Consider the following 55,289-nt stretch of genomic DNA (forward strand, 5'->3'; position numbering starts at 1 on the left):
CTCGGCCCTGGTCCCGGCCGGCCTTGGCCCTGGCCCTGGCTACTGCTACGGCCCCGGCTACGGTCCCGGCGTCGGCTCCAGGCCCGGCTCTGTTCTGCTCTTGTCTCCTGGCCAGGCCTCCGCCGCAGGCCCCTCCGTCCCGGGCGAGCCCGCCAGCCGCCACACCTCCCCCGCCTGCAGCGCCGCGTGCTCGGCGGGCGGGTACTCGCCGGTCAGCCCCGCGACCCGGGCCGGCTTGCCCCCGCGCTCGGCGAACAGGGCGACGGTGAGGGCGAGCCGCGGCGAGTACACGCTCTGCCACACCGTCCGCGCCCCCGGCCCGCTGCCCGCGCCCGCCGCATGGCTGGTCACCGGCAGGAACGCGGCCCCGACCCCCGTCGCGACGGGCTTGACCGCGGTGCCCGGAACGCCCCGACCGAGCGAACCGTGCATCAGCTCGGTGACCACCGCGGTCTCCTTCTCCCCCATCGCGGTACGCGTCTCCGGGCGCGCGGTGTGCACCGTACGGCCCCCGCGGCTGATCTTCGTGACCGTGTACGGCTTCGCGTACGTGCCCCCGGCGGCCACGGTCGCGTACGCGGAGTTCAGGCGCATCGGCGTCGGGGCGGCCTCCTTCGGCAGCCCGGTCAGCGGCTCGCCCAGCCGGATGCCCGCGTACGTGAACGGTTCGGTGGCCGTGCCCGCCTCGACCGCCCCGTCGACGGCGTCGTTGAACGGCTGGTGTGCGTAGTCCGCGCCGCCGTACAGCACACGGACCGCCCCGTCGCCGGGCACGGTCGCGACGACCGCGGTGTGCAGCCGCGCCCCCTTCGCGTCCGCGGGCGTACGGTCGCGGACCAGCTCCGCCGTCTCGTCCTGCAGACCGAGGTCGAAGGTGGTGTGCACCTTGTAGCCGCCGCGCGCCAGCTGGTCCTCGGTGATGCCGAGCCGGTCGGCGGCCTCGGCGGACGCCGCGTCGATCAGGTACTGACGCCCGCCGTCCGTGTCGCCCGGCGGATAGAAGCGGAACGCCGGGAAGCGGGCGGCCGTCCGCTCGCGGTCGCTGATCGCGCCCGAGTCCGCCATGGCGTCGAGCACCCATACCCAGCGGCGCTCCAGTGTCCCGGTCACCTTCGCGTCGGCGCCGGCCCGCTCGTAGTACGAGGGGAGGTTGACGATCGCCGCCAGCGCGGCGCCCTGGGAGACCGTCAAGTCCTTGGCGCCGACGCCGAAGTAGTTCCGGGCCGCCGATTCGACACCGGCCGCGCCGCGGCCGAAGTACACCGTGTTGAGGTAGCCCTCCAGGATGTCGTCCTTGGACCGCGTGCGGTCGAGCTTCACGGCGATCAGCGCCTCGCGCGCCTTGCGGCTCAGTGACTGCTCCGGGGTCAGCAGGGCGTTCTTCACGTACTGCTGCGTGATCGTGGAGCCGCCCTGCCGCTCGCCGCCGGTCACGGTCGCGATCGCCGCCCGCAGGATCGCGGTCGGGGCGACCCCCGAGTCCGTACGGAAGGAGCGGTTCTCCGCGGCGATCACGGCGTCCTGGACGTGCCGGGGCACCTGCTTGAGGGGGATGTCCTGGCGGTCGACAGGGCCGCGTCGGCCCAGGTACTCGCCCTCGGCGTCCACGAAGACCGTGCTCTGGCTGACCGTCTCCGGGTGCGGGTCGGGAATCCCGGTCATGCGGTACGCGACCACGAGCGCCGCGCAGGCCGTGAGGAACAGGACGAGGAGGGCCGCCAGGACACGCCGCAGACGGCGGGTGCGGGTGCGCCGGAGATAGGTCCGCAGGGTGTGGAGACGGGTGCGCAGGGTGTGCAGGGTCCGCGGGCGGGTGGTCATGTGGAGGTGCCCGTCTGTGCGAGGAGCTTGCCGGCGGAGTCGTAGGCCTTCACGGTGATCTCGCTCAACCGGCCCTTGGTGTCCGTGAGTTGGGTGTCGGCGTACCAGACGGACCAGCCGGGGCTGCCCGCCAGGGTGAGGATCCGGGCCGTGAACTTGCCCTCTGGAGTGGTGAGTTCGATGCGGGACGGTTCGCGGGAGACCTGGAGGACGCCGGAGTGGAAGGCGCGGGTCCCCGAGCCGGGTTCCGACTCCAGGGTGATGCCGGAGCCCGATCCCTTGCCGGCCGGCCGGAACTGGTTCGGCCCCTTCGGCGTCGACCAGTGCTTGCCGTCCTTGGTGAGCCAGACCTCGACACCGGGCGCGGCGGAGACCCGCTCGCCGGCGGTCACGACCCGAACCGCCGTCCTGGATACGGGAGTTGTGTCCCCGCCGCCGCCGGAGCCCGTGCCGCGCACGGCACCCAGGGCCAGCGGCACGAGCAGCAGGGCGCAGACGGTGGTCAGCGCGGCCGTCGTACGGCGGCGGCTCCGCCGACGGGTGCGGCCCGCCTCCTCGACGGCCGGGAGGACCGTGGGCGGGATGCCGGGGACCGGGACGGGACCGGGCACGGACCGGCCCCCGGGGCGCGGCGCCTCGCCGTACGCCGGGTGGGCGCGAAGAGCCTTCAGCGCCCGGCGGCCGTGCGACTTGACCGCACCCGGCGAGGAGTTGAGCAGCGCGGCGATCTCGCGATGGCCCAGACCGTCCCAGTGGTGCAGGACGGCGACGGCCCGGCGGCGGGGCGGGAGAGCAGCCAACACCTCGGTGAGCGGGTCGAGTTGATCGGCCGTGTACGACTCCGGGGCGCGCCGGGAGCCGATGAACGGCCGGGTCCGGCTCCGCAGAAAGCCCCGCACCAGAGCCCGCCGGACGTAGAACTCCGCGTCGTCGCGGGGAGTTCTCCGCCGCGCGTACACCTCCGCGAGCGCCGCTCTCGCGAGTCTCTCCGCGCGGGCGGAGTTCCCCGTGAGCAGACGGGCCGTACGCGTCAGCCGGGGCCAGTACTCCCCGGCGCGGGCGGTGAATTCGTCGTCCATGGTCAGTCGAGCGCGCTGTCCGCGCGCCACTCCCTCCGGCTCAGCCCTGCGTGGTGCTTGTGCTTCGATGTACGCGGCGTCCGTAACCTCCGTGCCCTCTGAGACGTCTGTGACGTACGGGACCTGTACGCACGGAGGAGGCAGCCGGGTTGCACGGGCATCCGAAGTCAGCGGCGAGGACGACTGCGACGAAAGCGGCAGGGGGTGGGGCGGGGGGTATGACCGAGGAGGAGTTCGACGGGTTCTACGCCGCGGCGTTCCCCCGGCTGACCGGGCAGCTCTACGCCTTCACCGGGGACCACGGCGAGGCGCAGGACGTCGTCCAGGAGGCGTTCGTCCGCGCCTGGGACCGGCGGCGGGAGTTCCTCGCCGACGGGGCGCCCGAGGCATGGGTCCGTACGGTCGCGATGCGGCTCGCGGTGAGCCGGTGGCGGCGGGCGCGGCGCTGGCTGGAACTGGTGCGCCGCAATCCGCCGCCCGAGCACACACCCGGTCCCGGGCCGGAACGGACCGCGCTCGTGGGGGCGTTGAAGGAACTGCCGGAAGCGCAGCGCATGGCTGTCGTTCTGCACCATCTGTGCGACTTGAGTGTCGAGCAGGTAGCCTCCGAGACCGGTGCGCCCGTGGGGACGGTCAAGGCCCGGCTGTCCCGTGGCCGGGCGGCGCTGGCGCGGCGGCTCGGCGAGGCCGACGAACTGGGTGAGAGGGAGGACGACCGTGTCCGATGAGCTCACGCCCGGCGCCACGCACGGGTTCGACAGCCCCGATACCCGCCCCGATACCGGCCCGGACACCGGTCCCGACGCCGGTTCCGGTGGTACCGAACTGGCCACCGCGCTGCGCGAGTTGGCCCATGACCACGAGACGCCCGTAGCGGTTCCCGGCACGGAGATCCGGCGTCGTGCGGGGCGTCGCCGGCGTCGGCGGCAGGTCTCGTTCGCCGCGGCCGGCGCCACGGCCGCCGGGGCCCTCGCCCTGGTCCTGACCGTGGCCCTCACGGGTGGGCGGGACGCCGGAACGACACCGCCCGCCGCGAGCTACACCGCGCGCACACCGCCGGCCACCGCCGAGGGCGAGGCCAGTCCGGTGGCCGTCGCCGCCAAGGTCGATCTCGGCCGGCGTGAGATGTCCGTCGAGGGGCGGACCCTGCCCATCTCCTCCGGGTCGCTCAAGACACCGACGCCGACCGGCATGATGACCGTCACCGCCAAGTACAGGGCGGCGACGGTGCCGGGGAACTCGGCGGGCTGGAACGGGTACGACGTCAAGGCGACCTGGGTGATGAGGCTGCGCGCCCCCGACGACCGTACGAACTACCTCCTCGCCCTCACCTGGGACGAGAATGCGCCCGGCAACTACGACCGCACCGGCGGTGTGATCGGCCTGCGGCGCGACGACGCGATGTGGCTGTACGAGGCGCTGAAGCCGGGATCGGTGGTGGAGGTGGTGGGGGCGGCCCCGGAGGAGACGACCGCAGGGACGGGTACGGGGGCCGTGGAGCCGACACCGACAGGGGTGGGCGCCTTGGAGGCGACCCCGACCGCGCGCGTCGGCACGCCCTGAGGCCAGCGGGCTTTTCCTGTTGCCGGTCGTATGCGGGGCAAGAACTGGCCCGCCCTTTACTGCGCATTAGTTGCAGGTGCGGTCGTCACGCGGTGAGGGTGGGGAGGCAGTTCCACCGGACGTAAGGCAAGGCGAACCCATGACCACCCTCTCCTCCTGGCGCGCCTCCCTGAACCGGGAGGAGTGGGTCCGGGTCGGCGGGATGGCCGCCTTCATCGTGGCGCTGCACGTCATCGGCTGGTTCACGCTCGTCGCGATCGTGGCGCCCGAGCACTACAGCATCGGCACGAAGTCCTTCGGGATCGGCATCGGCGTCACCGCGTACACGCTCGGCATGCGGCACGCCTTCGACGCGGACCACATCGCCGCGATCGACAACACCACCCGCAAGCTGATGGCCGAGGGGCAGCGGCCGCTGTCGGTCGGGTTCTGGTTCTCGCTCGGGCACTCCAGCGTCGTGTTCGCGCTCGCGTTCCTGCTGTCGCTGGGCGTGAAGGCGGTCGCCGGGCCGGTACGGGACGACGGCTCCGCCCTGCACAGTGTCACGGGGCTCATCGGCACGACGGTCTCCGGGGTCTTCCTGTACGTCATCGCCGCCGTCAACCTCGTCGTCCTCGCCGGGATCTGGAAGGTCTTCCGGCGGATGCGGCACGGGCACTTCGACGAGGCGGCGCTGGAGGACCAGCTGAACAACCGCGGGTTCATGAACAGGTTGCTGGGCCGCGTCATGAAGTCGATCACCAGGCCGTGGCAGATGTACCCGCTGGGACTGCTGTTCGGGCTCGGCTTCGACACCGCCACGGAGGTCGCACTGCTGGTGCTCGCCGGATCCGGGGCGGCCTCCGGACTGCCCTGGTACGCGATCCTGTGCCTGCCCGTGCTGTTCGCGGCGGGCATGTCACTGCTCGACACGATCGACGGGTCGTTCATGAACTTCGCGTACGGCTGGGCGTTCTCCAAGCCCGTACGGAAGGTCTACTACAACCTCACCGTCACGGGCCTGTCGGTCGCGGTCGCGCTCCTCATCGGGACCGTGGAACTCCTCGGGCTGCTCGCCGAACGGTTCTCCCTGCACGGCGTGTTCTGGGACAGGGTGGTCGGCATCGACCTGAACGTCGTCGGGTTCGCGATCGTGGGACTCTTCGTCGCCGTCTGGGCACTCGCGCTGGTGGTGTGGCGGGTCGGCCGCATCGAGGAGAAGTGGACGGCGGGGCTGCGCACGCCGAAGGAGCAGCCGGCCGAGTGAGGGGCCGGTCAGTGGGCGTGCGGCATGAGGCGGTCCACCATGCGACGGGCCGCTCCCGGGCGTGGTCCGGGGACCACCGGTGGCCGCTCCCAGTCGCACGGTGGTGAGGGACGGCGGGGCGGGACCGCGCCGTGCTCCTTCAGTGCGACGCTCACGAGGCCCAGCAGGAGCTGGACGTCGGCGTCGCAGTCGAGGAGCACGGTGATCCAGGAGGCGCCGGGGCGGACCCTGATCGCGCTGGCGTGCACGAGCTGGGGGAGCAGGCGCTCGACAGCCGTGCGGGTGAGGTAGAGGTCGGCGGAGTCGTCGGAGTGGAAGTGGACGATCTCGTGTCCCGCCGAAGCGAAGGCATGCCCAACGGTGCACCGGGGCGGGCCACTTACCAGGTTCGGCCAGGTCTCCAGGAGAGCCATGGCGCGATGGGCCGCGGTCATAACCCCATCCTCGCGCACGCTTCACCTGAAGGACCACCCCCAGCCACTTGCGACTACTCCCCCCGCACGGCCGGTCACCCGATGATCTGGGCCCGTGGCCGATTGAGCCAGGTCCGATGAGTTTCCGGACACGGGGCGGTCCTCACCGGAGAAGGTCCTGCGGACTGGACGTCACCGCGGGTGCGGACGTCGCCTTCGCCCGCGCCCTGCTGCGCTGCGGCACCCCGGAGGAACTGGCCGCCGCGCCCGGCACCCCCCTCCGCCTCACTCTCGGCCCGCGCGAGGAGAACGGCCGCTGGACCGTGGCGCACGAGCACCACTCGTTCCCGCTCGGGGACGAGCTGTCGCGCCGGGCGAGGACGGGCGGCACACCGTCCCGGTGCGCCCCGCCGCCGCGCGTCAGCGGCCGACTCGTCCAGAAAGCTGGTGGTATGGCTGCCTGGGTGCGTCGACGGGCGTACCGGCGTACGGGCACAGCGCGGCGGAGGTGGGTTGGTGGAGCGGCCTGGTGAGGAGGTGCCGGCACCGGTCGGGATGGTCGAGGAGGCCGTCGAGTCGATCGGGACCACCCTCGACGAGCGGACCACCTGCGCCGAACTGGTCGGTTTCCTGGGGCGGCACGGCTGCGAGGCCGTCGCCGTGGACCTGCTGGGCGAGGACGTGCCGGCGACGCGCCCCGCGAGCGATCCGGCGCTGACCCGGGTCGCGGCGGCGGGTCCGCGGGAGCTGCTGGCGGCCCACGACGGGGAGCCGTCCCTGACCGTGCGGGCCCTGGACGAGGGGCACCCGATCACCACGACGGACGACGTGTCGGGCGGAGTGTCCCGCCGCTCGATCTCGGTGCCGATGCTCGCGCACGGCCGCCTGTACGGGGTGCTCCTCGCGGTCCGCACCGGCCGCCCCTTCGCCGACCACGAGACCGCCGCGATGCACTACGCGGCCCGCCTCGCCGCCGTCCACATCGGACACGCCCGCCGCCACACCGCCGTCCACAGCACCGCGATGAAGCTCCAGCGCGCCCTCCTCGCCGAGCCCGGCCGCCCGCATCCGAACCTCGACCTCGCCACCCGCTATCTGCCCGTCGGCGGCGGCACCCTCGTCGGCGGCGACTGGTTCGAGACCGTACGGCTGCACTACGGCCGCACCCTGCTGGTCATGGGCGACGTCATGGGGCACGGCCTGGACGCCGCGGTCGACATGAACGCGTACCGCTCGATGCTCCGGTACGTCGCCTCCGCCGATCTGCCCCCGCACCGCGTGCTGCGGCAACTCGACGCCGCCGTCTCCGAGGACGGCACGCGCCGGCCGGCCACCTGTCTGCTCGCCCGTATCGACCCGGCCCGCGGGACGGCCGCGCTCGCCAGCGCGGGCCATCTGCCTCCGGCCGTGTTCGCGGGCGACGGCACCGGAACCCTGATCGACGTGCCCGTGGGACCCCCGCTCGGCACCGGCGTCGGCGGCTACGAGCTCGGCACCCACGAACTCGCCCCGGACGAGACCCTGTTGATGTTCACGGACGGCCTGGTCGAGCGGCGCGAGGAGGACATCGACGCCTCCCTGGCCCGGCTGGCCGCCCTGCGGCTGCGCCCGGAGGCCGACATTCAATCCTTCCTGGAACAGGTCCTCGACCGCCTCGACGCCCACCGTGCCCAGGACGACGTCGCGATCCTGGCCGCGCGGATCCGCCCCGGGCGAGCACGACAGCGCCCCGAGCCGGACCACTGAGAAAAGATTCGTCCGACCTGCAACCTCGGTGCCGTCGGAACGTCTGTCCGGGTGGAGGCGCCTCCGAGCCAAGGCCTTCGCCACGGGAAACCATCCGTGGCGCTCGCCGCGACAGACCAGTCACCATCGACGATTCGAGGAATCACATGTCCGCAGGTCAGACTGCCCGACGCAGCCTCCGTCCGGCCCGGGTGCGGCTCGTCCTGGGAGCCACCGCCGCCGCCGTGGTGCTCGCCCTCGGTGGCACCTTCACCGCCCACGCCGACAACAACTCCGCGCCCGCCCCCGAGGTGTCGGTCGAAAAGGTGCGTACCACCGACGTGTGCGCGGAGCCGGACCCGGTCGACGCGGTGCCGGGCGGCAGCGACGCCACCCCCGACCGCGGTGCCAAGGACGCCCAGGTCGACTACGAGTTCGTCGACGGGGGTCCCATCGACGCGCTGCCCGGCGACGGTGACGTGTGCACCGAGCCGGACCCGGGCGACGACCCGGTCGAGGCGGTGCCCGGCGGGAACGACAGCACCCCGGCCCGCGGCGCCAAGGACGTCCGGGTCGACCTCGAAGTCGCTCCCGCCAAGCGGTGACGGACGAGAAACGGGCGGCCCAGCGCCGCTGACCGGTTCCTGGCCGCCTCGGCCCGGGCCGAGGCGGAGCTGCCGGGTCCCTGCCCGGCGGCTCCGCCGTCCCTCCGGCGCTTCGGAGCGGAGGGAGTGAGAAGAACCATCATTTCCGGGAGATCCATGAAGGCAGCGACGATCCTGGCCGCCCCGGCCCAGACCGACGGTGTGCCGGCAGGCGGGTACAGACCCGTGCGTTTCCCGGCCCGTGCCTGGGCGGACGCGCTGCACCGGGCATGGCGCCTGGTGCGCGGAGGTCGTGGAGTGTCGCAACGGCGCGAGGAGTTCCCGGCGGGCCGGCCGCCGTCGGCCCCGGGCTCACCCGCCGTCCGCGCGGACCTCGACGGGCCCGACCTCGACATGCCGGGCACTGATCGGCCCGGCATCGACGAGCTGTACTCCCACCGCCGCCTGGACCTGGTCCGGCTGGCCCTGCTCCTGGTGGACGACCTGCCCACGGCGGAGGACGTCGTGCAGGACGTCTTCGCGGCGCTCTGCCGCCGCCACGGCGAGCGGCCGGCCGGCCTGGACAACCCCGACGCCTATCTGCGTACGAGCGTGGTCAACACCTCGCGCTCGGTCCTGCGCCGCCGCCGCACGGTACGGGCCCACGTCCCCGAACGACAGGGACACGCCCCGTCGGCCGAGGAACCCGTGCTGCTGCGCGAGGAGCACGGAGAAGTGATCGCCGCCCTTCACCGGCTGACCCGGCGGCAGCGTGAGGTGCTGGTCCTGCGTTACTGGTCCCACCTCAGCGAGGCCCAGATCGCCGATACCCTCGGCCTGTCCCGCGGGGCGGTCAAGTCCACCGCCAGCCGCGCGCTGGCTGCCCTGCGCCGACAGCTGGAGGACCCCCGATGAAGCCCGGCGTGATCCCGGAGGCGTTCCGATGATCGAAGAGGACCCCGGTCCCGGCCTCCACCCGGATCCCCTCGAACAGCGGCTGCAGGACGCCCTGCGGGCCCAGGCCGACTCCGTCGACCGGTCCGTTCTGCGGCCCGCCGAACCGCCGTCCCGGCACGTCCGGTTCCGGCTGCCCGCCGTACGCCCCGTCCACCGCTCCGTCCTGGCGCTGTTCGTGCTGGCCGCCGTGGTGGCCGGCCTCCTGTTCGTGGCGGCGCGCTGGGAACGGGAGACACCGGTCAGGCCCGCGAACGTCCCGTCGGTGTCGCCCACCCCCGACCCCACTGACGCGGTGCCCTATTTTCCCGAGGACGACGGGGTCGACGCGGTGCCCAATCCCTGACCGCCACCGAGGCCGGGGAGGGCGGCGGTCGCGGCCCTCCCCGCGCCGCCGCGGTGTCACTCCGCCGCGAACCGGAACAGGTTGAAGCGGTACGCCTCGATGTCCCGGCGGCGGATCGTGGCCATGACCCGGAGCAGGACGCGGTAGGGGAAGGAGAGCCGGTGCGCGACCGGGGCCGGCAGTCGGGCCAGCGTGCAGGAGTCCGTCAGGCTGAGACCGGGCTGCCAGTGTTCGAGGACGCCGGGGTCGTCGCAGCTCCAGCGCATCGGAGTTCTGCGGTCGTACGGAGTCCTGCGGGGTACTGCGAAGTACTGCGGGGTGTTGCGCGTACTTACGTGTCCAGCCGCTTCGACTTCTTCACCGCCGCCGCGAGCTGTTCGATCACCGGGGCGAAGCCGGCGTAGCTGAACCGCTCCTCCATCGACCACGGCGTGGTCTGCCCGGCCTTCACTGCGGGCAGTTGCCGCCAGGTGGGCTTCTTGGCCAGGTCCTTGGGCGGGAGGGCGGTGGAGCGGTTGTCGACCATGATGAGGTCGGCGTGGTGCCTGTCGGCGTTCTCCCAGCTGAGGAACTCCCAGAAGCCCCACTCGTCGGACTTCTTCCCCTCGACGAACTCCACCCCCAGGTCCTTGAAGTAGTTGAGATCGCTGTACGAGTCGGGGACGGCCACGTACATCTGGTCGGCGTCCCCTGTCATCGCCATGACCTTCAGCCCGCCGCTGGCCCCGGCGGCCCTGCGGAGGGTCTCGGACGCCTGGTCGAAACGGGCCTTCGCGGCGGTGACCTTCTCGGCGCCCAGGTCCGCACCGAGGGACTCGGCGAGTTCGGCGGTCCGGCGCAGGGGGTTGAGGAGCGAGGTCCGGGCGATGCTGATGCCGACGGAGGGCGCGAGGGCCTCGATCTTCTTGCGGCTCTCCTCGGGGACGTACCAGAGGTCGGGCGCCGGGAACATGTTGCTGATCAGCAGGTCGGGTTCGAGGGCCGCGTACTTCTCGACGTTGAACTGGCCCCATGCCGTGCCGAGGCTGGTCAGTTTCGACACGTCCAGGTCGCCGGCCTGGGGATTGGGCTTTCCGTCGATCGGTTCGGTGGGGCCGAAGACGCCCTTGCACTCGATGCCGTAGTCGTGGAGCGCCGCGGCCGTGCTCACGAAGGCGACGAGCGTCTTCGGCTCGCTGTCCGTCCTGACCGTCCGCCCGCGGTCGTCCCTGAAGGACCAGGGGCCGCCGCCGGCCGAGCCGTCCGCGCCGTTCCCGGCCGACCGTGCGGACTCGTCGCCGTCGTCGGAGCCGTCACCGCAGGCGGCGAGCAGGGGGCCGAGGGCGAGGGCGCCGCCGGCCGCGAGCAGGCGCCGACGGGAGACACGGTTCGGGACGGAGGCCGACTTCATTAGGGAAGGCTAACCTAACTCTCACGCGCTCGACAGCCCCTGTGTCCACCACGGCGGCGACCTTCGCGGGGCGCCCCGGTCTCACCGCGTCAGCAGGTCCCGTACGGCCTTGACCACCTCGTCGGGAGCCTCCTCCGCCATGAAGTGGCCGCAGGAGACGGTCGTATGACGCAGGTCGGGTGCCCACGCGGACCACAGCCCGGCGGCGTCGAAGCCGAGGGCGGTGCCCCAGTCCTGCTGGAGGACGGTCACCGGCATCCGCAGCCGGCGGTCGGCCTCGCGGTCGGCCCGGTCGTGCGTGACGTCGATGCCGGCGGAGGCGCGGTAGTCGGCGACGATGGAGGGGACGGCCGCGCGGGACGCCGCCAGGTAGGCGGCGCGGATCTCGGGCGGCACGGCCGCCGGGTCGCGCGTCCAGACGTCGAGGAAGTGGCCGAAGAAGGCGTCGGCGCTCGCCTCGATCAACTGCTCGGGCAGGCCGGGCGGTTGGGCCATGAGATAGAGGTGGAAGCCGACCGCGGCCGACGTTCCGCGCATCACCTCCCACATGTCCAGCGTCGGCAGGACGTCCAGCGAGGCGAGGTGGGTGACCTTGTCCGGGTGGTCGAGACCGGCCCGGATCGCCACGAGAGCGCCACGGTCGTGGCCGACCAGCGCGAACCGTTCGTGCCCCAGCGCCTTGGCCAGCGCGATCACGTCGGCGGCCATCGTGCGCTTCGAGTACGCCGTTCCGTCGGCGTCGGCGGGCTTGTCGCTGGCTCCGTAGCCGCGCAGGTCCGGGCAGATGACGGTGTGCTCGGCCGCGAGTTCGGGCGCCACGTGGCGCCACATCAGATGGGTTTGTGGGAAGCCGTGCAGGAGGACTACGGGGGTGCCGGTACCGCCGACGGCGGTGTTGAGGGTGACGTCGTCGGTGACGGGGATGCGGTGTTCGGCGAAGCCGGGGATTGCCGGGGGCGTGGAGGACATGGGGGCCTTTCGGGGGGTGTGTGTTGCCTGCGGGTGGGTCGGGGTTGGTCGCGCAGTTCCCCGCGCCCCTGGGTGGGTGGGGGTCGGCGTGGTGTGTTGGGTGCGGGTTGGTTCGGGCTGAGCGCGCAGTTCCCCGCGCCCCTGAAGGGCGCGGCGGAGCCGCGTGGCTCACCGGCCCTCCGCGTGCCTGAAGGGCGTGGCCGCGCGTTCCTAAAGGGCGCGGCGGAGTTGCGTGTTTCGCAGTCCCGCGTGCCTGGAGGTTGCGGCCGAGTCGCGTGTTTCGCAGTCCCGCGCCCCTGGGTGGTGGGCGTCGGACTCTTTGAGCCTGGGGGGTGTGAATCAGCGGGCGGTCAGCGGGCGGGTGGTGTGGGTGGGGCGGCGTACCGTGGCCTGGGGATTGCTGGAGAGGAGAGGTCGGCGTTCGGGATGGTGCGGGTTGTGTTCGGGGTGCTCGGGCCGACGGTCGCCGCCGTCGACACCGCGGACGGGGACGCGCTCGCGTTGAAGGGGCCGCGGCACCGGGCCGTGCTGGCCCGGCTGATCGTGGCCCGCCGCCGGGTCGTACCCGTCGCCCGGCTGGTCGAGGACCTGTGGGCCGATCCGCCGCCCGGCGCCGTGGGAGCCGTCCAGACGTTCGTGGCCGCGCTGCGCCGCGTACTGGAGCCGGAGCGTCCGCCGCGGGCCCCGGCCCGGCTGCTGGTCACCGACGGGCCCGGATACGCGCTGCGGACCGAGCCGGACACGGTGGACGCGTGGCGCTTCGAGACGGCCCTCGCCACCGCGGCCGGCCTGCCCGCCCCGCAGGCCCTCTCCACCCTGGAGGAGGCCCTCGGACGGTGGCGGGGCCCCGCCTACGCCGAGTTCGCCGACGAGGACTGGTCCCGCGGCGAACGCGCCCGCCTCGCCGAACTCCGCCTCCAGGCCGTGGAACGGCGCGCCGAGGTCCAACTCGCCCTCGGCCGCCCCGCCGACGCGGTCCCCGACCTCGACGCCCACCTCACCGACCACCCCTGGCGCGAGGACGCCTGGCGCCTGCTGGCCCTGGCCCTCTACCGCCAACACCGCCAGGGCGACGCCCTCGCCGTACTCCGCCGAGCCCGAGAAGTCCTGGTCGGCCAACTGGGAGTGGATCCGGGCCAAGGCCTCCGCCACCTGGAATCGGACATCCTCACCCAGGATCCGGCGCTGGACCTACGACCCGGCGCGGCCGTGACCGGCGCGGCTCCACCGCCTGACTCCGCCCGGCTCCTCCCACCCGGGGCCGCGGGGAACGTCGCACTCAGCCCTGACACACCCGCACCCGACACCCCACGCCCACCCCTCCCACCCAGGGGCGCGAGGAACCGCGCACTCAGCCCCGACACACCCGCACCCGACACCCCACCCACAACAACAGCCGACCTATGGACAAGAGCCGCCAAGGCCTACGACCGCACAGTCGCCGGAGGCGCCCGCGCCCGCCTCGAATCCACCGTCGGCCTCATCCGGAACCTCGCGGTCACAGGCGGCGACGGCCTGGCGGAAGCCCGTCGGCACCGCACGGCCGCGGTCACCGCGGCCGAGGAGTTCGCGGACCCCGAACTGACGGCCCGCGTCATCGGCGCGTACGACGTCCCGGCGATCTGGACCCGCGCCGACGACCCGGCGGCGGCCGAGCACATCGTGGCCGTGGCGGAACGCACGCTCACCGCGCTGCCGGCCGGCCCGCACGACACGGCCCGCTGCCGCCTGCTCGCCACCGTCGCACTGGAGACCCGCGGAGCGGCCGGTCCGCGCGGCCCCGAGGCCGCCCGCGAGGCCGAGGCGCTCGCCCGCCGCCTCGACGACCCCGCGCTGCTGGCCTTCGCCCTCAACGGCACGTTCATGCAGTCCTTCACCCGGGCGGGCCTCGCCCCACGACGGGACGCGATCGGCGCGGAACTCGTCGAACTGGCCGCGCGCCACGGCCTGGTGACCTACGAGGTCCTCGGCCACCTCGTCCGCCTCCAGGCCCGCGCAGCCCTCGCCGACCTCGCCGCCGCGGACACCCACGCGGCCGCCGCGGACCGCCTCGCCGAACGCCACGAACTGCCGCTGGTGGGGGTCTTCACCGAGTGGTACGGAGCTCTGCGGCTCAGCGCGACCGGACAGCCGGCCCGGGCCGAGACCGCCTACCGGACCGCCGCCGCCCGCCTCGACGGCGCCGGCATGCCCGGCCTGGAACGCGGCCTCCTCCCGCTCGCGCTCCTCTGCCTGCGCCTGGCCCACGGGCTCCCACCGGACCCCGACCCGCGGGCGGACTGGGGCCCGCACCGCCCCTGGGCCGAGCCGTTCATCCTGATCGCCGAGGGCCGTCACACCGAGGCCCGTACCGCCCTGCGCGCCCTCCCGGAGCCTCCGCACGACCTCCTGTACGAGGCCTACTGCGCCCTGGAGGCCGAAGCCGCACTCCGCCTCGACGACCGGACCGTACGGGAACGCGCCCGCACCCGCCTGCGCCCGGCCGCCGCCGAACTGGCGGGCGCGGGCAGCGGACTGCTCACCCTGGGGCCGGTCGAGCGATACCTCGCCGACTGACCGGGCCGACCGGCATCGACGGGCCCTGAGCACGCGAGCATGCCCGAAGGCTCAGCCCTCCTCGTTCGCCGGCCACGCCGCCTCCTCGTTCGCAGGCCGGGCCGCCGGCTTCTTCCCGGCGAGTACGTCCTGGAGGCGCTGCGTGCCGAGCTGGGCGGCCTGCCGGGTGGAGTTGGCGTCGACGCCGTCGAGGCCGCCGTTGGTGAGGGAGAGGGCACTGTCGCCGACCCGTACGGCGGCGAAGTCCAGGGTGAGCACGGCGGGCGAGCCGCCCGACTCGCCGTACACCCTCACGCGCAGGTTCTCGCGGGCCTCGCCCACACCGGGCAGGGGCGTGGCGGTGACCTGGACCGTCAGCTCCCCGCCCCTGACGTCCGCGGCCGTGAACTGGCCGCACTTGCCCGGCACGGCCTTCAGCCAGGCCAGCGACGCGTCCAGCGCCGCCCGGTCGTACGCCCCGACCTGGTAGCGCACCTGCGCCCCGTCGTCGGTGTCGTCCAGGCCCCTGACCGCGCGGGCCCCGGCCGGTTCGCCCAGCAGGACCTCCGCGTACAGGCCGTCGAGCAGCCGCTGGCAGTCGGGGATGTCCGTCTTGCCCTTGAGCAGCGCGTCCCGCCAGGTCGCCCCGCCCTGGGTCGGCTTCCAGTCCTCGCCCAGGTCCTTGCCAGTGATCAGCGCCGACTTCACCTGCGCCTCGGTCAGCGTGGGGGCGACCGTGACCGACGGGGACGGCGACGGGGCCTGCCCGGCCACGGGCGACGCGGAGACCGCCGCGTCGCCCTTCGGCGCCGCCCCGGAACCGGCGCCGTCACCGGCCGAGCACCCGGCCGTCGTCAGCAGCGCGGCCGCCGCCATGGCCGGGACTAGAGCGAGGACCGTACGACGACGGGAGAGGCGGAGCGGGCGCGGTGGGGCGGGCGGGCCGGGCGGACGGGTCATCGCGGAATGCCTCCTACGGCTCCTGCGGGCGGGGGATCTCCACCTCACCGCACCACCCGCCGGCAGGGCCCACCAGCGCACCGGTCCGACCGGGTGAGGCGGTCCGCCCGTTCGAGATGCCTCCGTCCCCCGCCGCGCGGACACTTGCACCATGCCGGGAAGGATCGAGGACTACGCCCTCGTCGGAGACCTGCTCACCGCCGCCCTCGTGGGGCGTGACGGCAGCCTCGACTGGCTGTGCCTGCCGCGCTTCGACTCGCCCGCCTGTTTCGCGGCGCTGCTGGGCGACGAGAACAACGGCCGCTGGCTGATCGCCCCGGCGGACACGGACACCGACGAGGGGGTGACGGTCCGCCGCCGCTACCGCGGGGACTCCCTCGTCCTGGAGACCGAGTGGGAGACCGCCACCGGCCGGGCCACCGTCGTCGACTTCATGCCGCGCCGCGACGGCGCCCCCAGCGTCGTACGCATCGTCGAGGGCCACTCCGGCACGGTCGACCTGCACATGGACCTGCGGCTGCGCTTCGAGTACGGCAGCGTCGTGCCGTGGATGCACCGCGTGGACGGGCAGCTGACGGGCATCGCGGGCCCGGAGTCGGTCTGGCTGACCACGCCCGTCGCGCTGACCGGACAGGGCGAGGCCCACATCGCCGACTTCACGGTCACCGCGGGCGAACGGATCCCCTCCGTCCTGACCTGGCAGCCCTCCCACCTGCCCGCCCCCGACCCGGTGGACCCCTTCGACGCGCTGCGCCGCACCGAGGAGTACTGGAGCCAGTGGCTGCGCCCCTTCTCGTACGACGGCACCTACCGTGACGCGGTCGTCCGTTCCCTCATCACCCTCAAGGCCCTCACCTATGAGCCGACCGGCGGCATCGTCGCCGCCCCCACCACCTCCCTCCCCGAACTGCCCGGCGGCGTCCGCAACTGGGACTACCGCTACTGCTGGCTGCGCGACGCCGGAATGACCCTGGAGGCCCTGCTGCGCAGCGGCTTCACCGCCGAGGCACAGGCCTGGCGCGGCTGGCTGGAACGGGCGGTGGCGGGCCGGCCCAAGGACATCCAGATCATGTACGGCATCGGCGGCGAACGCCAGCTGACCGAGTGGACGGCCGACTGGCTCGCCGGGTACGAGAACTCCCGCCCGGTACGGATCGGCAACGGCGCCGCCGCCCAGCAACAGCTCGACGTGCCGGGCGAGTTGATGGAGACCCTCGCCCTCACCCTGCGCTGCGGACTGCGTCCCGAACGGCATCTCCTCTCGCTCCAGCAGAACCTGCTCGACCATCTGGAGGAGGTGTGGTCCCGCCCCGACCAGGGCCTGTGGGAGACACGCGGCGAACCCCGCCACCACGTCCACTCCAAGATCATGTGCTGGGTGGCCTTCGACCGGGCGGTCCGCCTGGCCGAGGAGCACGGGCGCCCGGGGCCCGTCGCGCACTGGCGCGAGGTCCGGGACCGTATCCACCGCGAGGTCTGCGAGCGGGGCTTCGACCCGACCCGCGCCACCTTCACCCAGTCCTACGGCTCCCGCGCGCTCGACGCCGCGCTACTGCTCATCCCGGGGACCGGGTTCCTGCCGCCGGACGACCCGCGCGTGATCGGCACGGTCGCCGCCGTGGAACGGGAACTCGCGACCGAGGACGGCCTGGTCAGGCGCTACTCGACGGGTTCCGGAGGAGCTACGAGCACCGGTGGGGCCGAGGCCCCCGACGGCCTCACCGGCGGCGAGGGAGCCTTCCTCGCCTGTTCCTTCTGGCTCGCGGACGCCCTGCTCCTGACCGGCCGCGAGGACGACGCCCGCCGGCTCTTCGAACGCCTTCTGCTCCTGCGCAACGACGTCGGTCTCCTGGCCGAGGAGTACGACCCCCACGCCCGCCGCCAGCTGGGCAACTTCCCCCAGGCGTTCACGCACGTTCCGCTGATCCGCGTGGCGTACGAACTGGACGGGCACGCGACCCAGCACGCACGAAAACTTGTTCCGTAAAGTGCCGGTGAATCCAAGGCGTCTTCTGCGAGGCTGGCGGGATGCAGACCCTTTACAGAAGACTGCTCACGTTCCTTCCCCGTATAGGTGTGAAGGTCCTCGATCTCGGCCCTGGCGCCGCCGTCGTGTTCCGGCGGGGTGATCGGACCGGCGTCCCTGTGGGACAGGGCGCCCATCTGGTTGCCGAGGGGAAGGGGCGCTACGCCGTCACCTCGGTGGGTTCCGATACGTGGCTGGTGGCGCGCGGGGCCAAGGGGCGGAAGGCGACGAGCGTGCCCTTCGGAGCCACCGGGGCGCGGCTCCTCCTCGACGAGGCCGTGTCGGCCGAAGCGGAGCGGGAGTTCCAGCTCGGGGCCGCCCACTATCTCGGTGCCCAGCATGTGGCCGCGCTGCTGGAGCTGAACCGCGTGAACTGCGTGTTCGACGTGGGGGCCAATATCGGGCAGTACGGGAAGGGGCTCAGGCGGTTCGGCTACAAGGGGCGCATCGTCTCCTTCGAGCCGGTCTCCGTCACCTTCGAGAAGCTGCGGCAGGCCGCCGAGAACGATCCCGACTGGCAGGTCTACAACTTCGCGCTCGGACGTGAGGAGGCCGTGCAGTCCATCCACATCGACTGGAAGTCCATGAACTCCCTGCTGCCGCCGAGCGAGTACGGCAAGGAGCGGTACAAGCGGTTCGCCAAGGGGCGTACCGAGGAGATCGAGATCCGGCGGCTCGACGACGTGATGCAGAAGGCGTTGGAGGGGATCGAGGACCCCCGGCCGTATCTGAAGATGGACACGCAGGGCTTCGACATGGAGGTGTTCGCCGGGGCGGGTGAGCGGATCTCCGAGTTCGTGGGGATGCAGTCCGAGGTCGCCGCGCTGCGGCTGTACGAGGGGAGTCCTCTGATGGGGGAGGCCATCGCCGCGTACGAGGCCGCGGGGTTCGGTGTCACCGGGATGTACCCCGTCACCCGGGAGCCTGCCACGGGGCGGGTCGTGGAGTTCGACTGCGTGATGGTGCGGCCCGGGGCAAGTGGGGTCGCTGCGGGTTGAGTTGGGCTGAGCGCGCCCATGCGGTGGAGCCGGCCGATGTCGCAGCCCCGCGCCCCTGACGGGGCGTTGGGGGTGGTCGCGAGTCGGTAGGCTGGCCCCTGCTGCGAAATCCCCCCACCTGCGCGCTTCTGCATCGCATGAAGTGCCGTTCGCGGTCGTCGTGTTGGCCTTCTGCTGTGTTGAGGATGATTCGCTGGTGCTCGTCGCGGAGCGGTATCGGTTGCACGGATCCATTGGCCGCGGCGGTATGGGGGAGGTGTGGCAGGCCACCGACGAGGTGCTCGGGCGGGAGGTGGCGGTCAAGCTGCTGCTCGGGGACGAGGCCGACAGCGCGGCGGCCGCGCGGTTCCGGCTGGAGGCGCAGACCGCGGCCCGGCTGAGCCACCCCTACGTCGTCGCCGTGTTCGACTTCGGCGCCTGGGACGACCGCTTCTACCTGGTCATGGAACTCGTCGAGGGCCAGAGCCTCGCGCAGGAGCTGACCGCGGCGGGCAGCCTGGGGACCGAGCGGGTCGCCACGGTCGCCGCGCAGGCCGCGGCCGGGCTCGCCGCCGCGCACCGGGAGGGGATCGTGCACCGGGACATCAAGCCCGGCAACCTCCTCTCGGACGCCCAGGGCACCGTGAAGATCGGTGACTTCGGCATCGCCCGCTTCGTCGACGACCCGGCCTCCGCGCTCACCACGGCCGGGCAGATCGTCGGCACCAGTCTCTACCTCGCCCCCGAACGTGCCCTCGGGAGACCGGCGTCGGCCGCTTCCGACGTCTACTCCCTGGGCTGCGTGCTGTACCAACTCCTCACCGGGCGCCCGCCGTTCCACGCCGAGAGTGCCACGGTCACCCTGCACCAGCACATCGACATGGCCCCGGTGCCGCCCCGCGAGCGCGGTGTCCAACTGCCGCCCGCCTTCGAGAACTACCTCCTCGGCCTCCTCGCCAAGCAGCCCGAGGACCGGCCCACGGCCCAGGAGGTCGCGGACTGGTTCGGCACCGGGGCGTGGCGAGGGCTCGCCGAGCCGCTGCCCGTGGCGTCGGACACGAGGCCCACATCGCGCTCCGGCTCGCCGTCGTACGCCTCCCGGCCGCCGCAGTCGGGTTCCGCCGAGACCGGGCCTCCGACGATGTACCGGCTGCCGCCGACCGCCGCCCAGCCGGCGCAGCCCGCCCGCTCCGCTCACCAGGCCCGCGCCACTCATGCGGGTCACGCCGGTCACGCCACTCACGCCGGTCGTGCGGCCAACTCCGTGCCCTCCGCGCACTCCGCGCCCTCATCGACCTCCTCGCCCTCCGCGCCGTCGCGCCGCGCGCGGTCGGGCGGGGCGAGGGCGGGTGCGGCGGCGAGGCCGGGCGGCGGGGTCGGTGCGATGGCCCGTCGTCGGCCCCGGGTGTTCGGCATCCTCGCCGGCACCGTGCTGTTCGTGCTGGCCGTGCTCGCCGGCATGAAGATGTTCTCGCCGGACACCACCTCGACGGAGACCGGGAACGGGCTGAAGGACGGTTCGTCGTCCACCGGACCCGAGAGCACCGGGGTGCCGGCCGCCGGGACGGTGGCCCGGACGGGGACGCCCGGCTCCACGCCCGCACCCGGTGTCAACGCGGAGCCTCCCGCGTCCCCCTCCTTCACGGAAACCTCGGCCGGCACACCCAGCCCGGCCGAGACCGAGGAGGAGAAGGCGAAGGAGAAGGACAAGGAGCAGGAACCACCGAAGCAGGAGGAGCAGCCGCAGCCGCCGCAGTACGGCGACGACGGGGACGACGATGACGACGACGGGTACGGCGACGACTAGAAGTCCGTCGGGATCGGTCGGGATCGGTCGGGACCGGGAGCCCGTCAGGAGTGCTTCAGAAGTCCTTCTCCGGCCAGTCGAGCAGCCGCGCCCCGATGACCGCCGTCTGCAGCGTGTACCGGTGCACGGGATCGGCCGGATTCGCCCCGGTGAGCGTGTGGATGCGGTCCAGCCGGTAGGTGAGCGCGCGGACGCTGAGCGACAGCCGCCGGGCCGCCTCCGCGGCGACGCAGCCGGAGTCGAAGTACGCGGTGAGGGTGTCGAGAAGCGGCTCCGCCCCGCCGCGGGCCTGCCGCAGCGGCCCGAGCGCACTGAGGACCAGGTCGGCCATGGCCTGCCGGTCCCGGGTGAGCACGGGGTAGACGAGAAGGTCGGCGGCGCGCAGCACGGGTGTGTCGAACCCCAGGCGGTCGGCCAGGTCGAGGGCGTTCAGCGCCTCCTCGTACGACTGGACGACCCCGCCGGGCCCCGGCTGGGACCGGCCGATGGCGACGCGCCCGCCGTCGGTGGCCGCGTACGCCTGCTTGGCGAAGAAGTCGAGCACGTCGTCCTGGTCGCCGGGCGCGATGCACACCAGACGCCCGTCCTTGGTGGTCACGAGGATGCTGCGGTCGCCGAACCGGCTGATCAGGGAGCGCTCCACATCGCGGGGCACGGCGTCCCCCTCGTCGTACGCGGCCCGGCCCTGGGCCACGGCGACGGCGTGCGCGTGCGAGAGGCGCAGCCCGAAGCGTTCGGCGCGTTCGGCCAGCAGACCGAGGTCGCTGCGGCCGTGCAGGAGGTCGTCGATGAACTCCCGGCGTGCCGCCTCCTCCTGGCGTACGGCGAGGAGCTGGGCCCGCTCGTAGCCCTCGGCGAAGGCGTCGACGGCCTGCTCGACGGCGGCGAGTGTGCTCTCGCCCGCCGTGGCGGGCCAGTGGACGCGGGCGGCGGCCAGGTGGGCGCCGACGAGGGCGCGCAGCCCGTACCCCGCCTCGGCGGCCCGCTCGCCCAGGGCCCGGCGGGAGTCGAGTTCGTCGCGGGTCAGCCGGCGGCCGGTCGCGGAGGCCTCCGCGAGGATGCGCGCATACCCCTCCAGATACTCCTCGGGTATGTCCCGCCCCGTCGCCATCCGCACCCCCGTTTTCCTGATGAGCCGTTGTCGCCTTTCTAGCGCATACGGGCGGAGCACGGTCCCGTCGGGGAGGGGCTCACTGCCGGAACACGGCAGGTCCATGCGTGATCTTGGCTCCCCTCACCACGGAGGCGTTCGGAGGACGTTTCGCAGCAAGCCGGGAGGCAGTCCGGAGGAGCTTCGGAGGAAGTCCGGAGGAAGTTCGGCGACAGGCAAGAGATGGGGCCCCGGTGCCGGTCGTCTCACGACGATGTGTCCGGCACCGGGGCCCTTATCCGTCCCCCGTGCTCCCCGTTTCTGCCGGACCATCGTGACCCGGGACGGGAGTCCGGCGCATTGCCGGTTTCCGGCAGTCTTTACGCGTTCTTGATGCCGGAGGGCGGCGAAGCGCTCGGACACGAGTGCCGCGTACGGTGTCGGCACGGCGTCAAGAACGCATAAAGACTGCCAGGTCACGGCAATGTGCACACGTGTACGAAGCTGGCACAATGTCCGTTGATCGAGGTGACCGGCGCAGGTGGGGGAGGTGGACCGGTGACTCTGTTTCTCGGTCTCGGCATCGCGGGGATCGTCCTGCTGGTCCTGACGCTGGTCTTCGACGGCGTACTCGAAGGGCTTTTCGGCGGGACCAGTTTTCTGGACGGGCTCTTCGACGGCCTGCTCTCGCTGCCGGTCATTGCCGGGTTCGTCTCCATGCTCGGCTTCGGCGGGGCGCTGGTCCTCGGCACGACCGGGCTCGGCGCCGGACCCGCCACCGCGGTGGGCATCGGCGCGGGCGCGGGGGCGGGCTGGCTGGCCTTGCGGTTCAGCCGGGCCCTGATGCGGGACGAGCCGTCCGCCACTCCGCGCGGCACCGACCTCGTGGGCAGTTCGGGCTCGGTCGTCACACCGATCCCGGCCGGGGGCTACGGCGAGGTGCTCGTGTATCTCGCGGGCCAGCCGGTGAAGCTGGCGGCGAAGAGCCCCGAGCCGGTGGCCCGGGGCGCCGAGATCTGGGTCGAGGAGTCGCTGTCACCGACATCGGTGGCGGTCAGGCCGGTCCAGCGCTGAATCCCTGTCGCTGAACCCCTGTCTGTTCCGTAGTCCGTACCGCTCGTGTCACCCATAAAGCTCGTACAACCCATACCGCTTGTAACTACCCGTACCACTCGTACCGATCTGCCGCCTGGGGGGTGGCAGGGGGGAATCCATCATGAGTCCAGTTCTCGTCGCGGTCGTGGGAGTCGTCGTACTCCTCGTGCTGCTCGCGCTCGTCGTCGTCACCCGTTACAAGGTGGCCGGGCCCAGCCAGGCGTTCATCGTCACCGGCCGGCGCGGCAAGAAGTCCACCGACCCGGACACCGGCCGGGTGTTCACCGACAACAGCGGCCAGAAGGTCGTGGTCGGCGGCGGTGTCTTCGTCGTGCCGTTCGTCCAGCAGAAGTTCACCCTGGACCTGTCCTCGCGGCACATCCCGATCTCGGTGCGCGGCGCGGTCACGCTGCGCGGCGTCAAGGCGAACCTCGAAGGCGTCGCCATCGTCAAGGTCGGCGGCACCGAGGACTCCATCCGCGCCGCGGCACAGCGGTTCCTGATGCAGCAGGACGGCATCGTCGGCTTCACCCAGGAGGTGCTCTCCGGCGCGCTGCGTTCCATCGTTGGCCGGATGTCGGTCGAGGACATCATCCGGGACCGCGCCGCGTTCGCCGGGCAGGTCGCGGAGGAGGCCGAGGCGAGCCTCTCCGGGCAGGGCCTGGTGCTCGACGCCTTCCAGATCCAGGACATCACCACCGAGGGCTCCTACCTTGAGGACCTCGGCCGGCCCGAGGCCGCCCGCGCCAAGCAGGAGGCCGACATCGCCGAGGCGGTGGCCCGGCGTGCCGCCGAGCAGGCCCGGCTGAAGGCCGAGGAGGAGATCGCGATCGCCCAGCGGACGTTCGCCCTCAAGACGGCGGAGATCAAGGCCGAGACGGACGAGGCGGCGGCCCGTGCCGCGGCGGCCGGCCCGCTGGCCGAGGCCGCCCGCTCGCAGGAGGTCCTCGCCGAGCAGGAGAAGGTCGCCCAGCGGCAGGCCGCGCTGACCGACCGCGAGCTGGACACCAAGGTCCGCAAGCCCGCCGACGCCGCCCGCTACCAGGCCGAGCAGGAGGCCGAGGCCCGGCGTATCGCCCAGGTCAAGGAGGCCGAGGCGGACGCCCAGCGCTCCAGGCTGACCGGTGAGGGCGAGAAGGCACACCGCGCGGCACTCGCCGACGCCGTACGCATCGAGGGTGAGGCGGAGGCCGCCGCCATCGGGGCGAAGGGGGCGGCCGAGGCCGAGGCCATGCGCAAGAAGGCCGACGCGTTCGCCCAGTACGGCGACGCTGCCGTGCTGCAGATGCTCGTCGAGGTGCTGCCGCAGGTCGTCGCCAAGGCGTCCGAGCCGCTGAGCGCCATCGACAAGATGACGGTGATCTCGACGGACGGGGCGAGTCAGTTGTCGCGCACTGTCGCGGACAACGTCGCCCAGGGCGTCGAACTCCTCAGCTCCACGACGGGGGTTGACCTCGCGGAGCTCCTCAAGAGCATCACCGCGCCGAAGCCGGCCGCCGTCGCGGTGGAGGCCAACGGGAAGATCGAAGTGAGTGAGTGAGTGAGTGAGTGAGTGAAGTGAGTGACTGAGTGACTGACTGACGGTACGGGTCGAGTTCGGCTGCGGGTGAGTGGGAAATGCGCGATCAACCCCCCACCGGGCCGCAGCCGAAACCATTCCGCAGGTCGCCGTAGGGTGAACGCACAGCGAGATCGACGCCGGACACCGGACAGGGACCAGCCATGGGAACTCCACGCCTGAGCAGTACGCCGTTGCCGGGAATCGGTGTGCGGTACGACCTGACGACGCGAGAACAGCGCCGCCTGTCGGTGGTCGCGCACCGGGACGGCGGCCGGACACTGAGCGCGTACCGGACGGACGACCCGGACGCCTGCGCCCTCTCCGTGCGGCTCTCCGCAGGAGAATCGGCGGCGCTCATCGACGCGTTGATGCCCGCGCACCACAGCCCGAACCTGCTCTCCACCACCGAACTCGGCCTGGTGGCCGAGCGGATCGAGCTGTCGTCGGTCTCGCACTGGAACGGGCGCGTCCTCGGTGACACCCGGATGCGCACCGAGACCGGTGCCTCGATCGTGGCCGTGCTGCGGCGCGCTGAGGCCATCCCGTCCCCCACGCCGGACTTCCGCCTGGCGGGCGGCGACACCCTCATCGTGATCGGCACCCGTGAGGGCGTCGAGACGGCCGCCGCGATACTCGGAAGGGAGTGAGCGCAGTGCACTCGTCCGCGACGTTCCTGATCGAGTTCGGTGCGATCATCCTGGGCCTCGGGCTGCTCGGCCGGTTCGCCGGACGGTTCCAGTTCTCGCCCATACCCCTCTATCTGCTGGCCGGGCTCGCGTTCGGCGAGGGCGGGCTGCTGCCGCTGGGCACCAGTGAGGAGTTCGTCGCGATCGGCGCCGAGATCGGCGTCATCCTGCTGCTGCTCATGCTCGGCCTGGAGTACACGGCCACCGACCTGGTCTCCAACCTCAAGACCCAGTACCCCGCGGGCCTGGTCGACGCCGCCCTCAACGCCCTGCCCGGCGCCGCGATGGCCCTCCTCCTGGGCTGGGGCCCGGTCGCCGCCGTCGTGCTGGCCGGGGTCACCTGGATCTCCTCCTCCGGCGTCATCGCCAAGGTCCTGGGCGACCTGGGCCGCCTCGGCAACCGCGAGACCCCGGTCATCCTGAGCATCCTGGTCCTCGAAGACCTCTCCATGGCCGTCTACCTGCCCATCATCACCGCCCTGCTGGCCGGCGCCGGCCTCGCCGCGGGCAGCGCCACCCTCGCCATCGCGCTCGGCGTCGCCGGCCTCGTCCTGGTGGTCGCGGTCCGCTACGGACGCCACATCTCCCGCTTCGTCTCCAGCGACGACCCCGAGAAGCTGCTGCTGGTCGTGCTCGGCCTGACCCTGCTGGTCGCGGGCGTCGCGCAGCAGCTGCAGGTCTCCGCGGCCGTCGGCGCGTTCCTGGTGGGCATCGCGCTCTCCGGCGAGGTCGCCGAGGGCGCGCACGGGCTGCTGTCCCCGCTGCGGGACCTGTTCGCCGCGGTGTTCTTCGTCTTCTTCGGCCTGCACACCGACCCCGCGAGCATCCCGCCGGTCCTGCTGCCCGCCCTCGCGCTGGCCGTCGTCACCGCGGGCACGAAGATCGCCACCGGGTACTGGGCCGCCAAGCGGGCCGGGATCTCCGCGAAGGGCCGCTGGCGGGCGGGCGGCACGCTGGTCGCGCGCGGCGAGTTCTCCATCGTCATCGCCGGACTCGCCGTCACCTCCGGCATCGAGCCCAGGCTCGGCCCGCTGGCCACCGCCTACGTCCTCATCCTGGTCGTCATCGGCCCCCTCACCGCCCGCTTCACCGAACCGGTCGCCACCCGCCTGACCGGCCGGTCACGCCGGTCCGCCCCCACTGTCGCCGAGCCGCCCCAGGACCGGGACCTCGTCCCCAGCCCGGACGCGCCTGTCGAGCAGTAACCACCGGGGGTTCGCGGACACCTGCGGGCCCGCACCCGACAACGCACCCTCCTCACCGCACCCGCAGCCGTCCCGCCCAACCGTTCCAGGCGGTTGGTGTTTCCGCAGGTCGGAGGCGGTGAAACCATTCCCGCGTCCCGCGCTGCCCGAGCGCCCTTGCCCGCTCCCCAACCGCACCCGTTTCCTGGAGGCAGTTCGGAAACGATCACGCCTCACGGCCTCCACGCAAGGACACCCGATGCGCCTCAAGAACGCCCGCCGCACGACCCTGTTCGCCACGCTCGGCCTCGCCGCCGCGCTCACGCTCACCGCGTGCGGCGGTGGCGACGACGACACGTCCGGCGACACACCGTCGGGCGCCTCGTCCTCCTCGGCCTCGTCCACCGCCAAGGAGACGGACGGCTCGGACAGCGGCACCACCGGCTCGGGCAGCGGCTCCTCCGGCGGCTCTTCCAGCGGCTCCTCCGGCGGATCGGACGACGGCGGCACCGCCACGGGCGGCACCGGTGGAGGTACGGGATCAGGCGGCAAGGCATCGATCTGCCGCACCGACGAGCTGGAGGTCAACGCCGCCGACAACACCACCGACAAGAAGGAGGGAGTCGTCACCGTCCAGCTCAAGAACGCCGGCGGCCGCGACTGCTCCATCAACGGATACGCGGGCGTCGACCTGAAGGCCGCCGACGGCTCCACCCTCTCCGTCGAGCGCAACGGCGAGCCCGTCTACCCGGCGGTCCTCAAGAACGGCGACTCCGCCGCCTTCAACATCACGTTCCCCTACAACAACTCCGGCGGCTCCGGTGTCCGGCTGACCGACATCCTCGTCACGCCCCCGAACGAGACGAAGTACGTCCGCGTCGCCTGGCCCGCGGGCACCCTCCCGGTCACGGACGGCAGCTCGTCCGGCAAGCTCCAGATCGGCCCCGCGACCAGGGTCGGCTGAGGCCGCGTACCCCCTCGTACGTACGAGACCGGCTCGGCCCGCGGCCCGCACGGCAGCGACCGGGCCGACCGCCGGGCCCTACGACAGGCTCACCGCCGGGCACCCGAACATCTCCGTCAGTACCCGGCGCTGGTGTTCCGTGAGGGCGTTGAGGAAGACCACCGCGTCCGCTCCCGACTCCTCGCGGAGTGCGGCCACTTCGCGGGTCTTTCCGGAGCTGAGCAGGGTGCGGGAGGAGTACGGGAGGGCCATTCTCCTCACTCCGCCGTCCGAGACGCCGCGGCGCTGAACGGCGCGGCCCACGACACGGGCGCCGCGTGCCGTCAGGTCGGCGGCCGCCGCGTCCATGCGTAGGGCGAAGTCCTTCTGCTTGGCGGAGAAGTAGCCGACGATCACGACATCGGCTCCCGTGAGATCCAGGCCGGGAAGGCTCGTCGGCGGGTCAGCCGGCCGGGGGTCCCGGCGGGCGGACGGTCTGCGGTCGCGCCTTCGGTGCTGGTGCACGGCTCACCGTAGGCATCCGCGCCCCTGTGGCGACAGGCGTTTTCCGGGAGCGGGACCGATCCTCGGCGGCTCCCCGGCCACCCGCCTGCGCCGCTCCTCGCCGCTCCCGACGCGCTACTTTGCGATTCCTTTACACTGGGTGGGACGTGCCCGGTCAGGGCGCGTCATATGACCTTTAGTGCGAGAAGGAGCGAAGGTTCCGCGATGGGTGAACCTCCCAGTACCAGCCGTGCCATTCCCGGCCCGAGACATGTGCGTGACGGGGCGGGGGTGGCGCGGTGACCGAGATCCTGCTGCTCCTGCTCGCCCTGCTGCTCACGCTCGCCTGTGCCGTGTTCGTGGCGGCCGAGTTCTCGCTGACCACCGTCGAGCGCGGTGACCTGGAGCGGGCCGCCGACGCGGGCGAGCGGGGCGCCGAAGGCGCGCTGAAGGCCGTGCGGCGGCTGACGCTCCAGCTGTCCGGGGCCCAGCTGGGCATCACCGTCACCTCGCTGGTGATCGGCATGCTCGCCGAGCCGTCGCTCGCCGCGCTGCTGAAGGGACCCCTGGAATCGGCGGGCCTGGGCGGCGCCGCCTCGACCGTGGCGACCGTGCTCGGTGTGGTCGTCTCCACCGTCGTCCTGATGGTGGTCGGCGAGCTGGTGCCGAAGAACTGGGCGATCTCCCGCCCGCTGGCCGTCGCCAAGGTGGTCGCGGGCCCGCAGCGCGGGTTCACGGCCGCGTTCGGCCCGTTCATCCATCACCTCAACAACACCGCGAACCGTTTCGTGCGCCGCATGGGCCTGGAGCCCGCCGAGGAGCTGGCCTCCGCCCGCAGCCCCGAGGAACTCGTCGCGCTGGCCCAGCACTCGGCCGCCCAGGGCGCCCTTGAGCCGGACTCGGCGGAGCTCTTCGTCCGCACGCTGCACCTGAGCGAGCTGACCGCGGAGAACGTGATGACCCCGCGCGTCGACGTACGGGCGCTGGAGTCCCGCGCCACGGCCGCCGACGCCGCCAACCTCACCCACGCGACCGGGCTGTCCCGCTTCCCGGTCTACCGCGACAGCCTCGACGAGGTCGTCGGCTCGGTCCACATCCGTGACGTACTCGCCCTGGAGCCCGACAAGCGGGCCGTCACGCCCGTCACCGAGCTGGCCACGGCCCCGCTCCTTGTGCCCGACAGCCTGCCCGCCGACCGCCTCCTGGAGCGGATGCGGGCGAGCCGCACGATGGCCGTCGTCATCGACGAGTACGGCGGCACGGCGGGTGTGGCGACGGTCGAGGACATCGTCGAGGAGGTCGTCGGCGAGGTGCGCGACGAGCACGACCCCGTCGAAGTGCCCGACCTGCTGCCCGCCCCCGCGTCGGCCGACGGCCGCGCGGTCTGGGAGGCGGACGGGGGTGTACGGATCGACGAGCTCGCCGGGATAGGCCTGCGAGCGCCGGAGGGTCCGTACGAGACCGTCGCCGGACTGGTCGCCACGCGGCTCGCCCGGATCCCGGCCGAGGGCGACGCGCTGGACCTCGACGGCTGGCGCCTCGACGTCCTGGACGTGGAGCACCACCGCGCCGACCGCGTCCGCATCACCGAACCGGCCCGCCACTCGGCTCGCGACTCGGCCCACGGATCCGTTCCCGACTCGGCCCACGACTCGGCCCGTAAGACCGTGGAGGAGTCCCGATGAGCACGATGACCACCCTCCAACTGGCCATCGGAGCCCTCACGTTGGTGACCAACGCGTTCTTCGTCGGCGCCGAGTTCGCCCTGATCTCCGTACGCCGGAGCCAGATCGAACCGCGCGCCCAGGAGGGCAACAAGCGGGCCCGGATGACCCTGTGGGGCCTCAGGCACATCTCCGCGATGATGGCGACGGCCCAACTCGGCATCACCGTCTCGTCGTTGGTGCTGGGCGCGGTCGCCGAACCGGCCATCGCGCATCTGCTGGAGCCGGCCTTCGACGCGGCCGGCGTCCCGGACGCCTTCGTCCACCCGATCGCCTTCGTGATCGCGCTCACCGTGGCGACGTATCTGCACATGCTGATCGGCGAGATGATCCCGAAGAACCTCGCGCTCGCCGCGCCCGTTCCCACCGCGCTGCTGCTCGGACCGCCCCTGGTGGCCCTCACCCGGGCGCTGAAGCCGGTCGTCTTCGGCATCAACGCCTTCGCCAACGCCCTGCTGAGGCTGCTGCGGGTCGAGGCCAGGGACGAGGTGGAGTCGGCCTTCACCGACGACCAGCTCGCCCGCATGGTCGTCGACTCCAGCCAGGCCGGGCTGCTGTCGTCCGCGGACGGCGAACGGCTGCGGGACGCCCTGGAGCTGGGCACCCGCCCGGTCGGCGAGATCCTCGTGCCGGCGCAGCGGATGCGTACGGTCGAACACACCGTCACCCCGGCACGGCTGGAGCGCGCCGCCGCCGAGGCCGGCTTCTCCCGGTTCCCGGTGACCGGCGAGGACGGCACGGTGCTCGGGTACCTCCACATCAAGGACACCCTCGGCGTCGCCGACCGGGACCGGCCGTTCCCGCGTACCGCGCTGCACGCGGTCACGCGCGTCCGTATCGACACCCCGCTCGACGACACCCTCACCGCCCTGCGCGCCAACGACAGCCACCTGGCCGCGGTCACCGGAGAGTCGGGCAAGGTCCTCGGCTTCGTCACGATGGAGGACGTGCTGTCGGAACTGGTGGGGCCGGCCCCGGCGGGGGTCTGACCGCTCACGGCGGTGCTTCGACCGGGCGCGGGGCACGGTGGCATGGCCTCCGCCACAGTGCTCCGCGACCGCGGCGACTATCGTGGCGATCCGAATCGAACGCGGAGTGGTTCACAGGGATCGGTTCACAGGTACTGGGTCGGGTCGTGTCGGCGAAAGGCGCGCTGTGTCGGACGAGGGGCGGTTGATCGCCGGGCGGTACCGGCTGATCGAGCGGATCGGCCGCGGTGGCATGGGCACCGTGTGGCGTGCCGAGGACGAGGTCCTCGGCCGCGAGATCGCGCTCAAGCGGCTCCACGTCCAGCAGCACCTCTCCGAGGACGAACTCGCCACCGTCTACGAACGCACCCGCAGGGAGGCCCGCAGCGCCGCCCGGATCGCCCACCCGAACGTGGTCGTCGTCCATGACGTCCTGGACGACGAGGGGTTGCCGTGCATCGTCATGGAGTACGTGCACGGCACCACCCTCGGCGCGCTGCTCAAGGGCGGCGGTGCCCTGCCGCCCGCCGAGGCCGCCCGGGTGGGCCTCGGCATGACCGCCGCGCTCCGGGCCGCCCACGCCGCCGGAGTGCTGCACCGCGACGTGAAGCCCGGCAACGTGCTGCTGGGCGGGAACGGCCGTGTCGTCCTCACCGACTTCGGCATCGCCATGGCGACCGGCACCTCGACGCTGACCAAGACCGGCGAGATCATCGGGTCGATCGACTACATCGCGCCCGAGCGCATGAGGGGCCACAAGCCCGGCCCCACCGCCGACCTCTGGGCACTCGGCGCCACCCTCTTCCAGTCCGTCGAGGGCCGGCCCCCGTTCCGCAGGGCCACGGCGATGGAGACCGCGTACGCCATCGCCGTCGACCCGCTCGCCCCCATGAAGCAGGCCGGTCCGCTCGAACCCCTCATCGAGATGCTGCTCGCCAAGGACCCGGACGAGCGTCCGTCGGCGGAGGAGACGGAACGGGCGCTGCGGGTCGTGGCGTCGGAGGCACCGGGCGCGACCACGGGCGCCACGACGGATGCGGCGTGGGCGGCGGCCGTGCCGGGCAGGGCGACGGCGACCATGGCGGCGACAGGCCCGACGGCTTCGGCCGGGGCCACGCTCACCGACTCGGGATCCGGATCGGGACCGGCGTGGGGATCGGGACCGGCGCCCGCTCCCATCGGCGGCAGCGGCAGGGGCAGTGGCAGCAGCGACGGGGCCGGTCGCCGGGGCCGTAAGCGGCGCCCCCTCCTCTGGAGTGCGGTGGCCGTGACGCTTGCCGCCGCGGTCGTGGCGGGCGGGCTCTACGCGATGACGGCCGAGGACGGCGGCGGCAGGAAGGGCTCGGCGACGGCGACCTCACCCAGCGCGTCCGAGCCGCCCCCCGTACCCGCGGGGTTCCGCCTGGTCAGGGAGAAGGCGCTGGGAGCCACCTTCCCCGTGCCGGACGGCTGGAAGCGCGGCGGCAAGGCGAGCGCCGAACAGGTCACCTACACCGACCCGTCGGGCCTGGTCGGGCTCACCATCGGCACCGTGAACCCCGCGGGCGCCAACCCCGAGTCGCACTTCCAGAACATCGAGGTCAACACCAAGCTCAACTACTCGACGTACCGGAAGCTGCGCATGCAGCGCACCACGTTCCAGGGAAAACCCGCGGCGGTGTGGGAGTTCACCTTCCAGGGCCAGGTCCGCGGCTTCCGCGCCATCGACTTCGGCTTCGGCGAGGAGGGCGGCACGGAGTACGACATCTACCTCTCGGCGCCCGAGGCCCAATGGGACACGCACCGCCCGGTGTTCGACACGGTCAAGGCGGGCTTCCGCGTCGACTGACGACTCGTCGTGCCGTCATCCGATGCCGTCATCCGGTGCCGTCATCCAGTGCGGTCCTCCGGCGCGGCCGGTGCCGGTGCCGTTGCGGGGGCCGGTTCCGAGGCCGGGGCGGGAATGGACGCGGTGTCGAAGTCCCCCGCGATGATCTGCGAGGCGAGGTCCGCGAGGCGCAGCTGACGGGATCGCGCGTACGAGCGGAACACGGCGAAGGCTTCGTCCACCGAGGTGTTCCAGCGCTCCGCCAGCACCCCCTTGACCTGTTCGACCAGGATGCGGCTGGTGAGCGCGGTCGCCAGCTGGCTGTTCTCGATGTGCGACTGCTCCAGCGTGCGCTGCTGGAGGATCGCGATCGTGGCCACGTCGGCGAGCGCCTGGGCGAGCGCGATGTCGGCGTCACCGAGGCGGTGCGGTGCGCTCTGGAAGAGGTTGAGCGCGCCGACGACCCGGTTGCGCAGGCGCAGCGGGAGCGCGTGCGTGGTCACGTAACCCGTCTCGCGGGCCTGGCCGGCGAAGTGCGGCCAGGCCGCAGTCGTCTCCGGCCGCGTCAGGTCGATGTTCGTACGGGCCGTGCCGGTGCGGTAGCACTCCACGCACGGGCCCTGGTCGTGCTGGAGCGCGAACAGCTCCAGCAGGCGGGCGTGCTCGTCCGACGCGGCGATGATCTGCAGCTCGCCGTGGGCGTCCACGAGCAGGATGCCCGCAGCCGAGACGTCCAGCAGCTCGACGCAGCGCGTGGACAGCCGTTGCAGCAGGTCGATGACGTCGAAATCCTCGACGAGAGAGTCCGCCACCTCCACGAAGATCTCGGCCAGACGTTGTTCGCGGGCCATGCCGATCATCCCTTTCCGTCGCCGGGCGAGTAGGGCCCGTTCGTGTCGTCGTTGAAGCGGAGTCTGCGGGCGACCACGTCGTCCGCGACCTCCCCGAGGGGGCGCTCGCTGCTGTAGGCGTGGGCCCGCAGGCGCAGGAGGGCCTCCTCCATCGTCACACCGAGCTGGACGCTGATCATTCCCGTGGCCTGGTGCACCGCCGCGCGATGCAGTCCCGTCGGCCGGTCCAGGAACATGCCGAGCACCGGGCCGCTGTTCCCGTTCCCGCCCCCGTTCCCGTTCAGGAGCGCGCCGGTCAGCGCGGCGGCCAGGGCCGTCGCGTCCGTACACTGCTGAACGGTCATCGTCCGGTCGCCGTCGCAGAGCACGGTCAGTACGCCGACCCGGATGGCCCCGATGCCCAGCGGGAAGCAGCACACTCCGTGGACGCCCATGTCCCGCGCGGGCGGCAGCAGCGCGGGCCACCGATCCGGGCGTACGCGGTCCAGGTCCGGCTCCATGACGGGGGATCCGGTGCGCACCGCGTCCGGGCCCGGGCCCTCGCCCAGCGTGAACTGGAGTTCCTCGAAACGCGCGCTCACCTCGGGATGGCACCAGACCGGCTCGGCCATGCGGCCGTTGCCCACGAGCAGCGACAGCGCGACGCCCTCGGCGCCCAGCGCCAGCGCGCACGCCCGGGCCGGATCACCGCGCCCGCCGAGGCGCAGCGACCGGAGAACGTCGGCCATGCCGTCGCTGATCACCGGTTTCCGTTCAGCCGCGGCCGGGAGCCTCGGAGTGAGGCACCGACCGGCTTGCGTCGCAACCCTACGCGGATCGGTTCGCCGTCACGCTCCACTGTTCCGGGTCGTCGGCGGGCATGCCGCGCCAGGCGTCCCGGGCACTCGCGTACCGGGGGAAGCGCTGGACGACCGCGCCGGCCCGGAACACCAGACCTATGCACGGGCGGGTGTAGACGACCCGGGTCCAGCCGCGCCGCGACCGGCAGTCGTCCCATGCCGCGCACAGCGGGTCCAGGGCGCTGCCGTCCATGAACGTCAGGCCGCTCAGGTCGACGATGAGGAAGAGACGCCCGGTGCCGCGGCGCACGTCCTCCAGGTCACGGGTGAAGCCCGGTGCGGTCGTCAGGTCCAGCTCGCCGCTCGCCCCGACCACACGGCACTCGTCGAACAGGCTGGGATGTGGGCCCATGTGCCCCATCTCCTCTGGCTGTGGAGCGGCCCGGTGGAGTCGCTCCGTGGAGGGGCCGCGGTGGAACGGCGCTCTCCAGGGTGGCTTTCGCCTTGCGCAGAGCCTCGGTTGCGCGGAACGGGACTTCACGGTGAGGGCCGGGGGCACGGGCTGCCGTACGGCGAGCGTACTGCCGGGGCGGAGGCGCCCGTCGCGCCGTTTCCGGTATCCGTCGGGTAGGCGCTCGAAGAGGCCGTACTTGGCCGGTACCCGACCGGTTACTGACGGCTCGGTGCCGAAGCGGCGAGGCCCGCGCGGAAGTTGACGCGGGCCGAGACCTCGCAAACCGTACGGTCTCGGCAGCCTCGTTTGCCTGGGGTCAAGGTACGGTGGAGGAACCGAGGGCATGTCGTACACCGGTGATCGAGTCGGTCTCGTCCTCGGCGCACGACTACGCCGGGCCGATCAGTGCCCGGGGCAGGGTCCGCCCCATGGCCGGTTGAAGTCGTTCACGTCCGCCGGTCGAGCCCCAGCGCCGGGGTGGCACACGACCTTGACCGCACGCTCCGCGTCGGCGAGTCACCGAACCACTGAGCCGCCGAACGGCTGAGCCACCGAACCACTGAGTCAGTGAGCCACCGGGTCACCGACTCGTCGGCTCAGGGAAGCACGAAGGCACCGGGGCATCGAGGCCAAGGAGCCACCTGTCACCCGGCTCGACCGAGCTGCGGGAGAGGCTCGACCGAGTCGCAGGAGAAGAGAGCCCGTTCCGTCGCGCGGTCCGTCGTGTCCGCCGCGAACGAACCACCGGTACGCCGCAGTCGTGCCCCAGACAGGAGCGCTCCATGATCACCGTCCCCGTCCTCGAACCCCTGCCCTCCCAGCCCCTCGCCCGCCTGCGACTGGCCCCGCACAGCACCCTGCCGCGCCGTATCGACGGGGCGTGGTGGCCCCACTCGCGCGATCTGCTGGCCGAACTTCCGCTGCTGATCGGCGCCTTGCCCCGTACGTGGGGACAGATCACCGGCGTCACCGTGAACACGGCGATGTGGGCGGCGTCGCCCGGCCGGATGCTCGTCGCCAACCATGTCGTACGGCTGAGCCGGTCCTCCGGGGCGCACGGCCGGCACACCGTCTGCCTGGTCAGTCCGGGCCGGGGCCGCTGGGACCTGCTGGTCGTGCCCCCGGAGGTCGACGCGGCGGACGCGGAGCCGCTGATGGCGGCCGCGGCGGCGGGCGTGCGCCCGTCTCGCTGACGGGGTCACCGCGGACCACCGCGGACCACCGCGGACCACTGTGAACCACCGCGGACCACTGTGAACCAGCGTGGATCACCGTGAACCAGCGCGGATCAGCGCAGTGGCCTGCGGATCCATACCTCGCGGACGGCCGACGGGGAGTGGGGAGCGAGGAGACCCAGCCTTGACCAACCCCAGGCGCGCACGGTCTCCTGGGCCGCGTTCGCCGGACGGCTGCCGCCGTCACCGCGTCCGCCGTCACCGCCCTCTCCGCCGTCGCTTCCTTCGTCGTCGGGTCGCTCCAGGTCCACTGCCGCGACGACCAGATCGGCGTCGAGCCGGGCCAGCAGCCGTTCGCCCAGGAGGGTCGCGACGCCGAGCCGGCGGTGGGCCGGCAGCACCATCAGTTCGGCGAGCAGGAAGGCACGGCCAGAGGCGGTGAGTTCCTCGATGTCCGTGGGCAGTTCCCCACGGAAGTCGGACCACCACTCGCCGGTCCGCTCCACCCGGAACCCGTACGCGCAGCCGACCAGTCCGCCCGCGTCGGCGACCATCATGTCGAAGCCGGTGCGCTGCACATGCTGCTCGAACCGGTCCAGGAAGCCCTGGCGGTCGCGGTATTCGGCCCCCGCGGCACCCCGGTACGCCGTGACGTGCACGTCCGCGACGGCTGCCCGCTGCTGCTCGGCCTGCCACCGGGACAGTCTGCGCAAGTACACCTCGGTCATACGGGTCCTCCCCCGGCCGCGCGGGATGGTCATCCCCCGACTCGGCATCATCACAGCAGGAGCCGCCGGGGTAAACGGGGCGTCGGGATCAGCCGGGTGCCGCCCGGCCCGCAGGTGGCGGCGCCCGTACGGGCATACGGGACGTACGGACGCGGGGCTATCCAGAACGGGCGGCCGGGCCTAGGCTCGGAGCCGAGTGAGGAGTGCGGCTCTTCGTGAGCCGGGTCACAGCGTTGAAGCCGCGTTCTCCCGCTTCTCGCGCGCCCCCTGTCCCCGGGCGCATCCGCCCCCGGTCCCCGGGCGTCAGGACGAGGCGGCCTCCACCGCCCGGACAACTTCGGTATCCCCACCGCCCCTTCGCGGCCGGGCCCTCGACCACGTGTCCCTCGCGGACTTCGCCACGGCGCACTCCCGCGTGCCGCGGCGACCCATGAGGGATCCCATGCCCTGCAACCCGCCGACCGGGGGGTGGCGCGCCAGGGCGGTGTGGTCGCCGCCGGTACACCACCGGCGGCGACCACCACACCACGGATCCATCGGCGAAGATGGTGGTGGATGGACTCACCGAGGGCAGGACCGCGTGGCTTAGGTGCCGAAGGGTGGCTCGGTCGACGGGTGCAGTTGGGTGAACTCGTCGGCGAGTATGCCCAGGAGGACGAGATCGTGGTGCCGGCCAGCGAGGAACACGTGATCGCGGAGGCGCCCCTCCTCGACGAAACCGAGCCGACGATGGAGCGCCAACGACCCCTGGTTGTGGGCGAAGACCCGCGCTTCACACTTGTGGTAGCGCCGCTCGGCGAACATGAACCGCAGCAGCAGCACCACGGCTTCCGCCGCGTACCCCTTGCGCCGATGATCCGCACCGACCGTCACGCCGTACTCGAAACGTCCGGCCTGCGGATCGGCGTGGTTGGAGGAGACGGCGCCGACCATCTCCCCGGTGTCGAGCGCCTCGATCGCCAGCCGGAAACTGTCACCGTCGGGCCCGCCCGCGGCCTGCTCCTTCGCCCAGGCCCGATGGCCCTCGGCGGAACGAGGCGGACGCACCGCGTCCCCCAACCGCTCCTCGTCCACGGCGAACCGCATGAACGCGGTCCAGTCGTCGGGCTCGATTCCGCGCAGACGTATCCGCGTGCCTGTCCAGAACGATGTCATCCACCATTGGATCAAGCGAGGGCACCGGCAGTCCAGACCGAACCCGTCGCGATACCGCGGCGTGGGCCCGAGTTCGGTGGTCTGCGGGTGTCGAGAATGTGCCATCGGCTTCGTCCCAGGGGCATCAGCGGTCAGCACTGGCCGCACGTGGGAGAAGGAGAGACCAGCATGGCGATTCAGCGGATGGACAATGTCGGCATCGTCGTCGAGGACATGGATGCCGCCGTCGCGTTCTTCGTGGAACTGGGTATGGAGCTGGAGGGCAGGGGGGAGGTCGAGGGTCTCGTCGCCGACCAGTGCACCGGACTCGACGGCGTCCACTGTGACATCGCGATGGTCCGGACCCCGGACGGTCACAGTCGGCTTGAGCTGTCGAAGTACCGCAGCCCCGCGGCGACCGGCGCCGGGCCGCGCAACCGGCCGCACAACGTTCTGGGCACGCACCGCGTCATGTTCGCCGTCGACGACCTAGAGGACACCATTGCGCGCCTGCGTCCTCACGGCGCCGAACTCGTCGGCGAGATCGCCCGGTTCGAGGACAGCTATCTGCTCTGCTACCTCCGCGGGCCGGAGGGCATCATCGTCGGACTGGCCGAGCAACTGAGCTGAGAAGGAAGTGACCCGTCACAGCCGGATCACCACCAGTGCCGTGTCGTCGTCCGGGCCCCGGCGCGGGGCGGGGACCAGGTCGGTGAGGATGGCGTCCGCCAGGGGCTCGGGGGGCAGGGTGTGGTGGCGTTTGAGGCTGTGGGTCAGGCGCTGGAGGCCGTGGTCGATGTCTTCGCCGCGGCGTTCGATCAGGCCGTCGGTGTAGAGGACGAGGGTGGCGCCGGGGGTGTAGGGCGCCGTCGCCTGGGTGCGCGGGATGGTGTCGTCGCCGGCCGCCAGGGGCGGGTCGGTGGCCGTGTCGAGTAGTTCGACCGTTCCGTCGGGGTGGGCCAGGAGCGGCGGCGGGTGGCCGGCGCAGCTGTACGTGACCGTGTGGGCGGCCCGGTCGATCACGGCCTGGACGGCGGTCGTGGCGAGCGCGCCCTCGACGGTGTGCGCGTGCTGGGCGAGGGTCGTGAGCGCGTCGGCGGGCCGGCCGGTGGCGCGGATCGCGGCGCTCAGCGCGCTGCGCAGCTGACCCATGACGCCCGCCGCCTCAAGCCCGTGCCCGACGACGTCGCCGACCGCCGCGGCCAGCCGGTCCTCGTCCAGGTCGATCAGGTCGTACCAGTCGCCGCAGACGTTGAGGAAGCTGGCCGCGGGCTGGTAGCGGACGGCGGCGAAGTCGTGCCGCGGCAGCGCGGTGCCGGGCAGCATGGCGCGCTGCAGGGTGACGGCGACCTCGTGCGTACGGGCGTGGGCCTTGCGCAGCTCCTCGTTCAGTTCCTGCAGTTCCTGGGAGCGGGTCAGGAGGTCGGCGGTCATCGCGTCCTCGTGACTGAGCGTGGTGAGGGCGGCGTGCTGGGTGCCCGGCGCCGGGGTGGAGGCCTGGCGGGCGCGGACCAGGGCTGTGACCTCCTCGACGCGGTGGGCGATGAGCGACACCCGTCCGTCCGCGTCGAGGACCGGGATGTTGACCGTGCTCCAGTAACGCTCCTCGAACACACCCGGTCGGTCGGGCACCTCGACGTCGTACTTCTGCAGGGCCATGGTGTCCCGCTCGCCCGTGGCCAGCAGCCGTTCGAGCGAGGTACGCAGGGTCCGGGCGCCGGTGGCCTCCTCGGAGGGGCTGTCGGGAAACACGTCGAAGATGAACCGGCCGACAAGCTCGTCCAGGCCGCGGCCCGATATCTGAACATAGGCCCGGTTCGCGGCGATGATCGTCAGGTCGGGCGCGAGCAGCATGACCGGGCTGGGCAGGGCCTGGAAGACCTTCGCGAAGTCGATGTCGATGTCGGCTTCAGTTTCGGCTTCGGCTTCGGCTTCGGCTCCGGCCTCGGGAGAGGAGGAGGGGGAGCGGGTGTGGGCGAATTCCGGATCGGGGTCCGCGGCGGTCTCTGCTTCGGCGTCCGCATCGGCCTCGGGGTCCGTCCTGATGCCCGGGCTCTCTCTCCCACCAGGCGCATCACTGTCGCTCATGCCATCATGTCTACTCCCTCCCCCGGCTCCGTGCGACCCGGTCCCGGAGCCGGCCCCTGCGCACGGACCGAGGCGCGTACGGCGCGGTCAGGGGCGCGATCACGGGAGAGCTTCCGCCATCGCGTGGGACCGTCCTTGCGCTCGATCGCCTTGTCCCCCCCCGGCCTTCCACCACGCCCCCGCGGAGCGGAACGCTCAGACGAGGCCCGCCCGATAGACCAACAGCGCGATCTGTACCCGGTTGTTGAGGTCCAGCCTGGTCAGGATGTGGGAGACGTGGGCCTTCACCGTGGGCAGGCTCATGTGGCAGGCCGCGGCGATCTCCGCGTTCGTTCTGCCCTCGGCGACGGCGAGGGCGACCTCCCGCTCCCGGGCGCCGAGCCGGTCCAGCATCGCCCCGGCATTTTCCCGTTCCTCGTGGCGGGAGGGGCCGGGGACGCCCGCGGGGTCGGTCACGGTGTCGATCAACTGCCTCACCGCGGCCGAGGACAGTACGGGCTCTCCCGCCATGACATTGCGCACGACCGCCACGATCTGTGCCGGGGGAGTGTGCTTGAGGACGTATCCCGCCGCTCCGGCGCGCAGGGCCTGCAGTACGTAGCTGTCGGTGGTGAAGGTGGTCAGGATCAGCACCTGCGGAGGCCGCGGCCGCTGCCGGAGCGCCGCCGTGGCCGCGAGACCGTCCATCCTCGGCATCCGGATGTCCATGAGGACGAGATCCGGACGGTACTCGTCCACGAGTGCCCGCACATCGGCTCCGTCGGCGGCTTCCGCGACGACGTCGATGTCGTCGGCCGCCGACAGCATGAGGCGCAGTCCGGCGCGTACCAGGGGGTCGTCGTCGACGACGAGCAGGCGGATCCGGGGGACCGGGCCGCCCGTCCCGGGAGTCAGGCCGTCCATGGGAGCCAGACGTCGAGGTGGAAGTCGGTGGGTGTGGTGCGGTGTCGCAGGCGCCCGCCTACGAGGTCGACCCGTTCCCGCATGCCGATGAGCCCCTGCCCGGAGCCCGGTACGGAGCCCTGCCCGGAGTTCGGTACGGAGTTCGGTACGGAGTCCCGCGCCGGGCCCTGCCCAGGATCCCGCGCCGAGTCCCGTACTGCCGGGCCGGCAGGCCCCGTCGGCTCCAGTGGGTTCGTCACCTGGATGGTCAGTCCGGTCTCCGGGCCGCCCTCAAGGGTGAGGGTCACCGGGGCGCCGGGGGCGTGCTTGCGGTGGTTGGTCAGGGCTTCCTGCAGCAGCCGGTAGGCCGTGCGGGCGAGCGCCGGCGACATGGTGACCGAGTCGTCGACCCGCTGTCGGAGGTGGAGCTCCACGCCCGCGGTGCGGGACTCCTCGATCAGCTGGGCCACATCCACGCGCGTGGGCTGGGGCGGTTCTGTGTGGTCGCCCACGACGGGGGCCCGCAGGACCTTCAGTACGTCCTGAAGGTCCTCCAGGGCCCGGGTGGCGCTGTGCCGGATCACGCCCACGGCCTCGGCGAGCTGTTCCGGCGGCGCTCCCGGGGCGTACTCCAGCGCGCCCGCGTGCATGGACAGCAGTGACAGCCGGTGCGCCAGCACGTCGTGCATCTCCCGGGCGATCTCCTCGCGGGCGTGCTGCCGCGCCTGCTCGGTCCGCAGCGTCGCCTCCGTCTCCGCGCGGACCGCCCGTTCCCGCAGGCCCACGACGACCAGACCCCAGCCGACGGCGCCCGCGACCAGGGTGACGGCCGACACCGCGGTCGCCAGGAAGAGCGGCCCGGGGGGATACGGGGCGAGCAGGAGGGCCACGGGCACCGGGACGAGCGCGGCCGCGGTGACCGCCCAGGTCGTACGGGCCGGGCACATCGTGGCGACGGTGAACAGGGCGATCAGCAGGGGCACCACCACCGGCCAGCCGGTGCCGAGGACGATCAGGGCCACCGCCAGCCCGGCGGGGTGGCGCCGCCGCAGACCCAGTGCGGTGCAGGCGAGCAGGGGTACGAGGCTGTCGGATCCCGTGTGAGCCCAGGCGAAGGGTTGTATGCCGCTGAGTCCCGTGAGCACCCAGTGAAACGGCAGCGCCTCCTCAAGAAGGCCTGCCGGGGCGCCTCCGCCGATCTGCGGATAGACGGACAGGCCCGACCGCTGCGCCCTGGCCACGAGCACGGTCAGGGCAACGGCGGCCATGGCCACGGCCAGTTCCGCGAGCCCGGGGCGGCTCCGCCAGGTCTGTCTCACATCGATCACGGAGAGACCGTACCCATGGATCTGCGCGAGCGGGAACCGGCCGCCATTTCCTATACCAAAGTATAGGTGCGCCTTGTTCGTTGGTATCGGTGCGCCCTGTTCATTCGGCCAGGTACACCGCATTCTTTTTGCCGATCAACTTTTCCTCGTCGATTTCTACGGTCGACGGCATGGAAATGAAGAATTCGACCGGGACCGTCAATTCGACGACGCTCTCGGTGGTCGTCGGCGCGGTCCTCGTGACCGTCGCCGTCACCGCCCACCGGCGCGGGCGGCGGCAGGACGCACAGGACATACTGGCCGCGCAGGCCGCTGATGTGCGGTGACGCGGCTCCGAAAGCCGGCCCTCCGGGCCGCCGTCACGCTCGCGACCGGCGCCTCGCTCCTCCTGACCGGCGGGTGCGGAACCCTCCACGGAGTGAAGGCCCCGCATGACGCCCGGGCGGCCGCCGCGGAATCCGGAACACGGCAGAGCGGCGGCGACGAACCCGACTGCACCGTCGCGAAGTGCGTCGCCCTCACCTTTGACGGCGGCCCGAGCGAACCCACCCCGAAACTCCTCGACATCCTGAAGGAGAAGAAAGTGCACGCGACTTTCTTTCTCCAGGGAAAGGGTCACACGGACACCTATCCCGGCACGGTTCTGCGGATGGCGAGGGAAGGGCACGAGGTGGCGAACCACACCTGGTCCCACAAAGTGCTCACGGAATTGAGCGCCGAGGAGATCGAGGCGGAAATGAAGCCCGTACAGGACGATGTGCGGCGCATCACGGGCCGCGCCCCGGTCCTGATGCGGCCCCCGCAGGGGCGGACCAGCGACGACGTGTCGGCGGTGATGAGGAAACTGGGCCTGGCCCAGATCCTGTGGAGCGTCACGGCCAAGGACTATGAAACGACGGACACCGCCCTGATCACCCGGCGGGTACTGGACCGGACGCGGCGCGACGGGATCATCCTGCTGCACGACCGCTACAAGGGGACCGTTCCGGCGGTGCCGGGCATCATCGACTCCCTGCGCAGGCGCGGCTACACCATCGTGACGGTCTCCCGGCTCCTGGCGCCCGCGTCACCGGAGCCCGGGACCATATACCGGCCTTGACGCACACACCGGCCTTGACGGCACACACCGGCCCCGACGGCACGTGCCGGCTCCGGCGGCCATTTCCCGAGCTTGCTCTCAACAGGCAACCCACCCACCGCATTTGCCTCTCTCACAGGTTGCTCACAGCAGCTTGATCACAGGTCGGCGCCGGGCGCGCGGGGGTGCGTCCGGACCGTACGGCCCGTGCCTGCGCAGTTCCATGCCTCGGCACCGGCCCGGTCGGCTGTGGGCAGCCCAGTCCGATGCCACAGACCATGGCACTCGCAGACGAGGAATCGATGACCAGCAAGAGAAGTCAGACAAGCCAGGGCAGTAAGACAGGCCAGGGCAGTCAGGGAAACCGGACCCGTTTACAGCGTGCGACGTTCGCGGCGGGAGCCGCGCTCACCGTCGTCGTCGCGGGAGCCGGGGCCGCTCCCGGCGCCGGGGCCGCACAGGAGAGCACGGCGGGGAAGCCGAAGCTCAAGCTGATCGCCGCGTCGAACTCCGTGACGCTCGACCGCTACGAGTGGGAGGGCGCCTCCGGCGTCTTCCTGGACCTCGGCACGTACGTCTCGGTCGACGACGCACCCTTGGAATTCAAGGTGACCCGGAAGTCGTACAAGGACCCGGTCGTCGCCCAGCAGATACTCCGCGACGGAACGAGCACGAATACCCCGAAGACACGGACGCTGCCCGCCGGGCTGGTGAAGGACTTCTCCGGTCTGCCCGGCTTCGTCGAGGTGTCGATCAGCAACGCGGCGGGCGAGGAGGTGTCGGCCACCAAGGGGACCTACTGTCCGAACAACGCCTCGGGGCGGATCCGTCCGGACGCTCCGGCGACCTCGAAGTATCCGCAGAGCTGCCCCACCAATCCCTTCACGCTGGGCTCGGTGTGGGGCGTCGAGAAGGGCTGGGCGTCCAACACCAGCACGATCGACTACGACAAGCCTGTGGACCTGCCGGTGGGTGAGTACACCGCCAAGGTCGGGGTGTCCAAGCAGTACCGCGACCTGTTCGGCATCCCCGACGACCAGCACACCATCAAGCTGACGGTCCGGTCGGAGGGCGAAGGCGGGGAGGGAGCCGGAGTGGCCGCCTCGCGGTCCGCCGCTCATGGAGGCGGGCACGGCGGCCACGGCACACCGTCCGCCGAGGATCCCGCCGCGGCAGCCGCTGCGGCCGCGCACCACTACGGCCCCCGCGGCGCCGACGCACCCACCCCGCCCGCCCTCTCCCACGCGCTCGAGGACCGTGGCCTGGCGCACCACCTGGGCGACGGGCCCGGCCACACCGACGGCTCGCGCATCGCGCCCGCGCTGAAGCCGGCCGCCAAGCGGCCCGGCGGCCGTGCCGGTGTCCCGGCCAACGTGCCCAAGCCCGACCTGCGTTCGCTCCCCGCCTGGGACATCGCCATCACCGACGGCGAGGACGGCGACGCCCCGGGCAAGGACTACCTCGCCTTCAGCGCGAACGTCTGGAACGCGGGCCCCGCGCCGCTCGTCGTGGACGGCTTCCGCGCTCCGGGCAAGGACCTGATGGACTCCTACCAGTACTTCTATGACGCCGCCGGCAAGCAGGTCGGGTACACCCCCAGCGGCACCATGGAGTGGGACCCGCGGGAGGGCCACGAGCACTGGCACTTCACGGACTTCGCCAGCTACCGGCTGCTGAGCGAGGACCAGACCAAGGAGGTGCGCAGCGGCAAGGAGGCGTTCTGCCTGGCCAACACCGACGCCGTCGACTACACGGTGAAGAACGCCAACTGGCACCCGGAGAACACCGACCTGTCGACCGCCTGCGGTGAGCAGAACTCGATCTCCGTACGCGAGGTCCTCGACGTCGGCTCCGGCGACACGTACACCCAGTACCGTCCCGGCCAGTCCTTCGACATCACCGACCTGCCGAACGGCACGTACTACATCCAGGTGATCGCCAACCCGGAGAACCGCCTCCAGGAGACGAACACCAAGAACAACGTCGCACTGCGTAAGGTCGTCCTGGCCGGTGACCCGGGCGCCCGCACCGTGACGGTCCCGCCGCACGACCTGATCAACGCTCCGTAACCACCCGTCCCCGAGCGGCTCCTGGCCCGGCACTCCGGCACTCCGGCGCCGGGCCAGGAGCCGCGGCCTTCTCGGGCACCGACTCCGCGGTGGTGTCTCAGTGCCCGAGCCCCGCGCCCCCGTCCACCGGGATCACCGCGCCGCGCACATGGCCCGCGCCGACCAGGAACGCCACCGCGTCGGCGACCTCCTCAGGGCGGGCGAGCCGGCCGGCCGGGGTCTGCCGCAGCAGGTTCCCGCGCTGTTCCTCGGTGAGCGCACGGCTCATGTCCGTCTCGGTCAGACCGGGCGCCACCACGTTGCAGGTGATGTCCCGGGGCCCGAGTTCGTGGGTGAGCGACCGGGCGAAACCGACCAGACCCGCCTTCGACGCCGCGTAGTTGGTCTGCCCGGCGGCGCCGTGCAGGGCCGCCGTCGAGGAGATCAGCACGATACGTCCGTGACCCGCGCCCAGCATTCCGCGCACCGCCCGCCGGGCGACCCGGAAGGCCCCCGTGAGGTTGGTGTCGACCACGGAGGTGAAGTCCTCCTCGGTCATCCGCACCAGCAGCCGGTCCTGGGTGGTGCCCGCGTTGGCGACCAGGACGGTGACCGGGCCATGGGCCGCCTCGGCCTCCTTGAAGGCCCGGTCCACCTGTTGACTGTCCGTCACATCACAGCGTACGGCGAGGAGTTCCGCGGTCCCGGGCGGTGGCTCCTCACCGCGGTACGTCACCGTGACCCGGTCCCCCGCCGCCGCGAAGCGGCGGGCCGTGGCCAGCCCGATCCCCCGGTTCCCCCCGGTCACGAAGACCGACCGGCCCTTCGCCTGTTCCATCGCCGTCCCCACTTCCTCTGCCTCCGCTGCTTCTTCTGTCGACGTTCCGTGTCCGCAGTCCCACGACGCCCACGGCGAATCCGACGAGGGCCAGTACGGCGGTCCAGAACGTGGCCGCGTACATGGCGTCGAGGAAGGCGCGGTCGGCGGTGGCCGCCAGTTCCGGCAGCCGCAGTGAACCGGCCAGTGAGCGGGCCGCCTCGGCGGAGGTGCGGGCCTGTTCCTCGGCGCCGGGCGTCAACCCACTTGCCCCGCCCGGCAGTTCGGCGTCCGCCATCCGCTCGCGGTACACCCCGGAGAGGATCGAACCGGTCATCGCCACTCCGAGCGTCCCGCCCACCTGCCGGGTGACGCTGTTGACGGCCGACCCGGCGCCCGCGAGATGCGGCGGCACCCCGCTCATCATCACGGCCGTGACCGGCGTACCGACCAGGCCCATCCCGAAGCCCTGAACCCACAGCAGCGCGGCGACGGTCAGGACCGGGGTCCGTCCGTCGAACCACAGATAGCCGACGTACGTGGCGGCCGTGGCCAGGACCCCGGCCGCGACCGTCCACCGGGCCGAGAGCAGCCGGCTCAGCGCGGGCGACGCCTGACTGCCCAGGACGATGCCGATGGCCGCGGCGATCATGACCGTTCCGGCGTCGGCGGGGGAGAGCCCGCGCGGCCCCTGCAAGTAGAAGGCCGCGTAGAAGAGATGCCCGGCCAGCGCCATGAACGCGATCAGCAGCACCACGCTCCCGGCCGTGAACCCGGGCTGCCGGAACAGCCGCAGGTCCAGGCTCGGCGCGGGCGACCTGCGCTGACCGGCGACGAAGAGGGCGAGCAGCGCGCCGCCCAGCAGGAGGGGGAGGAGCACGTGCGGGCCGTACCAGGTCTGCCCGTTGCCGAGTTCGATGATCCCGTAGACCACACCGCCGAGACCGAGCACCGACAGGGCGAGACCTGGCAGATCGAGCACCCTGCGCCGGGGCCCCTTCAACTCCGGTACGACGGCCACCACTGCGGCCAGACACAGGGCCACGATCGGCACGTTGACCAGGAACACCGAGCCCCACCAGAAGTGGCTGAGCAGCGCCCCGCCCACGACCGGGCCGACGGCCACCCCGAGACCGCTGGACGAGCTCCAGATCGCGATCGCCCGGGTGCGTTTCTCCTCCGGGGTGCTCTGCACGATGACCGACAGGGTCGCGGGCATCAGCAGCGCGCTGCCCGCGCCCATGGCGGCGCGCGCCACGATCAGCCAGGCAGGATCGGTGGCGAAGGCGCCCGCACCGGAGGCGGCGCCGAACAGCGTGAGCCCCGCGAGGAGGGTGTTCCGGGGGCCGAACCGGTCGGCCAGCGCGCCGCCCGCGAAGAGCGTGCCGGCGAAGACCAGGGTGTAGGCGCTCGCCACCCACTCCAGTTCGGCGGGGGTCGCGCCCAGGCCGTCGACCGGGTCGGCGAGCGTGGTGACGGCGACGTTGAGGACCGAGGTGTCCAGCCAGATGAGCATCTGGGCGCAGACCATGACCAGGAGAACGGGCCACGACCGGGACGGGACGGCTTCCTTCTCCTCCACCCGGCCCACGGCGGTCATCGGCTGCCTCCCTTTCCGTCGAGCTCCGCGAATCCGCCCAGCGCCCGGTCGACCAGTGCGTCGGCCGCGCCCGTGTAGTGGGCAGGGTCGAGCAGTTCCGACAGCCGGGCGGGGGTGAACAGGGCCGAGAGTTCGGGGTGTTGGGACAGCACCTCGGCGAGGGGGCGCCCGGTGCCGGCCGCCTCGGCCGACGCGGCGGTCAGCAGCTTCTTCGCCCGCACCTTGCCGAACGCCGGGGCCAGCACCACCGTCAGTCGCTCGGTGACGAGCGCGCCACCGGTCAGTTCGAGGTTGGCCAGCATGCGCTCCGGATGGACGACCAGCCCCTCGGCGAGCTCCACGGCGGTGTGCGCGGCCCCGCCCGCCAGCCGCAACGCCTCCCGCAGCGGCTGCCATTCGGCGTGCCAGGCACCGGCCGGCCGCTCGTCCTCGGCGAGCAGGCACTGTGCCAGTACGAGGGCATGGGCGGGCACCTGACGGGCGGCCGACACGATCAGCGTGGCGAGCGCGGGGTTGCGCTTCTGCGGCATCGCCGAGGAGGCCCCGCGTCCGGCGGCCACGGGCTCGGACACCTCACCGATCTCGGTACGGGACAGTGTCTGCACGTCGAGCGCGAACTTGCCGAGCGCGCCGGTGACCAGCTGGAGCACCGCCCCCACCTCGGCGACGGGCGTGCGCACGGTGTGCCACGGCAGCACCGGCTCGGCCAGCCCCAGCGCCTCGGCGAAGGGGCGGAGCAACTCGACTCCGCCCTCGCCGCCGGCCGGGTTCAGGCCCCCGTCCCCTCCCTCCCCGTCCTCCGGGCCTTCCCGGCCCTCCCCGCGATCCCCGCGATCCCCGCGATCTCCGCGGTCCAGCAGGGCGTACTCGCGGTACGCGGCGAGCGTCCCGGCCGCTCCCCCCAGCTGGGCCGGGAGCGCGGAGGCGACCGCCCGCACCCGGGCCAGGGCGTCGCCGACCAACTGGAGCCACCCCGCCGCCTTGAGACCGAAGGTGGTGGGCACCGCGTGCTGGGCCAGGGTGCGGCCGGCAAGGACGGTGTGGCGGTGGGTGTCGGCCAGCGCGGCCAGGGCGGCGCCGGCGCGTTCCAGGTCGGCGGCGATCAGACCGAGCACCCGGCGGGCGACCAGCATGGCCGCGGAGTCGAGGATGTCCTGGCTGGTCGACCCCCGGTGTACGTACTCGGCGGCGGCCGCGTCCTTGGCGGCGACCACCTCGGTGAACGCCGTCACCAGCGCGACCACCGGATTGGCCGCGGCCCGGGCCGCATGGGCCAGGGCGACCAGGTCCAGCCGGTCCGCGCGGGCCACCGAGGCGATCGCCCGCACCGCGGCGGCGGGTGTCAGCCCGACCGCGTACTGGGCCCGGGCCAGGGCCACCTCGGCGTCCAGCATGGCCTGCAGCCACGCCTCGTCGGTCACCTCGGCCGCCGCGGGCGTACCCGCCCAGGTGGGGGCGAGCAGGCCCGCGTCGGTACCCACGGACATCACGTTCACGCTTCTCGACCTCCTTCGCCCGATGGCTGATGTGTCTGACATGCCTGATGGGCCGTCAAAGTCATGTCCTGCGAGGGGATGTCGGGCGTCAGAACCTCGGCCGCCTCCGGCAGCGTCAGCACCGCCCGCGCGATCGCGTCCGAGTCCTCCAGCGTCACCGAGCCGACGCCCGGCCGGATGCCGACCGCCGTCACCCAGCGCACCCCCTCCGTCGGCACCCCGAAGGCGAACCGGTGCGGGTGCGCCCGGCCCGCCGCGTCCACCAGCCGGGGAGGGTTCCTCGTCACCGCGAGCCCGCCCGTCTCCCGGCCGCCCAGCCGGTAGGGCACGCAGTCACCGGCCGCCAGCAGCCCCCGCAGCAGGGGATCGGCGCTCCGCCGCAGATCGACGACGGGCAGCCGCGCCTCGACGAGCGCGCGGACCAGCACCGGGGGTTCGGGCACCTGCTCCGCGTCCACGAGGAAGCCGCCGTCGCGCGCGGAGGGCCGTACGCGCATCCCCGGGCCGAGCACATGCACCACCTCCGCCTCGATCAGCGCGATCAGCTGCTCGATGCGGAAGGCCGGCGGACCGATGGACGTGTACGCGTTCAACGGCGTGTACCAGCCGTCCAGTTCGGCCCGGTACGAGGCGCCGGACACCCCACCGTGGTCGACCACGAGCCGTATCTCGTTGCGCAGGTCCCGCAGGGCGTCCAGCGCGGCCTTCACCGGCCCGCTCACATTGCCCAGCCGGGCCTCGGCGACATCCCGCCGCAAGTACTCCAGCAGCCAGTGCCGGAAGTCGTCACGGCCGGCGAAGTCCCGGTCGCCGTAGGGCCGTTCGATCCGCCGCCAGTCCCACGGCTCGGCGGGCGCCACCCCGTACCGGTCGGTCCACGCCTCGTCGTGGACGGTCCGTACCTCACGGTCGATCAGCGGCCAGATCTCGTCGCGGAAGGAGACGGGGTGCCCGTCGTCCGCGCGCCGCCGCAGCCCGGCGATGACCTCGGGGGTCAGGAAGCGGGGGTGGTGGCGGCCGAGCGCGCCCTTCTCGTTCTCGCCGCGTGCGTGGTACGGCACCCCGCGCCGTGAACCGGCGTACAGCACAGGCTCGTTGCCGCTCGGCAGGTACACCAGGCCGGACTGGCTCTCCTTGAAGGTGCCGCCGCGGCCCTCGGTGAGCAGCGCCACGCAGTCGAAGAAGTTCAGCCCCAGGCCGCGCAGGGCGACCGGGGTGCCCGGCGCGATCCGGCTCAGGTCGGCGTCCGCGGGGTTGGCGGGCCGCACGTAGAGCGGGCCGTGCCGGTCGGCGAAGGAGCCCAGCGCACGCTCCTCCGGGCTCGGGGTCAGGCCGCCGTGGCCGAGCGCCAGCACCACCGAGTCATGCCCGGCCAGTTGGTCACCACCCGCCAGGGTCACCGTCTGCCGCCCGTCCGGGGTGTCCGCCAGGGCGACCGCGGTCGCGCGGTGGGTGTGGACCGTCACTCCGGGAGGGGCGGTGCGTAAGAGATGCCGGAAGACCCACTCCAGGTAGTGGCCGTGGAAGGCGCGGGTCGGATAGGTGTCTGGGCCGAGCCGCCGCGCCTCCTCCAGGACCCGGTCCGGGTACGCCCCGGGCCCCAGGGTGCGCGCCCACTCGTACAGGCTCGGCCCCGGCACCGACGGCCCCGCGCAGTCCACGCTGTCGTCGGTGAACAGGGTCACCTGGGAGGCGACCGTGTTCATCAGCAGCTCGGGCGGCTGGCCGGTGCGCCACACCGCGCCCGCGCCGGGCGGGTACGGGTCGACGAGGTGGACCACGACCGGCCCGGCGGCCTGTCCCGCGTTGGCGCAGATCCGCTCCAGGACCGAGAGCCCGCGCGGACCGGCGCCGATCACACACACGCTGATGGCGTCACCGGGCCCGGTCATTCCCGGCCCAGCCCGTCGCGCCAGCTCGGCCGCAGCGGCTTCCAGCCCAGTTCCGTACGGGCCCGGTCGTTCGCCGCGCCCCGCGCCGCGGTGAGCTGATGGGTCATGAACCAGCCGAGGAGCCGGGGCGCGAGTGCCGCCGGAATCGTCCGTGGGGGCGGGCCGCCCAGGGTGCGGGCGAAGTGCGGCAGCCACTGCGCGGCCGGGGCCGGATCGTCGTCGGTCACGTGGAAGACGCCGGTGGCCTCCGACTCGACCGCCGTGACGGCCGCCCCCACGGCGTCCACCACATGCACGAACGAGGTGATCCCGGATCCGCCCCCGGGCAGCGGGAGCTTTCCGGTCAACACCCGTTGGCCGGTCCCGCCGATACGGGCGTACGCGGTCCCGGGGCCGTACAGGGTGCCGTACCGCAGCACCACGCCCGCGAGGTCCGGGCCGCTGCCCAGGACCTGCCGCTCCAGCTCGGCGACGGCCCGCACGGTGGCGGCCCAGCCGGCGTCCGGGGCATCCACGTACAGCGGCGCGTCCTCGTCGAGGACCGGATCGCCGGACGGGGCGGCGGCGAAGGCGACGGACTGCGCGACCAGCCGCCGCGCACCGGACGCGCGGGCCGCCGCGACGAGATTGGCGGTCCCCTCGGTCCGCAGCCGTGCGGTCAGCGCGAAGGCCCCGACGGGGTCGTCGGGCAGCAGCCGCAGCGCCGTCATCTGGTGGACGACCACCTCGGGCCGGGCGGCCGACACCGCGGACAGCAGGCTCGCCCGGTCCAGGGCGTCGGCGACCACGACCGCGTCCGCCTCCGGAGCCCGGGCCCGGGACTTCTCCCGTACCAGCGCGCTCACTTCATGACCGCGCGCCCGCAACGCGCTCACCAGCGGATGTCCGACCACACCGGTGGCCCCGGCGACCAGTACGCGCACGGCTCAGCCCTCCGTGGCGGGGGAGGCGACGGGAGCGACAGGAGTGGTGACCCGCATCAGCAGCCGGCACGCCTTGTCGCCGTCGCGCAGACAGCTCTCGGCCCGGTTCTCCGTCAGGGGCACGCCGAGCCCCTCGGACCAGCCCGCGTGGATGTCGGTGCACGGGCACCGGTAGCCCTCCAGCGAACCGGCCATCCGGACCATGGTGATGGCGAAGTTCCGCCGCAGCGTGAGCACGATCAGGCCCTCGTCCTCGTCCTCGACCTCGGTGGAGGCGTTGCGCAGCTCCCGGGGGAACATCCGGTCGCCGCACTCGTCGTAACGGCGGCGCAGCTCCTCCAGGTCCTTGCCGTTGTCACCGCTGTCGGGCAGCGGCCCCGACCTGCGGGCGACGCGCTGTCCGACGTGCAGGGCGATCTTGCGCAGCGCCTCGGCGTTGATCTCGTTCGCGGCCTGCTGCCCGAAGCGGCTCGCCACGCCCTGGTACCAGTGGGCGTCGTGCTGCCACCACAGCCGGTACGCCTCCACCGTCTGCGCACGCCGGCCGACCTCGTCGGCACTCACGCCCGCCCCCCGGCGGCGAACCGGTCGCGCATCACGCGTTTCAGGACCTTGCCGGTGGCGCCCTTGGCCACGTCGTCGGGCTTCATCCGCAGGGCCCGGGTCACCGGGGGGAATCCGGCGGCCGTGAGCACAGCGTTGACCCGCTCGGTCCAGGCCTCCTCGTCGCTCCCCTCACCGCCCCCCTCACCGCCCCCCTCGGCGCTCTGCTCGTCCGCGAGCTGGAGCAGCGCGTACGCCTCGGCCTCCCCGTCGCCGTCCCAGTCGGCCCGTACGCCCTCGGGGGCGACCCCGACGACCGTGCAGTCGGCCAGCTCCGGCAGTTCCCGCAGCAGGAGTTCCTCGGTGCGGGTGCTGAAGAGGATCCCGTCGCGGGTCCGGACGGCGTCCGGTGCCCGGTCGAGGTGGTAGAAGTTGCCCTCCTCGTCCTGCTGGGCGAGGTCCCCGGTGAGCCAGTAGCCGCCCAGCCGCATCCGGTTCCAGGTCAGCGAGTCGTTCCAGTAACCGGGCGTGAGGGTGGGCGACTTGAGGCCGAGGCGGCCGATCCGCCCGGGCGGCAGCGGGGTGCCGTCCTCGGCGAGCACGGCGGCCTCGGCGAAGCTGATCGGCTTGCCGACACAGCGCGAGTAGGCCGAGGTGTCCTTGGTGTGCCGGTTGTGGAAGACGGAGTAGCCGGCCTCCGAGGAGCCGAGCCCGTCCACGAAGACGGACCCCTCGACCCGTACGTGCCGCAGGTCCTTCTCCATCGTCCGGTGGCTGCCGTGCTGGACGAGGGCCCGGATGTGCGCCTCGTGGGCCGCGTCCCCGGTGTTGAACCACACCTGCACGCTCGACAGATCACGGTCCGCGAGCGGCTCGGCGGCCATCTCGCCGAAGGTACCGGCGAAGGCCAGCACGGTGGTGGGCCCGAACTCCTCGATGGCGTCGAGCACTTGGGAGCCGCGCTGGCTGGAGAGCAGTTTGATGTCCGTGCGCAGCAGCAGGCAGTACAGCAGCGTCGCCACCATGGCGTTGTGCGCGCCCGGCAGCCCCACCAGCGTGCGTGCCATGTCGGTACCGGTGGCGTAGCGGAGGCGGTGCACCTGCGCGTACATCAGCGTCCGGTGGGTGTGCGGAACTCCCTTGGGCATCCCGGTGGTTCCGGAGGAGTGCGAGATGAGCACCGGATCGGTGGGGTCGTGCCGGTACGGATAGGAGGACGGGAGCGACTCGCGGTGCTCCGGGCGGATGTCGGCGGCGGTGACGCGGAAGCCGAGCCCCTCCGACCTCTCCGCAGCCTCCGTCGACAGCACGTCATGGTGCTCGCGGTCCGTGAAGGCGCCGACCGCGCCCTGCCGTCGTACGTACTCCCGGGCGGTCTCCGGGGGCAGATTGCCGTTGACGAACGACGGGACGGCGCCGAGAGCCGTCAGCGCCAGGAAGTTCACCGCGAACTCGGCGCTGGAGTAGGAGTGGACGGCGACCGGGTCGCGGGGCCGCACACCCCGGGCGGCGTACCAGCCCGCGTACGTCTCGACCGCCTCGTTCAGCTGCCCGAGCGTCAGCACCTCGGGCCGGCTGCCGTCCGGTGCCCGCCAGCTGCCGTCCGTCCACAGCACGGCCTCGTCGAGCGGCCGACCGTACGCGGTCAGGCGCTCCAGCACGTTGCCGGCGCCGAGTTCGGTGTCGGAGCAGATCCGCGCCCGCTCCTGCCTACTGATGAGCATGGGTCTCCGTCCCGTTCCTTGCGTCGGTCGTTGCCTCTGTGTCAGCGGTGTCAGCGGTGTCGGCGGTGAGGAGGAACGCGGGCGCGCGCGAGTCGGTCACCAGGAGCCGACTCCCGCCCTCCCGCAGCAGCCGCCGATGGGCGGCGGCCAGGTCGAACAGGCCCTGGATGTCGCCGGGCCGCGGGGCCGCGTCCGTTCCGTGGGCGCCCAGGTCGCCGCGGCTGTCGGTTTCGTTGTCGTACGCCTCGGCCGACCGGACCGAGACGGCTGTTCCGGTGCCGGGACGGCCCAGCAGGAGCGCCGCCGCGAGCCCGGCGTCCGCGGGAAGGGCCGGGGCCGGGTGGCCGTGACCGTCGGCCAGTTCCTCGTGCACGGTGGCCAGCCGCTCGCCGCCGCCCAGCTCCACGCCCACCACCAGGACCCGGTCCACCTCCGGGTCCTCCAGGAGGAGATCCACCATGGAGAGCAGTTCGGTCACCGGGTCGTCGAGGGTGGAGAGGCTGAACATCTGCCCGGTGATCCCGAACTCCCGGCTCAGACAGCCCAGTACGGAGTTGGGGGTGGCCTGCATGAACAGCAGCGGGTTGTGGACCCGCCCGGAGACCATGCGCCGGCTGGCCAGATCCGCGGTGGTGGTGTCACCGGAGGTACTCGCCAGCGCAACCGCGGTACGCGAGCCGTCCCCGGGCCGTTCGGCGAGGCACAGCCGGGCGGCCTCGTACGCGAGCGGGCTGAAGGCCGACTCCACGAAGCCGGGGAGCCTCGGCAGCGGGATGTCGCCGTCCCGCCCGGTGCCGTGGGTGGCGGTGGCGGTGGTGAGGATGCCGAGGGGCGACCGCAGCACGGTTCTGTGGCTGTTCTCGGTCTTCTTGGTCAGGGTCACGGCCGCTCCAGGACGAGTGCGGTGTTGGCGCCTCCGAAGGCGGCGTTGACGGTGAGGGCCCGGCGGGGGTCGGCCCGGCGCGGCTCGTTCGGCACGTAGTCGAGGTCGCACTCCGGGTCGGGCCGGGTGAACCCCGCGGTCGGCGGCAGTACGCCGTCCGTCAGGGCCAGCATCGTGATCACGAACTCCACGACGCCCGCCGCCTCCAGGAGGTGGCCGGTGGTGCTCTTGGTGGAGCTGACCGGTATCGACTCGGCCCGCTCCGGGAAGGCGGCCCGCAGCCCGCGGGTCTCGGCCCCGTCGTTGTACTTGGTGCCGGTGCCATGGGCGTTGACGTAGTCGAGGGCGGCTCCACCCGGGTCGCCGGCGAGCCGCATCGCCTGCCGGGCCGCGCGGGCGAGTCCGACACCCTCCGGGTGCGGCTGGGCGATGTGGTGGGCGTCCGAGGCCGCGCCCCAGCCCACCACGCCCGCCAGCGGGCGGGCACCGCGGCGCCGGGCGTGCTCGGCGGACTCCAGCACGACGACCGCCACACCGTCGCCGAGCAGCAGCCCACTTCGGTCGGCACTGAACGGCCGCACCATTCCGTCAGACGACAGCGCCCGCCCGGAGTCGAACTTCCCGAAGGTCTCCTCCTCCACCAGATATCCGCCTCCGCAGACCGCCGCGTCGATCCGCCCGGAGGAGATCAGCCGGCAGGCGTGGATGATCGCGGCGGCGGAGGCGACACAGGCATTGGTGAACGTGAGCCGAGGCCCGGTCAACCCGAGTTCCCCGGCAAGGAGTTCGGTCAGCCGGGCGGGCACGGCGTCGGCAACTCGCTCGGAGCCGGCGGCGGGCACGGCGTCGGCAACTCGCTTCACGTCCGTGGAGGTCTCCCGCACCGGTTGCTTTTCAGGGGCGCGGGGA

50 protein-coding genes and 1 pseudogene (1 of these 51 running past the window's edge) are annotated in these 55,289 nt (G+C 72.5%); 25 read left to right on the forward strand and 26 right to left on the reverse strand.

The annotated features are described in order from the left end of the window. Positions 1-57 precede the first annotated feature (57 nt). The gene (locus ACZ5VQ_RS12590) at positions 58-1,821 is read right to left on the reverse strand and encodes a transglycosylase domain-containing protein (protein ID WP_469104853.1); all 1,764 of its coding nucleotides are present in this window, start codon (positions 1,819-1,821) and stop codon (positions 58-60) included. Further along, positions 1,818-2,900, reverse strand: coding sequence for a sigma factor-like helix-turn-helix DNA-binding protein (locus ACZ5VQ_RS12595; protein WP_469104854.1), 1,083 nt, complete (start codon positions 2,898-2,900; stop codon positions 1,818-1,820). Before ACZ5VQ_RS12595 ends, ACZ5VQ_RS12590 begins: the two co-directional genes overlap by 4 nt. A gap of 218 nt (positions 2,901-3,118) precedes the next feature. Here ACZ5VQ_RS12595 and ACZ5VQ_RS12600 point away from each other — a divergent pair, with 218 nt between their 5' ends. From ACZ5VQ_RS12600 to nicT, 3 genes are all read left to right on the forward strand, one after another. Beyond that, positions 3,119-3,628 carry a SigE family RNA polymerase sigma factor gene (locus tag ACZ5VQ_RS12600; protein WP_362071568.1) on the forward strand — a complete coding sequence of 170 codons (510 nt, stop codon included), beginning with the start codon at positions 3,119-3,121 and terminating at the stop codon, positions 3,626-3,628. Then, the gene (locus tag ACZ5VQ_RS12605) at positions 3,618-4,463 is read left to right on the forward strand and encodes a L,D-transpeptidase (RefSeq protein WP_469104855.1); all 846 of its coding nucleotides are present in this window, start codon (positions 3,618-3,620) and stop codon (positions 4,461-4,463) included. The genes ACZ5VQ_RS12600 and ACZ5VQ_RS12605 overlap by 11 nt, the downstream gene beginning before the upstream one ends. 139 nt (positions 4,464-4,602) lie before the next feature. Then, entirely contained in the window at positions 4,603-5,709 is a 1,107-nt protein-coding gene (gene nicT, locus ACZ5VQ_RS12610; protein WP_469104856.1) for a Nickel transporter NicT, read from the forward strand. Positions 5,710-5,717: 8 nt separating this feature from the next. Here nicT and ACZ5VQ_RS12615 read toward each other — a convergent pair whose 3' ends face one another. After that, the gene (locus tag ACZ5VQ_RS12615; protein WP_469104857.1) at positions 5,718-6,143 is read right to left on the reverse strand and encodes a luciferase domain-containing protein; all 426 of its coding nucleotides are present in this window, start codon (positions 6,141-6,143) and stop codon (positions 5,718-5,720) included. A 164-nt stretch (positions 6,144-6,307) separates the two neighbouring features. On the opposite strand from ACZ5VQ_RS12615, the pseudogene ACZ5VQ_RS12620 reads away from it, so the two are divergent. The 5 genes and pseudogenes from ACZ5VQ_RS12620 to ACZ5VQ_RS12640 all read left to right on the forward strand — a co-directional run. Continuing rightward, a pseudogene (locus ACZ5VQ_RS12620) lies at positions 6,308-6,472 on the forward strand (nuclear transport factor 2 family protein); the annotation flags it as partial. Positions 6,473-6,677: 205 nt separating this feature from the next. Next, complete coding sequence (locus ACZ5VQ_RS12625) at positions 6,678-7,868, forward strand: PP2C family protein-serine/threonine phosphatase (RefSeq protein WP_469105018.1); 1,191 nt, start codon at positions 6,678-6,680, stop codon at positions 7,866-7,868. A 146-nt stretch (positions 7,869-8,014) separates the two neighbouring features. Beyond that, positions 8,015-8,452: a hypothetical protein gene (locus tag ACZ5VQ_RS12630; RefSeq protein ID WP_469104858.1), complete on the forward strand. Its 438-nt coding sequence runs from the start codon at positions 8,015-8,017 to the stop codon at positions 8,450-8,452. Positions 8,453-8,608: 156 nt separating this feature from the next. Further along, on the forward strand, positions 8,609-9,346 hold the full coding sequence (locus tag ACZ5VQ_RS12635; RefSeq protein ID WP_362071580.1) for a sigma-70 family RNA polymerase sigma factor: 738 nt from the start codon (positions 8,609-8,611) through the stop codon (positions 9,344-9,346). A 28-nt stretch (positions 9,347-9,374) separates the two neighbouring features. Beyond that, positions 9,375-9,731, forward strand: a complete 357-nt coding sequence (locus tag ACZ5VQ_RS12640; protein WP_469104859.1) for a hypothetical protein — start codon at positions 9,375-9,377, stop codon at positions 9,729-9,731. A gap of 56 nt (positions 9,732-9,787) precedes the next feature. Here the strand turns inward: ACZ5VQ_RS12640 and ACZ5VQ_RS12645 are convergent, their stop codons facing one another. From ACZ5VQ_RS12645 to ACZ5VQ_RS12655, 3 genes are all read right to left on the reverse strand, one after another. Then, positions 9,788-9,997 carry a hypothetical protein gene (locus tag ACZ5VQ_RS12645; protein ID WP_469104860.1) on the reverse strand — a complete coding sequence of 70 codons (210 nt, stop codon included), beginning with the start codon at positions 9,995-9,997 and terminating at the stop codon, positions 9,788-9,790. Positions 9,998-10,062: 65 nt separating this feature from the next. Further along, the gene (locus tag ACZ5VQ_RS12650; RefSeq protein ID WP_469104861.1) at positions 10,063-11,121 is read right to left on the reverse strand and encodes an ABC transporter substrate-binding protein; all 1,059 of its coding nucleotides are present in this window, start codon (positions 11,119-11,121) and stop codon (positions 10,063-10,065) included. An 81-nt stretch (positions 11,122-11,202) separates the two neighbouring features. Further along, positions 11,203-12,090, reverse strand: a complete 888-nt coding sequence (locus tag ACZ5VQ_RS12655) for an alpha/beta fold hydrolase (protein ID WP_469104862.1) — start codon at positions 12,088-12,090, stop codon at positions 11,203-11,205. A 426-nt stretch (positions 12,091-12,516) separates the two neighbouring features. Here ACZ5VQ_RS12655 and ACZ5VQ_RS12660 point away from each other — a divergent pair, with 426 nt between their 5' ends. Beyond that, entirely contained in the window at positions 12,517-14,646 is a 2,130-nt protein-coding gene (locus ACZ5VQ_RS12660; protein ID WP_469104863.1) for a BTAD domain-containing putative transcriptional regulator, read from the forward strand. Between the two features lie 51 nt (positions 14,647-14,697). On the opposite strand, the gene ACZ5VQ_RS12665 is transcribed toward ACZ5VQ_RS12660, so the two are convergent. After that, entirely contained in the window at positions 14,698-15,585 is an 888-nt protein-coding gene (locus tag ACZ5VQ_RS12665; RefSeq protein WP_469104864.1) for a hypothetical protein, read from the reverse strand. Between the two features lie 151 nt (positions 15,586-15,736). Between ACZ5VQ_RS12665 and ACZ5VQ_RS12670 the strand changes: the two genes are divergently transcribed. The 3 genes from ACZ5VQ_RS12670 to ACZ5VQ_RS12680 all read left to right on the forward strand — a co-directional run bounded on the left by ACZ5VQ_RS12670 (position 15,737) and on the right by ACZ5VQ_RS12680 (position 20,395). Then, on the forward strand, positions 15,737-17,572 hold the full coding sequence (locus ACZ5VQ_RS12670) for a glycoside hydrolase family 15 protein (RefSeq protein ID WP_469104865.1): 1,836 nt from the start codon (positions 15,737-15,739) through the stop codon (positions 17,570-17,572). 41 nt (positions 17,573-17,613) lie between these two features. Continuing rightward, positions 17,614-18,609, forward strand: a complete 996-nt coding sequence (locus ACZ5VQ_RS12675; RefSeq protein WP_469104866.1) for an FkbM family methyltransferase — start codon at positions 17,614-17,616, stop codon at positions 18,607-18,609. 220 nt (positions 18,610-18,829) lie between these two features. Beyond that, a complete protein-coding gene (locus ACZ5VQ_RS12680) occupies positions 18,830-20,395 on the forward strand; it encodes a serine/threonine-protein kinase (protein ID WP_469104867.1) in 1,566 nt (521 codons plus the stop codon). Between the two features lie 55 nt (positions 20,396-20,450). Here ACZ5VQ_RS12680 and ACZ5VQ_RS12685 read toward each other — a convergent pair whose 3' ends face one another. Next, positions 20,451-21,506, reverse strand: a complete 1,056-nt coding sequence (locus ACZ5VQ_RS12685; protein WP_469105019.1) for a PucR family transcriptional regulator — start codon at positions 21,504-21,506, stop codon at positions 20,451-20,453. Between the two features lie 537 nt (positions 21,507-22,043). On the opposite strand from ACZ5VQ_RS12685, the gene ACZ5VQ_RS12690 reads away from it, so the two are divergent. The 5 genes from ACZ5VQ_RS12690 to ACZ5VQ_RS12710 all read left to right on the forward strand — a co-directional run bounded on the left by ACZ5VQ_RS12690 (position 22,044) and on the right by ACZ5VQ_RS12710 (position 26,975). Then, on the forward strand, positions 22,044-22,559 hold the full coding sequence (locus ACZ5VQ_RS12690; RefSeq protein WP_469104868.1) for a hypothetical protein: 516 nt from the start codon (positions 22,044-22,046) through the stop codon (positions 22,557-22,559). A 142-nt stretch (positions 22,560-22,701) separates the two neighbouring features. Beyond that, a complete protein-coding gene (locus ACZ5VQ_RS12695) occupies positions 22,702-24,120 on the forward strand; it encodes a flotillin family protein (protein WP_469104869.1) in 1,419 nt (472 codons plus the stop codon). A 182-nt stretch (positions 24,121-24,302) separates the two neighbouring features. Then, positions 24,303-24,788 (forward strand): cation:proton antiporter regulatory subunit, encoded by a 486-nt coding sequence (locus ACZ5VQ_RS12700; protein WP_200397190.1) that lies wholly within the window; start codon positions 24,303-24,305, stop codon positions 24,786-24,788. A gap of 5 nt (positions 24,789-24,793) precedes the next feature. After that, a complete protein-coding gene (locus tag ACZ5VQ_RS12705; protein ID WP_469105020.1) occupies positions 24,794-26,032 on the forward strand; it encodes a cation:proton antiporter in 1,239 nt (412 codons plus the stop codon). Between the two features lie 238 nt (positions 26,033-26,270). Next, positions 26,271-26,975, forward strand: coding sequence for a DUF4232 domain-containing protein (locus ACZ5VQ_RS12710; protein ID WP_469104870.1), 705 nt, complete (start codon positions 26,271-26,273; stop codon positions 26,973-26,975). A 78-nt stretch (positions 26,976-27,053) separates the two neighbouring features. On the opposite strand, the gene ACZ5VQ_RS12715 is transcribed toward ACZ5VQ_RS12710, so the two are convergent. After that, entirely contained in the window at positions 27,054-27,479 is a 426-nt protein-coding gene (locus ACZ5VQ_RS12715) for an HflX-like GTP-binding protein (RefSeq protein ID WP_469104871.1), read from the reverse strand. A gap of 278 nt (positions 27,480-27,757) precedes the next feature. Here ACZ5VQ_RS12715 and ACZ5VQ_RS12720 point away from each other — a divergent pair, with 278 nt between their 5' ends. The 3 genes from ACZ5VQ_RS12720 (at position 27,758) to ACZ5VQ_RS12730 (ending at position 31,978) form a co-directional block, all read left to right on the forward strand. Then, positions 27,758-29,143 carry a hemolysin family protein gene (locus ACZ5VQ_RS12720; protein WP_469104872.1) on the forward strand — a complete coding sequence of 462 codons (1,386 nt, stop codon included), beginning with the start codon at positions 27,758-27,760 and terminating at the stop codon, positions 29,141-29,143. A 5-nt stretch (positions 29,144-29,148) separates the two neighbouring features. Continuing rightward, positions 29,149-30,171 (forward strand): hemolysin family protein, encoded by a 1,023-nt coding sequence (locus ACZ5VQ_RS12725; protein ID WP_362071960.1) that lies wholly within the window; start codon positions 29,149-29,151, stop codon positions 30,169-30,171. Between the two features lie 166 nt (positions 30,172-30,337). Beyond that, positions 30,338-31,978 (forward strand): serine/threonine-protein kinase, encoded by a 1,641-nt coding sequence (locus ACZ5VQ_RS12730; protein ID WP_469104873.1) that lies wholly within the window; start codon positions 30,338-30,340, stop codon positions 31,976-31,978. Between the two features lie 41 nt (positions 31,979-32,019). Here ACZ5VQ_RS12730 and ACZ5VQ_RS12735 read toward each other — a convergent pair whose 3' ends face one another. The 3 genes from ACZ5VQ_RS12735 to ACZ5VQ_RS12745 all read right to left on the reverse strand — a co-directional run bounded on the left by ACZ5VQ_RS12735 (position 32,020) and on the right by ACZ5VQ_RS12745 (position 33,999). Next, positions 32,020-32,817: a GAF domain-containing protein gene (locus ACZ5VQ_RS12735; protein WP_469104874.1), complete on the reverse strand. Its 798-nt coding sequence runs from the start codon at positions 32,815-32,817 to the stop codon at positions 32,020-32,022. Beyond that, positions 32,814-33,536: an ANTAR domain-containing protein gene (locus ACZ5VQ_RS12740; protein WP_469104875.1), complete on the reverse strand. Its 723-nt coding sequence runs from the start codon at positions 33,534-33,536 to the stop codon at positions 32,814-32,816. The genes ACZ5VQ_RS12735 and ACZ5VQ_RS12740 overlap by 4 nt, the downstream gene beginning before the upstream one ends. Positions 33,537-33,615: 79 nt before the next feature. Further along, a complete protein-coding gene (locus tag ACZ5VQ_RS12745; RefSeq protein ID WP_469104876.1) occupies positions 33,616-33,999 on the reverse strand; it encodes an STAS domain-containing protein in 384 nt (127 codons plus the stop codon). Between the two features lie 824 nt (positions 34,000-34,823). Between ACZ5VQ_RS12745 and ACZ5VQ_RS12750 the strand changes: the two genes are divergently transcribed. Next, positions 34,824-35,234: a DUF5994 family protein gene (locus ACZ5VQ_RS12750; RefSeq protein WP_469104877.1), complete on the forward strand. Its 411-nt coding sequence runs from the start codon at positions 34,824-34,826 to the stop codon at positions 35,232-35,234. Positions 35,235-35,329: 95 nt separating this feature from the next. Here the strand turns inward: ACZ5VQ_RS12750 and ACZ5VQ_RS12755 are convergent, their stop codons facing one another. Both ACZ5VQ_RS12755 and ACZ5VQ_RS12760 read right to left on the reverse strand, forming a co-directional pair. Further along, positions 35,330-35,944 carry a GNAT family N-acetyltransferase gene (locus ACZ5VQ_RS12755; protein ID WP_469104878.1) on the reverse strand — a complete coding sequence of 205 codons (615 nt, stop codon included), beginning with the start codon at positions 35,942-35,944 and terminating at the stop codon, positions 35,330-35,332. 585 nt (positions 35,945-36,529) lie between these two features. Beyond that, on the reverse strand, positions 36,530-37,099 hold the full coding sequence (locus tag ACZ5VQ_RS12760; RefSeq protein WP_469104879.1) for a GNAT family N-acetyltransferase: 570 nt from the start codon (positions 37,097-37,099) through the stop codon (positions 36,530-36,532). A 168-nt stretch (positions 37,100-37,267) separates the two neighbouring features. Between ACZ5VQ_RS12760 and ACZ5VQ_RS12765 the strand changes: the two genes are divergently transcribed. Then, the gene (locus ACZ5VQ_RS12765) at positions 37,268-37,708 is read left to right on the forward strand and encodes a VOC family protein (RefSeq protein ID WP_469104880.1); all 441 of its coding nucleotides are present in this window, start codon (positions 37,268-37,270) and stop codon (positions 37,706-37,708) included. Between the two features lie 15 nt (positions 37,709-37,723). Here the strand turns inward: ACZ5VQ_RS12765 and ACZ5VQ_RS12770 are convergent, their stop codons facing one another. The 3 genes from ACZ5VQ_RS12770 to ACZ5VQ_RS12780 all read right to left on the reverse strand — a co-directional run bounded on the left by ACZ5VQ_RS12770 (position 37,724) and on the right by ACZ5VQ_RS12780 (position 41,376). Beyond that, positions 37,724-39,166 (reverse strand): PP2C family protein-serine/threonine phosphatase, encoded by a 1,443-nt coding sequence (locus ACZ5VQ_RS12770; RefSeq protein ID WP_469104881.1) that lies wholly within the window; start codon positions 39,164-39,166, stop codon positions 37,724-37,726. A 195-nt stretch (positions 39,167-39,361) separates the two neighbouring features. Continuing rightward, positions 39,362-40,069 carry a response regulator transcription factor gene (locus ACZ5VQ_RS12775; protein WP_469104882.1) on the reverse strand — a complete coding sequence of 236 codons (708 nt, stop codon included), beginning with the start codon at positions 40,067-40,069 and terminating at the stop codon, positions 39,362-39,364. Continuing rightward, positions 40,057-41,376, reverse strand: coding sequence for a sensor histidine kinase (locus tag ACZ5VQ_RS12780; protein ID WP_469104883.1), 1,320 nt, complete (start codon positions 41,374-41,376; stop codon positions 40,057-40,059). The genes ACZ5VQ_RS12775 and ACZ5VQ_RS12780 overlap by 13 nt, the downstream gene beginning before the upstream one ends. Before the next feature lie 170 nt (positions 41,377-41,546). On the opposite strand from ACZ5VQ_RS12780, the gene ACZ5VQ_RS12785 reads away from it, so the two are divergent. The 3 genes from ACZ5VQ_RS12785 (at position 41,547) to ACZ5VQ_RS12795 (ending at position 44,523) form a co-directional block, all read left to right on the forward strand. After that, the gene (locus ACZ5VQ_RS12785) at positions 41,547-41,702 is read left to right on the forward strand and encodes a hypothetical protein (protein WP_469104884.1); all 156 of its coding nucleotides are present in this window, start codon (positions 41,547-41,549) and stop codon (positions 41,700-41,702) included. Next, positions 41,699-42,475 (forward strand): polysaccharide deacetylase family protein, encoded by a 777-nt coding sequence (locus ACZ5VQ_RS12790; RefSeq protein ID WP_469104885.1) that lies wholly within the window; start codon positions 41,699-41,701, stop codon positions 42,473-42,475. Before ACZ5VQ_RS12785 ends, ACZ5VQ_RS12790 begins: the two co-directional genes overlap by 4 nt. Positions 42,476-42,756: 281 nt before the next feature. Continuing rightward, positions 42,757-44,523 (forward strand): lysyl oxidase family protein, encoded by a 1,767-nt coding sequence (locus ACZ5VQ_RS12795; protein WP_469104886.1) that lies wholly within the window; start codon positions 42,757-42,759, stop codon positions 44,521-44,523. Between the two features lie 97 nt (positions 44,524-44,620). On the opposite strand, the gene fabG is transcribed toward ACZ5VQ_RS12795, so the two are convergent. The 9 genes in view from fabG to ACZ5VQ_RS12840 are tightly spaced (at most 5 nt apart) and all read right to left on the reverse strand, a layout consistent with a single transcriptional unit that may run on beyond the window. Continuing rightward, a complete protein-coding gene (gene fabG / locus ACZ5VQ_RS12800; protein WP_469104887.1) occupies positions 44,621-45,340 on the reverse strand; it encodes a 3-oxoacyl-ACP reductase FabG in 720 nt (239 codons plus the stop codon). After that, on the reverse strand, positions 45,222-46,919 hold the full coding sequence (locus ACZ5VQ_RS12805; protein ID WP_469104888.1) for an MFS transporter: 1,698 nt from the start codon (positions 46,917-46,919) through the stop codon (positions 45,222-45,224). Before ACZ5VQ_RS12805 ends, fabG begins: the two co-directional genes overlap by 119 nt. Then, positions 46,916-48,406 carry a class-II fumarase/aspartase family protein gene (locus ACZ5VQ_RS12810; protein WP_469105021.1) on the reverse strand — a complete coding sequence of 497 codons (1,491 nt, stop codon included), beginning with the start codon at positions 48,404-48,406 and terminating at the stop codon, positions 46,916-46,918. The genes ACZ5VQ_RS12805 and ACZ5VQ_RS12810 overlap by 4 nt, the downstream gene beginning before the upstream one ends. Before the next feature lie 5 nt (positions 48,407-48,411). Next, positions 48,412-50,307 carry an FAD/NAD(P)-binding protein gene (locus tag ACZ5VQ_RS12815; RefSeq protein WP_469104889.1) on the reverse strand — a complete coding sequence of 632 codons (1,896 nt, stop codon included), beginning with the start codon at positions 50,305-50,307 and terminating at the stop codon, positions 48,412-48,414. Next, positions 50,304-51,230, reverse strand: coding sequence for an NAD-dependent epimerase/dehydratase family protein (locus ACZ5VQ_RS12820; RefSeq protein WP_469104890.1), 927 nt, complete (start codon positions 51,228-51,230; stop codon positions 50,304-50,306). The genes ACZ5VQ_RS12815 and ACZ5VQ_RS12820 overlap by 4 nt, the downstream gene beginning before the upstream one ends. Before the next feature lie 3 nt (positions 51,231-51,233). Beyond that, positions 51,234-51,794: a hypothetical protein gene (locus tag ACZ5VQ_RS12825; RefSeq protein ID WP_469104891.1), complete on the reverse strand. Its 561-nt coding sequence runs from the start codon at positions 51,792-51,794 to the stop codon at positions 51,234-51,236. After that, positions 51,791-53,497 (reverse strand): class I adenylate-forming enzyme family protein, encoded by a 1,707-nt coding sequence (locus ACZ5VQ_RS12830; protein WP_469104892.1) that lies wholly within the window; start codon positions 53,495-53,497, stop codon positions 51,791-51,793. Before ACZ5VQ_RS12830 ends, ACZ5VQ_RS12825 begins: the two co-directional genes overlap by 4 nt. After that, the gene (locus ACZ5VQ_RS12835) at positions 53,484-54,380 is read right to left on the reverse strand and encodes a hypothetical protein (RefSeq protein ID WP_469104893.1); all 897 of its coding nucleotides are present in this window, start codon (positions 54,378-54,380) and stop codon (positions 53,484-53,486) included. The genes ACZ5VQ_RS12830 and ACZ5VQ_RS12835 overlap by 14 nt, the downstream gene beginning before the upstream one ends. Continuing rightward, positions 54,377-55,289 carry the 3' portion of a beta-ketoacyl-[acyl-carrier-protein] synthase family protein gene (locus ACZ5VQ_RS12840; RefSeq protein ID WP_469104894.1) on the reverse strand. The gene runs 368 nt beyond the window's last position, so only the last 913 of its 1,281 coding nucleotides appear in the window; its start codon lies off the right edge, out of view; its stop codon occupies positions 54,377-54,379. Before ACZ5VQ_RS12840 ends, ACZ5VQ_RS12835 begins: the two co-directional genes overlap by 4 nt.

The sequence above is a fragment of the Streptomyces sp. NPDC033178 genome (genome assembly GCF_055577685.1).

Bases quoted from the DNA above. Each gene is read 5' to 3' on its own strand.
- ACZ5VQ_RS12590 (WP_469104853.1), bottom strand. From the start codon at position 1,821: ATGACCACCCGCCCGCGGACCCTGCACACCCTGCGCACCCGTCTCCAC.
- ACZ5VQ_RS12595 (WP_469104854.1), bottom strand. From the start codon at position 2,900: ATGGACGACGAATTCACCGCCCGCGCCGGGGAGTACTGGCCCCGGCTG.
- ACZ5VQ_RS12600 (WP_362071568.1), top strand. From the start codon at position 3,119: ATGACCGAGGAGGAGTTCGACGGGTTCTACGCCGCGGCGTTCCCCCGG.
- nicT (WP_469104856.1), top strand. From the start codon at position 4,603: ATGACCACCCTCTCCTCCTGGCGCGCCTCCCTGAACCGGGAGGAGTGG.
- ACZ5VQ_RS12615 (WP_469104857.1), bottom strand. From the start codon at position 6,143: ATGACCGCGGCCCATCGCGCCATGGCTCTCCTGGAGACCTGGCCGAAC.
- ACZ5VQ_RS12625 (WP_469105018.1), top strand. From the start codon at position 6,678: ATGGTCGAGGAGGCCGTCGAGTCGATCGGGACCACCCTCGACGAGCGG.
- ACZ5VQ_RS12630 (WP_469104858.1), top strand. From the start codon at position 8,015: ATGTCCGCAGGTCAGACTGCCCGACGCAGCCTCCGTCCGGCCCGGGTG.
- ACZ5VQ_RS12635 (WP_362071580.1), top strand. From the start codon at position 8,609: ATGAAGGCAGCGACGATCCTGGCCGCCCCGGCCCAGACCGACGGTGTG.
- ACZ5VQ_RS12640 (WP_469104859.1), top strand. From the start codon at position 9,375: ATGATCGAAGAGGACCCCGGTCCCGGCCTCCACCCGGATCCCCTCGAA.
- ACZ5VQ_RS12645 (WP_469104860.1), bottom strand. From the start codon at position 9,997: ATGCGCTGGAGCTGCGACGACCCCGGCGTCCTCGAACACTGGCAGCCC.
- ACZ5VQ_RS12650 (WP_469104861.1), bottom strand. From the start codon at position 11,121: ATGAAGTCGGCCTCCGTCCCGAACCGTGTCTCCCGTCGGCGCCTGCTC.
- ACZ5VQ_RS12655 (WP_469104862.1), bottom strand. From the start codon at position 12,090: ATGTCCTCCACGCCCCCGGCAATCCCCGGCTTCGCCGAACACCGCATC.
- ACZ5VQ_RS12660 (WP_469104863.1), top strand. From the start codon at position 12,517: ATGGTGCGGGTTGTGTTCGGGGTGCTCGGGCCGACGGTCGCCGCCGTC.
- ACZ5VQ_RS12665 (WP_469104864.1), bottom strand. From the start codon at position 15,585: ATGACCCGTCCGCCCGGCCCGCCCGCCCCACCGCGCCCGCTCCGCCTC.
- ACZ5VQ_RS12670 (WP_469104865.1), top strand. From the start codon at position 15,737: ATGCCGGGAAGGATCGAGGACTACGCCCTCGTCGGAGACCTGCTCACC.
- ACZ5VQ_RS12675 (WP_469104866.1), top strand. From the start codon at position 17,614: ATGCAGACCCTTTACAGAAGACTGCTCACGTTCCTTCCCCGTATAGGT.
- ACZ5VQ_RS12685 (WP_469105019.1), bottom strand. From the start codon at position 21,506: ATGGCGACGGGGCGGGACATACCCGAGGAGTATCTGGAGGGGTATGCG.
- ACZ5VQ_RS12695 (WP_469104869.1), top strand. From the start codon at position 22,702: ATGAGTCCAGTTCTCGTCGCGGTCGTGGGAGTCGTCGTACTCCTCGTG.
- ACZ5VQ_RS12700 (WP_200397190.1), top strand. From the start codon at position 24,303: ATGGGAACTCCACGCCTGAGCAGTACGCCGTTGCCGGGAATCGGTGTG.
- ACZ5VQ_RS12710 (WP_469104870.1), top strand. From the start codon at position 26,271: ATGCGCCTCAAGAACGCCCGCCGCACGACCCTGTTCGCCACGCTCGGC.
- ACZ5VQ_RS12725 (WP_362071960.1), top strand. From the start codon at position 29,149: ATGACCACCCTCCAACTGGCCATCGGAGCCCTCACGTTGGTGACCAAC.
- ACZ5VQ_RS12735 (WP_469104874.1), bottom strand. From the start codon at position 32,817: ATGATCGGCATGGCCCGCGAACAACGTCTGGCCGAGATCTTCGTGGAG.
- ACZ5VQ_RS12740 (WP_469104875.1), bottom strand. From the start codon at position 33,536: ATGGCCGACGTTCTCCGGTCGCTGCGCCTCGGCGGGCGCGGTGATCCG.
- ACZ5VQ_RS12745 (WP_469104876.1), bottom strand. From the start codon at position 33,999: ATGGGCCCACATCCCAGCCTGTTCGACGAGTGCCGTGTGGTCGGGGCG.
- ACZ5VQ_RS12750 (WP_469104877.1), top strand. From the start codon at position 34,824: ATGATCACCGTCCCCGTCCTCGAACCCCTGCCCTCCCAGCCCCTCGCC.
- ACZ5VQ_RS12755 (WP_469104878.1), bottom strand. From the start codon at position 35,944: ATGACCGAGGTGTACTTGCGCAGACTGTCCCGGTGGCAGGCCGAGCAG.
- ACZ5VQ_RS12760 (WP_469104879.1), bottom strand. From the start codon at position 37,099: ATGACATCGTTCTGGACAGGCACGCGGATACGTCTGCGCGGAATCGAG.
- ACZ5VQ_RS12765 (WP_469104880.1), top strand. From the start codon at position 37,268: ATGGCGATTCAGCGGATGGACAATGTCGGCATCGTCGTCGAGGACATG.
- ACZ5VQ_RS12770 (WP_469104881.1), bottom strand. From the start codon at position 39,166: ATGAGCGACAGTGATGCGCCTGGTGGGAGAGAGAGCCCGGGCATCAGG.
- ACZ5VQ_RS12775 (WP_469104882.1), bottom strand. From the start codon at position 40,069: ATGGACGGCCTGACTCCCGGGACGGGCGGCCCGGTCCCCCGGATCCGC.
- ACZ5VQ_RS12785 (WP_469104884.1), top strand. From the start codon at position 41,547: ATGGAAATGAAGAATTCGACCGGGACCGTCAATTCGACGACGCTCTCG.
- ACZ5VQ_RS12795 (WP_469104886.1), top strand. From the start codon at position 42,757: ATGACCAGCAAGAGAAGTCAGACAAGCCAGGGCAGTAAGACAGGCCAG.
- fabG (WP_469104887.1), bottom strand. From the start codon at position 45,340: ATGGAACAGGCGAAGGGCCGGTCGGTCTTCGTGACCGGGGGGAACCGG.
- ACZ5VQ_RS12805 (WP_469104888.1), bottom strand. From the start codon at position 46,919: ATGACCGCCGTGGGCCGGGTGGAGGAGAAGGAAGCCGTCCCGTCCCGG.
- ACZ5VQ_RS12810 (WP_469105021.1), bottom strand. From the start codon at position 48,406: ATGTCCGTGGGTACCGACGCGGGCCTGCTCGCCCCCACCTGGGCGGGT.
- ACZ5VQ_RS12815 (WP_469104889.1), bottom strand. From the start codon at position 50,307: ATGACCGGGCCCGGTGACGCCATCAGCGTGTGTGTGATCGGCGCCGGT.
- ACZ5VQ_RS12830 (WP_469104892.1), bottom strand. From the start codon at position 53,497: ATGCTCATCAGTAGGCAGGAGCGGGCGCGGATCTGCTCCGACACCGAA.